A 57,671-nucleotide genomic window follows, 5' to 3' on the forward strand; every position below is an offset into this window, starting at 1 on the left:
GGAACGCTGCCCACCAGCCTTGAACGGCGGGGTGATCGCCGGCTGCTTTGGCAATCGCGCCTTGCAGGAAGCCGCCTGCTTCGAAACCGCCCGTCAATTTACCCCAACCTGCCGTCATCCATTCATACCCGATGTAGACCCGGATGAAGGTCAGTAACCACATTGCCACTTTGTTTGTTCTCAGCCAGTTGTTAAACATATAAACCACTCCTTAAATGAGTTTTAATTTTTTTGGATTAACATGTTACTTTGTTTCTGATGTCAATGATGTGTGTTCATGTTGCCTTGGGAAGTGATCACCTTCTCTATGTCTTTATTATAAGTGAAAATATTCACAATACATGTGATAAATATCACAAAGTTGTGAACATTTCAAAATGAACTCTATTTTAGGGATTCTGTACACTGTGGTAAGGCATCTTGAACGCGTAGATCGTTGTTCAGGCAAGGCTCCCCGTACGCAAGGTGCGTGATTCGGGAAGGGTGCTGCCTGCACGCACGACATATGGTCCGGAGCATACCTGGAGGGCTCTTCGATTGACAAACAGCCGCCTGCTGCTGGATTCATAAAGCGCTGCCAACTCAACGGCGTCAAGGGGAACCATGATCCGAATGTATCCCTTCTTAATACAGACAAAGCACGGATTTTGTGATTAAATGTAAATTAAAGTTGAAACGTCGGTTGGAAATTACGGGTAAACGGTCTGGAAATTTAGGGTAATAAGTAATGGGAGCGTTCATAGGGGGAAACAATATGTTTAGCAAAGGGTCTTTGTCATTCCAAAAAATCGCGTGGAGGACAAGCTTGTTGTCCATGGCGGCAGTATTGCTGCTGTCTGGATGCAGCGGCGGTAAACAGCAGGCGGAGCCAACGCCGGCACCCGTGGTGGAGGCTCCGGTCGAGCAGCCAGTCGAAGTGCCCCAGGAGGAAACCTCTTCTCCATATAAGGCACCTCTGACGGGATTGCCGTTAGAAGCGTCACTGACGCAGCGTCCGCTGGCCGTTATGATCAATAACGCACCGGCTGCTAGGCCGCAGTCGGGTCTCAGTCAAGCCGACATGGTGTATGAAGTGCTGGCGGAGGGAGGAATCACGCGGCTGATCGGTATCTTCCAAAGCCAGAGCGACATTGAGAAGATCGGGCCGATTCGCAGCATTCGACCGTATCTGATAAATCTTGGCGAGAGCTACGGCGGCGTTCTGGTGCATGCGGGAGGAAGTCCGGAAGCCTACAGCATCATTCAAAAGCAAGGCAAGCAGGACATGGATGAGATCGGGAATGCAGGCGCCTACTTCTGGAGGGCCAAGGACCGCAAAGCGCCGCATAATCTGTATTCCAGCGACGAGAAGCTCCGCGAAGGAGCGGCTAAGCTGAATTACGGCAACGAGGTGAAGGTTCCGCAATATACGTTCTATCCGGAAGCGATCGCTGCAAGCGCCGATGGTAAAGCGGGCACTGAACCGGTTGAGGTTGTTTCCGGGGAGGCTGCAGAGAAGGTAGAAATCAAATTTTTATTGGACAGCTATGTCGTGGATTATCAGTATGACGGTTCCTCCAATACGTACAAACGGTCGATCAACGGATCGCCGCATGTGGATCTCAACGATAACGTTCAGCTGGAGGCCGCGAATGTGATCGTGCTGGGGGCGGACCATAAGGTGCTGGATGACGTGGGCCGGCTTGCCGTGAACGTGGAAGCGGGCGGGGAAGCGATGCTGTTCCAGCGCGGGGAAGTCATCAAGGGGCAGTGGGTACGCGCTGCGGGCGATGCGATCCGTTTCGTGAAGGACGGCAAGGAAGTGCCGCTGGTTCCGGGAACGACATATTTCAACATTGTGCCCAATACGCCTTCTTTTGAAAGCCACGTAACGATCTCGAATCCTTAGAATTCGAGGCGGCGACCAAGGCCTGTCGTTTCGGGATAATTTGCACGCAGACGGAGATGTTAATAGGCAAGGGAATCAAAGGGATATCCATGCATCTTCTGTTTTGTTAGTTCCTTACATTTTTGAGTGTTACTTTTCTATACACACCCTGCCATGGATGTGATAAGATAGTCAAGGTTGTCTATCTTTTCAAGGCGTTCGCGGCAATTTATCGAAAAAAGGGGTTAAGAGTATGAAAATGAAGAAAAAGGATATATTCTTCCAAACGCTGGAGAATATGGCCGATACGGTGGTACAAGCCGCAGACTATTTTTCGCAGCACGTTTCCAATCTTGAAGATGTGCTTGAATTTGCCAACGAAATGAAGAAGTACGAGTCGCAGTGTGATACCTACACGCATACCATCATTACTGAACTCAACAAAACATTTATTACGCCAATCGAACGCGACGACATCATGGACCTGACAACCAGCATGGACGATGTAATGGACGGATTGGAAGCGACCGCATCCCGTTTCTATATGTATCAGCTGGGCAAGCCTGACGAGTACATGGTGCAGTTTGCAGAGATTCTGCGTCAATCGGCTTATGAAATTCAGAAAGCCATTCATTTGCTCTCCCAGAAAAAGCTATTGGCGATTCGCGAGTACACGATCCGCTTGAACGATCTGGAGAACCAAGGCGACGAGCTGCTTCGTATCTGTATCAAGGATCTGTTCGCCACCGTCTCTGACCCGATTCTGCTGATCAAGAAGAAAGAGATTTACGAACGTCTTGAGACGACCACGGACACCTGCGAAGACGTGGCAAATATGCTGGAATCCATCATTATGCGCAACTCGTAAGGGAGTCCTGAACAATGGATACAACGATGTTAGTATTAGTAATAGTTGTTTTTTTGGCGCTTGCATTTGACTTCATCAACGGGTTCCACGATACGGCGAATGCCATTGCAACGTCGGTATCGACCCGGGCCCTGAAGCCGCGGGTAGCCATACTGCTCGCAGCGAGCATGAACTTCGTCGGCGCGATGATGTTCACGGGCGTTGCCAAAACCATCGGCGGCAGCGTCGCGGATCCGACCAAGCTGGATAACGGGATCGAGGTTGTTATTGCAACATTGCTTGCAGCCATCATCTGGAACCTGGTTACCTGGTGGTTCGGATTGCCTTCGTCCTCTTCCCATGCCCTGATCGGGGCATTGGCCGGCGCAGTATTCGTCGGCGCGGGAAGCGACATGCTGAATTACGGCGGATTTAAGGACATCGTGCTCGCGTTGATCCTGTCGCCGATTATCGCGTTCGTGATCGGTTATCTGGTCATGCAGCTGCTCAAGGTCATTTTTGCCAAGCGCAGTCCGCATACGGTGAACAAGGGCTTCCGTACGATGCAGATCTTCACGGCAGCGCTACAATCCTTCACGCACGGTACCAACGACGCTCAGAAGGCAATGGGTATTATTACTTTTGCTCTCGTGACGTCCGGTCAATTGCAGGAGATGGAAGTACCCTTCTGGGTTAAAGTCTCTGCAGCAACAGCGATGGCGCTCGGTACGTCGGTAGGCGGCTGGAAGATCATCAAGACCATGGGTACGAAAATATTCAAAATCGAGCCGATCAACGGGTTCGCCGCGGACTTCTCGGCCGCTTCCGTTATCTTCTCGGCAACATTGCTTCACTTGCCGATCAGTACGACGCATGCCATTACGTCGGCAATTCTCGGCGTAGGCTCGGCAAAACGCTTCTCCGCCGTAAAATGGTCCTTGGCAGGACGCATCGTGGTAACCTGGTTTATTACGATTCCGATTACGGCCATACTGGCAGGAGTCATCTTTAAAATTCTTTTCTAGACATGAATCATTACACATAGAGAAACGGATAGTTGTGGGGCCAATCAGGAATCGATTGGCTTTTTTTGTTTAAAGAATCGATGGTACAGGGGAAGGGGACATCCAATCATGATACGCGTTCTGGCGATTACGCCAAGCTATGAACCGGTGACCGGGCTTACGCTGGAAGAAATCCGAATGGAGGACTATGCCTGGATCTGGGCCGATTTCAGCAATCCCACGCCGGAGGAAGCGCGGAAGCTGGAGACCTATTTTCACTTCCACCCACTGGCGGTGGAGGATTGCTTGCATATCCTGCAGCGGCCGAAGCTGGATTATTACGACAACATGCAGTTCTTTGTCCTGCATGCCCTTCAGCCGGATACGCTGCAGGCGGTCGAGGTGGATGTGTTCCTGGCCCCTTCGTTCGTGGTCTCCTTCCACCAGCAGGCGCTGCCAGAAATGGACGAGGCTTGGGAACGCGTGCTCTCGGCTGCCGGCAAGGGGCCGCTGGGCCAGGACGGCCCGAGCTTCACGGCATATACGATTATGGATAAGCTGGTGGACCAGTATTTTCCCAGCCTGTTCGCCATCGAGGACGAGCTGGCCGAGCTGGAAAGCCAAGGGGAGAAGGATTCGGTCGAGGACCTGATGAATCAGGTCTTTGCGCTGCGTTCCAGGCTGCTCCGCCTGCGGCGCACCGTGGTGCCGATGCGGGATCTGCTGTACCGGATCGTGAACTCGCAGCATATGGAGCATCACGCGCACCATGCTTATTTTTCCGACATTTATGACCATCTGCTGAAGCTGGCGGACATGATCGAGGCGGACCGCGAGATGACGGCGGATCTACGGGACAGCTACATATCGGTGAATTCGAACCGGATGAATACAATCATGAAGACGTTGACCGTCATTACGACGATTTTCATGCCGCTCACCCTGATCGCCGGGATCTATGGGATGAATTTCGAGAACATGCCGGAGCTGGGGTGGCATTACGGATACTTCTTCGTCCTCCTTCTCATGTTCGTGCTAGGCGGCGGCATGGTGTTGTGGTTTATGCGCAGAGGCTGGTTTAAATAAGAGACTCTATGGCGGTAAATACTGTTAGGCCAGCCGAAGCAGGGATTCCAGCCGGGACCATCTGCGTCGGCCGAAGTCCTGGGTCAGCGGTAACTTTGAAGAGAGATGAGCGGGGAAGGTTGTCCCATTTCACAGGGCGAATGCTAAATAGCTGTCGTTTCTTGTTCTTCCGTAAGGGGTAAAGGCTTGCTGAGGAGGGACTGCATATGAAACTCGGGCTCAAACGACAACCCAAGAAGCGTTCATCGCGTCAACCAGACGAGCCTTTGCGTTCCCGGCTGCTGCGCCGGATGCTTCGCTTGGCTAGGAAACGAAAACGGAAGCTCGCCGTCACGAACCGTTACGAGGTGGGCATGGTCATCAGCGAGATCGCCACGGGTCTGCTCTTCATTGCAGGCAGCATCATGATGTTCTATCCCCAGATGAAACGAATCCCGACGGTGCTGTACCTGCTCGGCAGTATTACGATGCTGCTGCGTTCCGGTTTGCGCGGTTCCTATTGGTTCCGGTTAAAATCGCTCGAAAGCGTCGAGAATAAAGAAGCCGGCCCCGAAGGGGACTGGACTCGCTGATAAGGATATACAGGCCGTAAAAAAGATAGGGCTCCAGTCTGGGGTACAGACTGGAGCCTGCGTGATGTATGAGGGCTCCGTGCATCCCGCCATGGTCGGCCCTAACGTATCTCATGGACCATCCTGACAGATCTGATCTCATTCGCTGATCAGAGCCTGCAGTGTTTGATTAGAATTGCACGGCATATAAAGTGTCGTGGGTCACCGATTACATAGGTTAACGGCGCCGTCTTTTGCCGGAAGACGATTTGCGCGAGCCGGAGCGTCGTCTGCTTCCCGAGGACCGCCGTCTTCTCGGTCTGTATTCGTAGCCGTCTTCATTCTGATCCGTATAGGTAGTCGAAGACGATCCGCTACCCTTCTTCTTAAGTGCGCCTGCCAGTACGGAGAACATAGGCGCAAGCTGCTGGAAGCCCTGCATGACCTTTTGTACCTTGCCGATGTTGTTGACGATGCCGTCGATGCCGCCCATCCGGTCGATGAGACCCTTGATGTCGCTCATATTGTTGACCCCGAGCCCGCCGAGGAGCTTGCTTAATCCACCGCCGCTGCCGCCTCCTCCGCCGAGGAGACCTGCCAGCCCGCCGCCGCCGGAATTCGTGGAGGGAGCGAGAGCCGAGGCCGAAGCCTCCAAATCCGTTACGCCGTCGGTATATGGATATAACGCCGTTTCACCGACTTCCGGATAATCGCCGTATGGCGTGATGCCAGGGTACGGTGTTGGATCCTGGGGCAGTGATTCATATGAATTGAGGGATCGATGGTTATTCGTGGGTCGGCGATGATAATAGTGAGAATGACGCGTCATGATATCACTTTCCTTTTTGAGTTAAGATACTATACTGTATGATACGGGCGGGCGATGGGTTTAGGCGGATGTCCCGATTTTCGGGATAGGAGCGGAATCGGGCGATGGCCCAGGAAGATTTTGGCGCGCCTCTTTCGGACGTGAATGAGAGCGTTCATGCGGGATGAGTCCCCCTAGGGGGTGGTCGTCCTGTAGTGCGTGAAATCGTTAATGCTTGAAAATACTATATCCGCTCGGGTACAATGGGAGTGCGAGTGTTATACACACAGTAACAATAGGGGATGATCATCCAGTGCAATTAAAGAAGCTAAATGATAAGAGCATCGATCAATTATTCGAAGCGATATTAACCCTGGACAGCGTGGAGGAATGTTATGTATTCTTCGACGATCTCTGTACCGTGAACGAAATCCAATCCTTGTCGCAGCGGCTGGAAGTGGCGCGCATGCTGGGCAAGGGATGCACATACAACCAGATTGAAGCAGAAACGGGAGCCAGCACGGCCACGATCTCGCGCGTGAAGCGCTGCCTGAACTACGGCAATGACGGTTACAAAATGACGCTGGAGCGTCTGGGACGTTAATTCATGACGAAGCCGGGTGTGCTGGTCATCAGTCATGGCTCACGTGAACGGAAATGGGTGTCGCTTGTGGACGAGGCTGTCCACGAACTGGCATCCCGCATGGATATACCGGTCGTATCTTCGTACCTGGAATTGGTAGAGGGCCGTCTGATTCAGGACGGCATCACGGCCTTGGAAGACCAGGGTGTCACCGACATTGTGGTCATTCCTCTATTTGTCTCGTCCGGCAGCACACATGTCGACGAAATAGCTTATGCTATAGGAGCGAAGGCCGTTCCGGACATGGAGACGGACCTGGCGCCGTTTCGGGTTCGGTCCCGGGTTCATTTCGGTACGCCGATGGACGACGATCCCGAGATTGCGGCCATGGTATGGGATAAGGTGAAAGAGCTGTCCGCGAACCCGGCGAAGGAGGTCATTCTCCTCGTCGGACACGGCAGCAGGCATGATCTGTTTCGCAGCCGCTGGGAAAAGGGTATTAACTCTTTGGCACAGCGAGTTAGCGAGGTAAGCGGAACCGGCGCGGATTATGCCTTACTCAGTCCCGGCGATGTGCGGGACAAGGTGACAGCATGGATGGAGCGCGGCTGCGATGTGATCGTAGCTCCGCTTTTTTTGAGTGAGGGGTATTTTACGGAGAAGGTAATACCCGATCGGCTTCAGGGGCTGGAATGCCGGTATTCCGGCAGAACCTTGCTTCCGCATCCGCTGCTGCCGCAGTGGATGGAGTCGCAGGCCAAACGTCTTCTTCAATCCTTGAAATCATAAGTAGGTGGCGTATCGTTAATGAGAAATGCAAGGTTAATCTATAACCCAACCTCCGGCCGGGAGGAAATGAAGCGTCGGCTTGCTGATATATTGCACCGTCTGGACAGTGCTGGCATCGAAACCTCCTGTCATGCAACGACCGGAGAGGGGGATGCGACTCGCGAAGCGGCGGATGCCGTCGAGCGCGGGTACGATCTTGTGATCGCGGCCGGCGGAGACGGCACGCTCAATGAGGTCATCAACGGGATGGCCGGCAGGGATAACCTCCCGCCGCTGGGCATATTCCCGCTGGGGACCACGAACGATTTTGCGCGGGCGCTCGGCATCTCGAAGAACTGGGAGGAGTATTGCGATCTGGTGATTCGGGGCGAGACGCGTCCGATTGACGTGGGCAAAGCGAATGATCGCTACTTCATCAATATCGCAGGTGGCGGTACGCTGACCGAGCTCACCTACGAGGTGCCTAGCAAGCTGAAGACGATGATCGGGCAGCTGGCGTATTATTTGAAGGGGATCGAGAAAATGGTCAGCCTCACACCGCAGGAGCTCATCATCAACGCTAGCGGTCATCCGGCGATCCATGACGAATTCATGGTCTTCCTCATTGCGAACAGCAACTCGGTTGGCGGCTTCGACAAAATCGCGCCGGGCGCGAGCATCGACGACGGCTTGTTCGACGTCATTGCGCTTCGCAAGTGCAATCTGGCGGAGTTCGTGCGCGTGGCTACGCTAGCCCTGCGCGGCGAGCATATCAACGACAAGCGAGTCGTGCATTTCCGCACCGACTATATGGAGGTCGTCTCTCCGGGACCGGTTCAGCTGAACCTGGACGGCGAGTTCGGCGGCGTCCTGCCGGGCACGTTCCGTGTCCTGCCGCAGCATTTGCGGATTTTTGGCTGAGAATGGTGGCTGGTAGAGAGGTGGAAGGCATGGGGCGCGCGTAAGCCGTGATGGTTGCTGCCGAGGGCTCAGCGGGGACTGACCGCATTAGCGATGGATAGGCGATTGGGGCGATGGGCCATGGAACGAGATGGAACAGGCCGAGGATCGCCGCTTAGGCTCCAGGCTCTTGTAAGTAAATGATTGGATTTGCAGGCTAAATGGATTGAATAACATACGAGGCTCCCGTATAATGATGGACGTGAGCTTGTGCGCTAAGCTCCCTTGGGGGAGCTTTTTGTTGTTTAAGCGAATGAAGGTTAACGGAAGATCATCCGCTATGATTATGGATGAGACACCGATTGGGAATATAGAGTGGTAAGGGACAAGTTGAACGGAAAGAAGTGAACAGCACATCATGAAGAAGAACCGCAAAGGAAGCGACACGCGCCGCAGCGGCAAGCCGGCGGCATCGGCGGCCCTCATAGACCTGCCGGTGGCCAAGAACGACGAGGTCGTGATCGATATTATAGGAATGAACCATGACGGGGAAGGGGTCGGTCGTGCGGACGGCTACACCCTGTTCGTTCAGGGCGCGCTGCCGGGCGAGAAGGCCCGGGTGAAGGTGCTCAAGACCAAGAAACAGTATGGCTACGCCAAGCTGCTGGAGCTGGTCGAGCAGAGCCCGAACCGCATCGCGGCCCCATGCCCGATATACGACCAATGCGGCGGCTGCCAGCTGCAGCATATGAGCTATGCCGGTCAGCTGGAGTGGAAGCGCCAGCTGGTGGTGGACAACCTGGAGCGGATCGGGAAGCTGCGAGTGGTTCGAGAGGCGGCAGGTACTGGAGAGACGCGTGTGGGCGATGAGCGGAGTGGCACAGATGGTGGAGGGGACATTCAGAATTCTGAAACCAACGGGGCGAATCCTGCCGTGTCCAGCGTTGATTCAGATCAAGAGGGGATCCTCGTGCGGCCGACACTCGGTATGAGCGAGCCTTGGCGCTACCGCAACAAGTCCCAGGTGCCGATCGGCGTAACGGAAGGCGGCCTGGTCGGCGGCTTCTACGCCCGGGGCAGCCACCGGATCGTGGACATGGAGACGTGCCTCATCCAGCATGAGCAGAACGACGAGGTCGTCAGCCGCGTCAAAGCCATCGGGCGGAAGCTAGGCATCACCGCCTACAATGAAGAGACAGGTCAGGGCTTGCTTCGCCATGTCGTGGTGAAGATCGGATTTGCTACCCGAGAGATGATGATTGTGCTCGTAACCAATGGCGAGCGGATTCCACGTGTCAACGAGTGGATCTCTGCCATCCGTGAGGAGCTCCCGGCTGTGGTGAGCATCTGCAAGAACGTGAACACACGCAAAACGAACGTTATTTTCGGGGATGTGACCCGCGTCCTGTGGGGGCGTGAGGTCATTCATGACTATATCGGCGATGTGAAGTTCGCGATTTCCGCGCGTTCCTTCTATCAGGTGAACCCGGCTCAGACAGAAGTATTGTATGGTAAAACGGTGGAGTATGCCGGATTAACCGGGGAGGAGACCGTGATCGATGCGTATTGCGGCATCGGGACGATATCCCTGTTCTTGGCCCAACATGCCAAGAAGGTGTATGGGGTCGAAATCGTGAAGGAAGCGATCGAGGATGCGCGTGCCAATGCCGAGCTCAATGGTATGAAGCATGTGGAGTTCGAGGTTGGTGCATCAGAGGATGTGATTCCGCGCTGGAAAGAGCAGGGTATCGAGGCGGATGTGATCGTGGTTGATCCACCGCGCAAAGGTTGCGACCCTCGTTTGCTGGAGACGATTCTTGAGATGAAGCCGGAGCGCGTGGTGTACGTGAGTTGTAATCCGTCCACGCTGGCAAGGGATTTGCGGGTGTTGGAGGATGGCGGGTATCGGACGGTGGAGGTTACACCGGTGGATATGTTCCCGCATACGGTGCATGTGGAGAGTTGCGCACTGTTAGTGCGTCAGGTGTAGAACGCAATTAAAGTCATCTCAAAGCCTATAAAGTCGTGTTAAAGCCTAAAGTTGTGTTACAAGCCGGGCGAAATTCAGGTATCCACTCCTGTTTTTCCTCGGTTTTTTTATTGAATCAGGGAGGAGCTTCAACTCGTCAAATCCCTTTGTTTTCTCACGCATTTTCTCGAAATTTTTTTACTTATTTACTCGACCCCCTTCCCCCCCTCTTTTTTCATAGTCTTTCTTCTGTTTAGCACGACATTAATTGCGATTTGGGTCCCGATTTTCACATACTCCTACATTAAAAAATGTGGAATTAATTTAAAAAATGTAAATAAAGTAAGATAATAGTACAGCAAAAACTTGTAGCATGTCTCATGGGAGCGCTAAAGATAAATAAAGAAACAAGGAGGTTTGAAAATGACTAATAAAAGGTTTCCTTTTAAGCGCTTATCACTTTTGGTAGTTTTAGCAGTATTTCTATCCACATTTTGCGTAGCCTTACCGTCAGTGAGCGCAGCCGCTAGAGGAGCATGGGCTCCAAATACCGCATATGCAGTAAATGACACAGTAACCTATAGTGGAAGCACTTATACCTGTCTTCAGGCACATACTTCTCAAGTAGGTTGGGAACCGTCCAATGTTCCTGCTTTATGGCAGAAAGGCGGTAGCGGCGGAACTACACCACCAACCACACCACCGACAACGAACGGAGTAACATTCTATGCAGATATAAACTATGGAGGAAAAGCAGTGACACTCGGGATAGGCAATTATACACTGTCTCAGTTGAACGCAAACGGAATTCCGAATGACTGGATGTCGTCTCTTAAGGTTCCAAGCGGTTGGACGGTTGAAGTATATGAGAATGATAATTTTGGAGGAACCAAGTGGACCTTTACTTCAGATTCTTCCTGGGTTGGCAGCACGATCAATGATAAAATGTCATCGGTCAAGATTTATACGGGTTCACCACCTCCTACAGTAACTAAGCCTGCCGAGGTTCCAAGCCATATATGGACATATGTTATGAATGCGGACAATGCCTATGGGAAAGGCGGAGATTTTGCTTTATTGCTAAGTGCCGTTATCAAAAAGGAAAGCAGCTTTGGAGCAGGTTTACCGGGTAGTCCATCGGCCGGCGACGGTTTAATGCAGGTAGAACCAAACACACGCAATGCGTATTTATCTCAATTCAGCTCAAAATTTGGCCGTGCGTATAATCATAGCAGTGAACAAGATCAGGTATATCTGGGCGCGTTGATTTTAAATGAGAAGATTACGAAGTTTGGAAATATCTACAACGGATTATTGCACTACAACGGTGGAGATAACTGGTATCCGGGAGCTACGGATTCTTATGGCCGTCCGATTCTGGCAGATCAATATGCAGATGCAGTTTACGCTACTTACAAGGGCTATGGTGGTAAGAATTAAGGTGTTACATCGATAGGTAAATTGAAAAATAGCGAGACGTGAAAGGATTTGCTTGTCGAGTGGAAGCGGCTTATTTAATTTGAAAGGGCATGAGTTACCAAGCAGATCATTGCTTGCATAACCCATGCCCTTTTTTATTTATCAGGTTTTTTTCGAAGAAAGATCGAGGAAAGATCGAGGGAAAACCTTCTATCAATAGTAAGTATTCGTCCCATGTGGAGTGCCTAATATTAAAGGTTCGCAAAGGAATAGATGAGATGCGACAGGTAGTATTCTTTTGTCAAAACTGAGCCCATTTAGTGCCGGATCATCACATGAATCCATGAATCAAGAGAACGCCCCTTCAACTTCAGGGGCGTTCTCTTTTTTATAATGTAGATACTTTTCAAAAAAACGATTTTCTGAACTTGATATGTCGGTCGCCGTAAGAATTATACAAGAGCAACCACAATGTATATCAAAAAGATTCATCCCTTATATGTTTTTTATATTTTTAATATAGATAGCCACATGCTAACATATACAAATGCAGATTGAGGGGGGACTGTTATTCAGTTTCTGTTTCATGGTTTTTATTCATTCGATATAGGTGGTCCTAAATGTTAAAGAAGTCAGCGTTTCCATTACTACTGCTCAACATGTTTCTCGCTAATCTAAGTATGGGCCTAGTCATACCGATCATACCGGAACTTCTTGAGCAGTTTAGAGCAAACGGACAGGCGGCGGGCTATTTGGTCTCCTGTTTCGGCTTGACCCAATTTCTGTTCTCACCCCTTGCAGGTAATTTGTCAGATCGATATGGCCGTAAACCCATGATTATCATAGGTTTGATCTTGTTCGCCATCTCCAACTTGCTCGCAGCGTTCGCGGGCGATCTAACTTTATTATTCGTTTCGCGATTGATTGGCGGAATAGGCTCAGCCGCCTTAATCCCGTCCATCATTGCTTATATTGCGGACATTACAGCAGATGAGCAGCGCAGCAAGGCCATGTCATGGTTGGGTGCGTCGATGACATCCGGGTTTATTATTGGTCCGGGTGTCGGCGGATTGCTTGCGGAATGGGGCATTAAGATGCCCTTTTATGTGTCCGCATGCGTAGGGCTGCTGGCCATGGTTTGCAGTCTATGGGGATTGCCTGAATCGCTGTCGGCGGACCTTCGCCGGATGCGTCGCCAAGTGAAGGAGAAGAGGGAAAATGTATTCCGGCAAATCGTGCTTTCGGTTCGATCTCGGTATTTTGTCCTGTTGCTCATTGTGTTCGCCATGACCTTCGGTTTAACGCATTTTGAAGCGATTTTCCCGCTTTTTGTCGTACAAGTCTACGGATTCACGACACGTCAGATCGCTATGTTGCTTACCGTATGTTCACTCATCGGTACGTTGAACCAACTGTTGTTCACCGACCGGATCACACAACGATTCGGAGAAAAACGAATCATCGTTGCCATGCTATTGTTATCGGCAGTATCGCTTGTATTCCTATTATTCTCAGGCCATTTCTACTATGTCATGGTAGTCACGATGTTGTTTTTTACGTTCAATAATATATTGCGTCCCACGATCAATACGCTGCTGTCCAGAGTGGCCGGGGATGAACAGGGGTTTGTTGCAGGGATGAATAACGCTTATACGAGTCTCGGTACGATATTTGGACCGATGCTGGCAGGTATTTTGTTTGAAGTCCACTTTAACTTGCCCTATCTGTTTGGCGGATTCGTACTGCTAGTGAGCAGCATTTTCACGGGAAGTCGATTGAGAAATATACGATCTGTTCAACGCGGCTGATGTGTACTCATCCTCCACAATTACTGAATCTAAGAAAAAAGAATGCCCCGGTGGGGCATTCTTTTTTTAGGCGCCAAGGAACATGTTCATGTCATCTTCCACATTGGTAATCCCGCCGATCCCGAAGTTTTCCACGAGGACTTTGGCAACGTTAGGCGACAGGAATGCAGGGAGCGTAGGGCCCAGATGAATATTTTTAACGCCAAGATATAGCAGGGCAAGCAGCACGATCACCGCTTTTTGCTCATACCAGGCAATGTTGTAGGAAATCGGCAAATCATTAATATCCTCAAGGCCGAATACTTCCTTCAGCTTCAATGCAATGACGACGAGGGAGTAAGAATCATTGCATTGACCAGCGTCCAGGACCCGCGGAATACCGCCGATATCCCCTAGATCCAGTTTATTGTATTTGTATTTGGCACAGCCTGCCGTTAGAATGACCGTGTCTTTTGGAAGTTCAGCCGCAAAATCGGTGTAATAGCTGCGGGATTTCATCCGTCCATCGCAGCCGGCCATGACGAAGAAGCGGCGGATCGCCCCGGTTTTCACGGCATCGACGACTTGATCGGCCACGTTCATCACAGCGGCATGGGCGAAGCCGCCGATGATCTCACCCGTTTCAAGCTCCGTTGGAGCCGGGCATCCTTTCGCTTGCTCGATTAGTAGGGAGAAGTCTTTGGGAGCACCGTCTGTTCCTTCTGGAATATGGCGGACACCCGGAAACCCCGTGTTGCCTGTTGTATAGATACGGTCCTTATAACTGTCTTTCGGCGGAACGATACAGTTGGTTGTCATTAATATCGGTCCGTTAAAGGCTGCGAATTCGCTATTCTGCTTCCACCAGGCATTCCCGTAATTGCCTACAAAATGCTCATATTTCTTGAATGCCGGATAATAGTGGGCAGGCAGCATTTCACTGTGCGTGTACACGTCCACGCCGGTTCCTTCCGTCTGCTTCAGCAGCTCCTCCAAATCCTTCAGATCATGGCCGCTGATGAGAATGCCGGGCCGGTTGCTTACCCCGATATTGACCTTCGTAATTTCCGGATTTCCGTACACCGAGGTGTTCGCTTCATCCAGCATCGCCATGGCGTTTACGCCGTATTTACCGGTTTCCATCGTCAAAGCGACCAGATCCTGCACTTCAAGGCTGTCGTCAAGCGTGGCGGCAAGCGCACGGCGCATAAAACGGTTTAATTCGTGATCATCCTTCTCCAGATGAAGCGCGTGGTACGTATAAGCAGCCATCCCCTTCAAGCCGTAAGTAATCAATTCGCGCAGCGAGCGGATGTCTTCATTGCGGGTCGAGAGGACACCCACCGTACGTGCTTTTTCATCAAAAGCAGCTTCGTTATCCGCTTGCCAGACGGCAGCATCAGGGAGATTGGCGGTTCCTTCCGGATATTGTTCGTTATAATAGGTGCGCACCTCGCCGCGGAGCTCGATCGCTTCCCGGATTCTTCCCACAAAAACCTCGCGGTCAAAGTTGGCGTTCGTAATCGTGGCAAACAAGGAGTCCATCATAAACAGCGATACGCGCTGTTCAAGCACTTCCGGCAGGCGGAGATCCAGACTGAGAAAAGAGATGCCTTTCAGCAGATAAATCAGCAAATCCTGCAGGTTTGCCACATCATGCGGTTTGCCGCATACGCCGACGATGGTGCAGCCTGTTCCTTTGGATGCTTCCTGACATTGAAAGCAGAACATGGACGGCTGATGCTGTAAGGTCTCTTGGGCGTTGTTATTCATTATTTCTCCTCCAATTTCGTGATTATTTGTCGTAAGGTCAGTATAAGATTGCCTCGCAATTGGACTGTTGAAGACAGTATACTTCGCTCCCACAACCGACATAGTGATTGGAATCACAATTTTTTAAGTAGTGAGTTTAATCACAAACCCGTCTCGTTTCTTCTTTTAAACTGGAATTAATGATCTAAGAAGAAATGAGGAGAGAATATGTCGATTTTACCTCAAAAGAATGGACTGGGATTTTTCGAGATCCGTCTCGAATCCATCGGCGGGCTTGGCGCCAATCTGGCCGGCAAAATGCTGGCGGAAGCCGGGGTTACCGGCTCCGGACTTAACGGTTCGAATTTTTCCAGCTATGGTTCGGAGAAAAAAGGGTCGCCGGTGAAGAGCTTCGTAAGGTTCTGCGATTCCGAGGTGGAAATCCGCGATCACAGTCCCATTGAGCAGCCGCATGTCGTCGGCGTATTTCATGAAGCCTTGTATAAGACGATTGATGTCATAAGCGGATTACAGCCTGATGGAACGGTGCTTGTGAATACGGCGCGAGCGCTGTCCGAAGTGGCCATTGATCTGAACATGACCCAGGGAACGCTGGCCGTCGTTGATGCGCTGAACATTTCCGTTGAGGAAAAAACCAAAGTGAATACGGCCATGCTGGGGGCTTTGTTCCGGATTTGCAGCTTTCTAGACCCGGACGATATGCGGCAGGTGATCCGCACAACATTTGAGAAAAAGCTGCCCCACCTCGTGGAAGCGAATGTGCGGACCTTTGACAGAGGATATAACGAAGTCCGGTTCCTTTCCTTGGGAAACGGCTCAGCGCTTATAGACCCAATCGCTTTCGCAAGACCGCAGCCGATTCTTGGATATGAAACGCAGGAGCTGGGCGGGATTCTGAACGTTACGGCGAACAGTGTCCTGAAGGATCTTAGCGGCTCCCGGCAGGGATATTTGCCAGAGTACAAGATCGAGGACTGCATTCACTGTGCCGCCTGCGATACGGTATGTCCGGATTTCTGCATCGTGTGGGAGACGAAGCCGGATAAGCGCGGGAATATGCAGATGTTTATGAAAGGTATCGATTATCAGTATTGCAAAGGCTGCTTGAAGTGTATCGAAGCTTGTCCGACCACCGCTTTGGCTGCCATGTTAGAAGAGCCGCTTTATGCGGAGCAGCACCGTGTGCCGCAATCATTTCCCTATTTAACCGCGGAGGGAGTCCGATCATGAATATGCAAATTCAAGAAACAACGGAGAATAAGCTGGCGGCCGCTCAAACGGAAGTCTTCGAATCGGGCAACGAAATGGCTGCCATGGCGGCTGCCCAGATTAACTATCACATGATGGGTTATTTTCCGATTACGCCATCTACGGAAATCGCCCAATATCTTGACATGATGCGTACACGCGGCGAACATGACATCAAGCTCATTCCAGCTGACGGCGAACATGGATCGGCGGGGATTTGCTACGGTGCGGCCGCAGCCGGAGCACGGGTATTCAATGCTACCAGCGCGAATGGTTTCCTGTATATGATCGAACAGCTTCCTGTGCAAGCGGGCACACGTTTCCCGATGGTCATGAATTTGGTGACGCGTGCAGTCAGCGGACCGCTGGATATTCGCGGTGACCATTCGGATCTTTACTACGGCCTGAACACCGGCTGGGTGATTTTGACCGCCCGTTCACCGCAGGCAGTGTATGACATGAATATCATGGCGCTGCGAATCGCTGAACATGAAGACGTACGCCTGCCGGTCATTGTAGCTTATGACGGATTTTTTACATCGCACCAGAAACGCCGGGTACACATATTTACGAACCGGGAAACCGTTCAGGGATTTGTAGGGGAACAGGCGCCTGAATATCCGCATGTGCTGGACGAGAACAACCCGATCGTTGTTGGGGCTTATATGAACGGCGACGATTTGATGAACAACCACTTCCAACAGTCAAACGCCATGTACCGTGCGGGCGAGGTGTTCAAGGAAGTGGCAGAGGAATACGCGGCTTTATCCGGAAGATCCTATTCCCCGCTTGATCTGTACCGAATGGAAGACGCGGAGGTGGCTTTATTCCTGCTCAATTCGGCGGCCGAATCCTCCAAAGACGTCGTGGATCGGCTGCGGGCGAAAGGAATTAAAGCGGGCATAATTAGCCCGAATATTCTCCGGCCGTTCCCGGCAAGAGAAATCCGCGAGGCGCTTATAGGTGTCAAAGCACTGCTGGTTGGCGAACGTGCCGATTCTTACGGTGCGCACGGGGCCAATCTGACCCATGAGGTCAAAGCTGCCCTGCAGGAGATCCGTGGTCCGCAGCCTATTGTGCTGTCCCGCATATTCGGACTTGGCGGGAAAGATTATTACGCGGATGACGCGGAAGCCTTTTTTGTCTTGACGATCGAGGCCATGGAGCTCGGTTATGCCAAAGCGCCGTTTGATTATTACGGCCAAACACCGGGAGCTGAGGAGCAAAGGCTGCAGCCGGTCATTGCCCCGATGAATGGAGACAGCTTTAAATCTGGCCTGATCACCGTAAAGGTAGATGAAGGGACAAGTAAACTATCCGTTAAAGTGCCGCCGATGCGGGCGCTAGCCGCGAAACCGAAACGGTTTGCTTCCGGTCACGGAGCCTGCCCGGGCTGCGGTATTTTCCCGGCGCTGGAGCTCTTTTTCAAAGGGATTGAAGGCCATGTCGTTACTTTATTCCATACCGGCTGCGCTTATATCACAACAACGGGTTATCCGTATAACTCGCATAAGCAGAGCTTCATTCATAATTTGTTCCAGAACGGACCGGCTACTTTATCCGGCACGGTAGAGGCGTTCCTTGAGAAGAAACGCCGCGGGGAAATCGAAGTTCCCGAGGATTTCACTTTTGTGATGGTGACCGGCGACGGCGGCATGGACATCGGGATGGGTTCGGCCATCGGGACGGCGCTGCGGGGCCATAACCTGATCATTCTGGAATATGATAATGAAGGCTATATGAACACCGGTGCACAGCTTTCGTATTCTACGCCATTAGGGCATATGACCAGTACGTCCGGTGTCGGCAAACAGCAGCAGGGCAAAGCGTTCCATCACAAGGATACGGTGCAAATGATGGCAGCGGCGCATATTCCGTACGTATTCACGGGGACGGAAGCATTTCCGCAGGATCTTGTGAAAAAGGCGGCAAAAGCGCAGTGGTACGCTCAGAATGTAGGTACCGTCTACGGCAAGCTGCTGATCACATGCCCGCTGAACTGGAAATCGAGCGACAAGGATGGGGAGAACATCGTCCGCGCGGCCGTGAATTCAAACTTCTTCCCGCTGTATGAAGTAGAGCAGGGAGAAACGAATATTACGTACGATCCTGAAGCGAAGAAAAAACAGGTGCCGCTCAGCGACTGGCTGAAATATATGGGCAAATCAAGACATCTGCTCAAGGAAGAAAACAAAGAAATGCTTGGCGAATTTGAAAAAGAAGTGGAGCGGCGCTGGTCGATTCTGAAAGCGAAACACGAGAACCCGCTGCTATAAAATATTCAATTCAGCATACTAGGTTTACAACAAGGAGCGGGCATTGTCCCGCTTCTTTTTTTGTTTAGGTATGGGCGTATCGTCATGACTATGGAGAACTATAACCCAAAAGGCGCTTTTTAAGTTATAATAATTAAAAATTTGTGAAAAAACGGTGGGAGGGTTGATCATGCAGAGATCCTGGTACAAGCGTCTATTGCTCTCCTATATGCCTATTTTTGTCATTGTGATTACCTTTATATTTTTTGTTTTCTTCCAGCTGTTCAGCGAACAGAGCCGGCGGGAGGCGCTTAATGCCAATAAATCGCTTTCCTTGCAAGCGATGCGCATGGTGGACACGTCCCTGAAGGTGATCGACAATATGATCGTCCTCGAAAGCATCAACAGCAAGGCTTTGAATGATTTTTTCAAATCATCTGCCGTTGGGGATCCCTATATTAATATTCAAGCTGTTCAGAAGCTCAAGGAGATTATTAATTATTATCCCTTGATCGATTCGATTTATCTGGTGAGGAATTCGGATGGCTATGTGCTCAGCAATGCCACGAATGGATACGTAAGTACATATCCGGACCATGAATTTATTGAACAATATCAAGTATCGAAAACGCCGAAATGGACAGGCGCGAGAAATTTCGAACAATTTAAAATGAAAGGCGGCAAGCAGGTGGTCAGCCTGGTCAGAGGATCGCCTTACATGAAAAACGACTTAGGCATGATCGTTGTCAATGTGAGCACGGAATCCTTGAACAAGCTTACCGAAGAGATGCTGGATTCCAACATGAGCTTCATTCAGGTTCAGGATACCTTCGGAAATCATTTGTTCGGCACCAAAGCGGATCGTCCGCCATCCCAAGTCAATTCCCAGTATGTATCAAGCTATACGAATTGGAACTATGGAAGCGGTTTGTTGAACAACGGTTTTGTAAGCGCTATCTCTTATCTCTATAATCTTTGGTTTATCATAGGTCTTGGCATGATTGCCATCGGCTTCCTATGGATGATTTATGTTTCCAGGCGAAATTCCAAGCCGATTGAGGAGATCGCTGCCCGTTTCAGCAGCTATTCGCTTCCTGTGGTGAGCAGTGGCCGACGTAAGGGGAAGCTGGATGAATTCGCATTTATCGAATCCGCCTTTGACAACATACTGGAACAATCCAAGGAATATCAGGAGAAATACCGGGAGGATCTCCATGTCAGGACCCGGTTTATGTTCCGCCAGCTGATCGAAGGGGACTCGCCACTATCTATATCCGAATGGAAGTCTGAAGCGGCTCGACTGAATTTGCCGCTGCCACTAGATCGATATCGCATTCTCATCCTGGAGATTGATAAGTATGGGGATTTCTGCCGGGATTATTCCAAGACCGATCAAGATCTGCTTAAATTCACTCTGCGGACGGTCGTGGATGAGATCGCTTCGAAATGGGACTGCCGGCTGTGGTCGGAATGGACATCACCTTCCAACCTGTCCATTATTCTGTTTGAAGAACGGGATCAGGACAAGTTCGAGGAGGCCGTACTGGTTCCGATTGCGGAACAACTCCTGGCATGGACGCACCAAAACTTGAAATTTACAATTACGATGGGAATGGGTCGGTCGACAGATCAGATTGGCGATATTCCGCAATCCTATAAAGATGCGATGCAAGCCTTAAAGTATAAAATCGTGCTCGGTGAGAATCGTTTGATCCGCAGCGAGGATATTTCGAGCCATGGCATTGTCGAGGTTTATACGCATTTAGGTGAGATTCGTGCAATCATCCAGTCTTTCAGAATGCAGAAGGAGCAGTGGAGCGAGGATTACGATCAATGGTTTGAACAACTGAAGAACAGCTTCTTGACCAATGATGAAATATTCAGCCTGATGAATTATCTGGTTTATTACATCGGCCGCGAAATGTCGGGACTCGGCAAGGAAATTTACAACAAGTGGATACAGGAGGGATTGCCGAAGCTGACGGTTAAGGTAGATAATTCCCATTCCCTGGAACAGCTGAGACAGGAAATTAAACAAGTGCTGACGGAGCATTATGAACAGATGAAGCAGATTCATAATGACAACCAATACTCCAGCATCATTAGAAACATATGCGATTTAATTGAGCGTGACTATGCGAATCCGGATCTGTCCCTTGAAATGCTGGGCGATCGGTATCAGCTGAACGCCAAATATGTGAGCAAATTGTTTAAGGAAAATACCGGACAAAGGTTCGTTGATTTCCTGATTGATATCCGTATGAAGGAAGCGAAGCGGCTGCTGACGGAAACCGATTATTCCGTGCAGGAGATCGCAGAGCGGGTCGGATATGCCCATGCTATTTCGTTTACCCGTGTTTTCAAGAGGACGGCTGGAGTTACCCCGGGCGAATACAGGAATGGCCGGAAGGCCAAGGAACGGGGAGAAAATGATTCAGCAGTAGAAAACGGTTAAGGCGGCGATCATGGATCGCTGCCTTTTTTGATTGAGAACGAACCCGCTGTTTAGGCGTTCCGTCCGCCTGGAATGAACCCTGATTCGCTTTCTATGAGGAGGCCCAGGCGAAAATGGTTAGTCGTTTTTATTTTTGTTTCTTGTTGCCGGATGACATTGTTGTATACACTCGGTTTACATCGCAAGGACCTGAAAGTAGGTATGGACGAAAGGAGCTAACCCGCATGCCGAGACTGAACGCTAGGCTTCAAACCGAACCAAGCCTGGAACCGAAACCTCCCACAATATTGAAAGCGCTGCCAGAAGCGAAGAAAGGAAGGTCCAGAGGAAAACAAATTAAGCGTCATTGGCAGCTGTATCTCGTTCTCTTGTTACCCGTTCTTTATTTGATTATTTTCAAATACATACCGATGGCCGGTATTGTAATCGCATTCAAGAATTATAACGTCATCCAAGGAATCTGGGGCAGCGACTGGGTCGGGCTGAAATATTTTCGCCAGTTCTTCGATTCGCCGAACTTCTGGCTCTACATTAAGAATACGCTTGGCATTAGCTTCTACGGATTGATTGTAGGCTTTCCCGCACCGATCCTGCTGGCACTCGCGCTGAATGAAATCCGCAACGGCCTATTCAAGAAGACGGTACAGATGGTTTCATATGCCCCTTATTTCATATCTACGGTGATTATGGTTTCGATCATTATCGTCAACTTGACGCCAAACGTGGGGATGATCAGTAAATTTTTCGAGATGTTAGGTATGAGCAATACGAATTTTATGGGTATACCGGGCCTGTTTAAGTCCATTTACGTCTGGTCCGATGTTTGGCAATTTACAGGTTACGGAGCTATTATTTACATCGCAGCACTGTCCGGCGTTAACCCGGAGCTGTACGAATCAGCCAAGGTAGATGGCGCGTCCCGCATCCAGAAGATTCTGAACATCGATATACCAAGCCTTATTCCCGTATCGGTCATTCTGCTCATTCTCAATCTGGGCAACATCATGAAACTAGGATTCGAGAAAATATACCTGATGCAAAATCCGCTTAATTTAAGCACGTCGGAAGTCATATCCACTTATGTGTACAAGGTTGGTTTGCTGGGCTCCAGCTTCAGCTTCTCGACCGCGATCGGTCTCTTCAACTCGGTCATCAATCTTATTCTGCTGGTGTCCGTCAATTACATCGCCAGAAAGCTGTCGAACAGCAGCTTGTGGTAGGCCTGTTCTACGCAGCCCGTAAACAATAGCAACTTTGGAAAGAGAGGAGACCCTATGTTCAAAAAAGCCGCTATACGCGAATCGAAAGGCGACCGCCTATTCATGTTCTTGATCTATCTGTTCTTGACCCTGGTTCTCATTGCCGTAGCTGTACCATTAATCTACATCGTAAGCTCGTCCTTCAGCTCGCCTCAGGCGGTTACATCGGGCAAGGTGTGGCTGTTTCCCGTAGATTTTACGCTGGACGGCTACAAGGCGGTATTCAATAATCCGCAGATCGGCGTCGGCTATCTGAATTCCCTCTTTTATACCGTTGTCGGCACCCTCATCAATGTAACGCTCACGATTATGCTGGCTTATCCGCTGGCGAAGAAGTCGCTTTACGGCCGCAATTTCTTCATGGTTCTGCTGGTGATCACGATGATGTTCGAAGGAGGACTGATTCCTTATTACCTCGTCGTTAAGAATCTCCATCTGCTGGATACGCGGTGGGCCATGATTTTACCGGGGGCACTGGGGGTATTCCAGGTTATCGTCGCCAGGACGTTTTTCCAAACCACGATACCCGATGAATTGGCGGAAGCCGCGGAGCTGGACGGATGCAGTGACATCCGGTTCATATTCAGCATTGTCCTGCCATTGTCCAAACCCATTATTGCGGTCATGACCTTGATGTATGCAGTCGGGCATTGGAATGCTTATTTTGATGCACTGATCTTCTTAAGGAGTCCTGACTTGTTCCCGCTTCAAATCATTCTCAGAAACATTTTAATTCTGAATTCTGTCGATGCTTCCATGATGGCGGATGTGAGCCAGATGCAGGCGCAGCAGGGGCTCAAGGATTTGCTGAAATATTCCTTGATCGTTGTTGCCAGCTTGCCTGTGCTTATCATATATCCTTTCGTCCAGAAACATTTTGTCAAAGGCGTCATGATCGGCTCGCTAAAGGGCTGATTATGACAGAGCGATTATGGTTTCAAGGAGGTGAGGCCGTACATTATTCAGATACGGCAAAAGCTGGTGGAGGCAAAGCATAGGAAAGGGCCAAACGCCCGAAATACGGATGATAAACGGGGGGTATATTCGATGGAAAAGAGCATGAAGAAGAAAAACTGGCTAGGTGTCATTAGCTGCCTAATGGCTTGCATGCTGCTGCTTAGTGCCTGCGGCGGAACCAATTCCGGCAATCAGTCAACTGGCAAGACGGACGACAACGGCGCTGCCAATGAAGATTTATTTAATGCCGTTGGTTCCTATCCGATCGTGAAGGAGCCGATGACCATTAAAATGTTCGCGCCTCAGTATGCGTCAATCGAAAACATGGATACCAACCTATTTACCAAACATCTTGAAGAGAAGACGAACATCAATATCGCTTGGGACCTAGTACCGGAGAATGCTTTGAACGACCGCAAGCAGCTCATGCTGGCCGGTGGCGATTATCCTGAAGTCATTCTCCAAGCGAATTTGACCAAGGAAGAGCAGATGAAGTATGGGTCGCAGGGCGTGTTTATCCCTCTGAATGATTTGATTGACCAATATGCACCCAATATCAAGAAAGCGATGGAGGATATCCCATACATGAAAGCCTCCATCACGACTCCGGACGGCAACATCTATGCTTTGCCGCAGGTCAATGAATGCTACCATTGTGACAATGCGCTCAAAATGTGGATCAATAAAAAATGGCTCGATCAAGTGGGACTGCCTGTTCCAACGACCACTGACGAATTTTATACTGTGCTGAAAGCGTTCAAAGAGAAGGATCCGAACGGCAACGGCAAACAAGATGAAATCCCGCTGACAGGCTCGGATGAAATGTGGGCAGGCAACGTCTCCGCCTTCCTGATGAACTCGTTTATCCTTGATGACTACGTCGACAAGGGTTCGGGTACGTTCCTCCGCGTCATGGATGGCAAGGTTGATTTTACGGCAAACAAAGAAGAGTGGAAGCAAGGCCTCCTTTATCTGAATCAATTGTACAAAGAGGGATTAATTGATCCCGCAGCCTTTACCCAGAATGCCGATGCGGTTCAGCAAATGGCCAACCGGGAACCGGACAATATTATGGGTACGTTATCAACTGCTTTAATCAGTTATGCTTACAGCATGGATGATAAGGCGCCGCGTCATAAAGATTATGTTGCCCTGCCGCCGCTGAAAGGCCCGAACGGTGTGCAGCAGACGCTGAATTTTGCGGGAATCGGAGTTTCGCAATTTGCGATTACGAATAAAGCGACGAAAGAGCAGCAGATTGCCGCCATCCGGTTAGCGGATTATCTGTATACGGAAGAAGCGATCGTGTTGCAGGAATATGGCCCTGAAGGCAAAGGGTGGCGGAAAGCTGAATCCGGAGAAAAGGGTATGGATGGAAAGCAGGCTAAATATACGGCTATTCCTATCCCCGATAAAAAGCCGACGCATAATGACGGTTGGGAGCAGATCGGTCCATCACTGAGAACCTACGCTTATCGTGCGTCCTGGACAGCTCCTCAGGATCCGCTCGCTCCCGATGGATACGGTACTCGTCTGAATCAAGTCTCCGAGGAATATGAACCGTATCAATCCAAGGAGCAATATCCATCGGGATTGTTCATCGCGCTTGAAGATGCCGAACTCGTAGCTCAGATCAAGACAACGCTTGTCGACTACGTGAAATCCAATATGGCCCAGTTTATTACAGGCTCCAAAGATATTAACAAAGAATGGGATGCATATGTGAAAGGACTGGATGGCATGCAGCTGAACCAGTACCTGGAAATCTATCAAAAGGCATTGGATGCCGGAAAATAATGCGAAATCGGTTCCCTGCGCACGGGTCTCCCTTGCGCAGGGGATCATCATTTTCATAGAAAGCAGGTGTATGATTCAATGAATGAACTTGCAAAGCCATCTCCGCAGCAGCTGGCATGGCAGGATATGGAGCTGGGTATGTTCTGCCATTTCGGTATGAATACGTTTTGCGATCAGGAATGGGGAGACGGAACGGATTCGGCGGAGCTCTTCAATCCGGAGCAGTTTGATGCACGGCAGTGGGCCAGAACTGCAAAACGCGCCGGCTTCAAATATCTGGTATTGACCGCAAAGCATCATGACGGGTTCTGTCTGTGGCCGACGAAAACGACCGATTACTCCGTGAAGTCCAGTCCATGGAAAGGCGGCAAAGGGGATGTCGTCCGGGAAGTTGCCGATGCCTGCAGAGAGGAAGGACTCCAGTTCGGGTTGTATTTGTCCCCCTGGGACCGACATGAACCTTGCTATCCCGATAAAGAGGCTTATGACGATTTTTACGCGGAGCAATTAACGGAGCTTCTGACCGGGTATGGACCTTTGGTCGAAGTATGGTTCGACGGAGCCGGTTCCCAAGGCAGGGAATACGATTGGAACAGAATCATCGGTCTGGTGGATCAATATCAGCCGGATGCCATGGTCTTTAATATGGGGCGCCCAACGATTCGCTGGGTAGGAAATGAAGACGGCGTTGCGCCTTATCCCTGCTGGAATACGGCCACCACAGCGAGGGAGAGCATGTTCACCAGTGACATGATGACCTGGATGGAAGGAACCCCGGCCTGGGTACCGGCCGAATGCGATGTTCCGATACGCAAGCTTCACTGGTTCTGGCATCCTGACGATGAAGCAAGCTTAAGAAGCCTGGAGGAAGTATTGGATATTTATTACCGCTCGGTCGGCCATGGCGCTACGCTGCTCTTGAATATATCCCCGGACAACCGCGGGCTGCTGCCTGAAGTGGATGTGGAGCGCGTCATCGAATTCGGAGATGAAATCCGCCGCAGATTTGGGCAGCCGGTTGGCCAAACGAGTGGAGAAGGAACCGAGCTGCTTCTGAAGCTGGAGTTTATTCAGCCAGTCAATCACGTCATCATCATGGAAGACATTGCCCATGGGGAGCGTGTGCGTGAATATGTGCTTGAAGCATTCAGCCATGGCGAATGGAAAGAGCTTGTACGTGGAAGTGCGATCGGGCATAAAAAAATTGACCGTTTCAATACCATCGAAACCGATCAATTGCGGGTTCGTATTCTTTCCAGCGTGGAGCAGCCTTTGATCCGCAATTTAGCTGCATATCACGTAGAATGAAATTAGTAAAACCAAGAACAGACTGCCACGGCAGTCTGTTCTTGTTATTTAATGTTATGGGTTGTTTTTTGGCAGGGGTTTATTCATACTGAAAAAGATGTGCAGATTGATCCCGCGCCCCTCAGGGTTTGAAAACATAGGAGGAACCATGTCCTGGAGCAAATTGAAGCAACAGCTGGAGAGTTTTCTCAGTCCTGCATTAGCCGGAAGAGTTGAATATCGCGCAACCGGTTATCGTTATTTACCTGATAAAGCAGGGCTTTGTTATATATCGGTAGATAAAAAGAACGTACTCCATATGAGTGATAAAACCAACTCCATAAGGTGGTATCAGACGGAGCTGGAAATCAAGAATGATCCCCATATCCAAATTCCGATCAGCGACGATGAATTGGAAGCCGTCAGAAAGGAAACCAAAGGGACCGTTCCAGAAGATCGTCTCAACGTCATTGCAAGAAATAGAAAAGTATCGGTCCTCGCAAAAGAGCTTTTGTCAGCACAGGCTGCATTAAGTAAATCCAATTTTGTCGCTACGGCGAATAAGTTCTTATCTACTTCTATAGAAGAGAGCATGGAGAGCGATGATATCTTATTGAATATTCTAGCTTTGGTGGACAGACGCGTCGGCAAAAAGCGGATTGTAAACATGGCAGACAGGATGAAGCTAAAACATCCGATTGTGCAATATTTTTATGAACTGCGGCGCCGTGCGTGATGAGCATGAACTTGCATTAACGGGTCACATCGTTTTAGGAGTGCCTTCACTGCTGCGATTAACATATACTGCCGTTTGATTTAAGCTGCTTAAACATGCTATAAGTGAAGAAAAAGCAAGGACCTGAACAGGTTGTATTTACTATTTCGGGATAAAGATTTGTCCTGGTATGTATAGAGGAGTTTTTAATATGAAAGACAATTTTTGGCGTGATTTACCGCGGCCTTTCTTTATACTGGCGCCAATGGAAGATGTGACGGATGTTGTGTTTCGCCATGTCGTAAGTGAAGCAGCCAGACCGGATGTGTTTTTTACGGAGTTTGCGAATACCGAGAGCTATTGCCACCCGGATGGGAACCACAGTGTGCGCGGACGTTTGACTTTTACGGAGGATGAACAGCCGATGGTAGCCCATATCTGGGGAGATAAGCCGGAATACTTTCGTCAGATGAGTATCGGCATGGCGAAAGAAGGGTTTCAAGGCATCGATATTAATATGGGTTGTCCTGTAGCGAATGTAGCGGAGAATGGGAAGGGAAGCGGGCTGATCTGCCGTCCCGACGTTGCAGCGGACATTATCCAGGCGGCCAAAGCCGGGGGATTGCCCGTCAGTGTAAAAACAAGGCTCGGTTTCACCGCGGTAGACGAATGGCGCGACTGGTTGACCCATATTTTGAAGCAAGACATTGTGAATCTGTCGATTCATCTGCGGACAAGAGAGGAAATGAGCAAGGTCGACGCGCATTGGGAACTGATTCCGGAGATTAAGAAGCTTCGTGATGAGGTGGCACCCGATACACTGCTGACCATTAACGGGGATATTCCTGACCGTCAGACCGGCCTGAAGCTCGCTGAACAATACGGTGTGGATGGCATTATGATCGGGCGCGGGATTTTTCATAATCCATTCGCTTTTGAGAAGGAGGCGAAGGATCATAGCAGCGAGGAATTGCTTGGTCTGCTGCGGCTGCATCTGGATCTCCATGATCAATATTCGGCACAGATGAGGCGCTCCTTCAGCGCACTTGTCCGCTTCTTCAAAATCTATGTCCGCGGATTCCGAGGGGCAAGCGAACTCCGAAATCACTTAATGAACGCAAAGTCAACAAGCGAAGTTCGTGCGCTGCTCGATGAGTTTGGAAGCAAGCATTCTGATGAGGCAGATGAACGAGGAAATTAAATGGACAGGCTGGAGAACACCAGCGCTTCAGGAGAACAAATAACACTTTTGGAAAACATGGCCGACTCGGCTGTGTTTTTTCTTTTGGACAATCTCAGCCCGTCATGCTTGCTATAGCTTTTAGCTATAACTAGTTATGAGATTTTGGTATGCCTTATAACTCTGCTCGTCGTGATATGATATCGCTATACAACGAGGGGGTTATGTACATGACTGATAAGTTCCAGATCGTAGGAAGTTTGTTGCGGCCCGAAGAGCTGCTGAAATATAAAACGCAAATTGAACATCGTGATGATATCCAGTATCCGTTCTATGATAACTTCGAAGGGTATGCCGAGTGCGAGACCGAGGCGATCAAACAGGTCGTGAAAAAGGAAATCGAGCATAACCTGTCGGTTGTTACGGACGGCGAATTCTCCAAATCGATGTGGCATCTGGATTTTGTATGGGGCTTTGACGGAGCCCAGCGTTATATCGCGGACCATGGCTACTTTTTCCGGGATGTGGACGGAACCTCGAAATATGAAACACGCAAAGATATTGGCCTGCGCATTACAGGCAAACTGAGCGGAAAGAATCATCACTTCATTAAGTTGTTCAAACAGCTGCAAGAAACGGCTGGCGATCAGCCAACGAAGCTTTGCGTACCGTCACCTTCCCATATCTATGGTGAACTTTCCTGGTCGGATAACATTGGCGGCACGGATGCGGTTTATCAGAACAAACAAGAGCTCAAGGCGGGCCTTGTGAGCGCGTATAAGGAATTCGTGGAGGAATTCGCTGCGGCAGGCGGCAAAATTCTTCAGTTCGATGATTGCTTGTGGGAGCTGTTTGCAGACGACAACCCGAACTCTCCGTTTACAGGGGAGCATATTAATCAAGCAGAGGTTCAGGGTCTCGCCACCGAATTTATTGAGATTAACAATACGGTGATTGACTTCGGTCATAGCCTCGGCTTGAAAATGTGGACACACAACTGCCGCGGGAACTATGATTCCCGCAACATGGGCGGTGGATCTTATGCGAAAATCGCCAACCTGTTCCTGAAGCAGTTGAAATATGATCGCTTCTTCCTGGAATGGGATGATGATCGTGCGGGTTCGATTGAAGCACTGGAGGTATTCAAGGACAGACCGGAAACGGAGATTGTTCTGGGCCTGCTGTCTTCCAAAACCAATACGCTGGATGATGAAGCACGCGTCATCCGTCTGCTTGACGAAGCATCCAAAATCATTGATAAGGATCGTCTGCTGCTCTCGCATCAATGCGGCTTTGCATCCTGCGATGGCGGGAACGAGCTAAGCGAAGCAGAGCAATGGGCAAAAATCGATCAAGGTCAACGGATTGCCAAGCAATACTGGGGTAGCTAGACAATACAACGAGATATTAATATAAACGGCGACCTTCTCCCGGAATTCAATCAGGGAGAGGTCGCCGTGTTTTTTTGGATGGTCCCTAGTTGTTCAATGTGATCAAACGATCATTTCTGGTCTTTGCATGAGTCATACCTCCAATTATATTCTGAGCAGGATGATTTTGTTGCGTCTCACAAATGGGGTGCACTTCATTTGAGGACTGTTTTTTGTTAAGAATGGATAAGATCCGAAAGATCAACTTAGTGAGCAGAGTCCTTTATCAAATATTCCATGTTTAGCATACCGTTAATCCGCTGTCTGCACCGCCGAATGCCGCGATGCCATGCTGGACAATACAAACACGGCAATGATGGCGATGAGAACGCCGAATACCCCGAACCAGGTAATGGATGCCAAAGAAACACGGTTAACGATCAGCCCGCCGATTCCTGCGCCAACAGCCATGGCAAGTTGCATCATGGAACTGTTCAAGCTTAGCATGACGCCCGAGGATTCAGGAACAAGCGAGACCAGGTTAAATTGCTGCGCCGGAGCGGATGACCAGGCGGCAAAAGACCAGAGGATCAAAATGGCGAATACGGCAATGATCGACTGTCCGACTAAGGATAGCAAAATCAACGAAATGACATGAAGCACCATCCCTGAAACGAGCGTGAATATAATGCCCCGTTTATCCGCGCTGTAGCCGCCGACTTTCGAGCCAATCAAACTGGCAATGCCGAACACGAACAGAGCTGCGCTAATCAATGATTCATTTAAATGAGTCACCTCTAGCAGAAAAGGGGAGATGTAAGTATAGGCGAGGGAATATCCGCCCAACCAGAAAAAAGTAATCGCTAAAGCAACCAAAACCTGAGGTTTTTTTAACAAAGCAAATTGTTTAATCAAAGGGACAGGCTTGTCGCCCTGCAAACGTGGAAAAACCGCAGAAATGACAAGCATGGCGATGACCCCGACAATTGCGATGGCCAGAAATACCGCTTTCCAGCCAAAAGCCGAGGCTACCATTCTGCCGAGTGGGACGCCGATGATGAGCGATGCGGTAATGCCCATGGTAACGTTGGCGATGGCGCTGGCTTGCTTGCCTGGCGGAGCGATTTTGGCGGCGATACTGAGCGCGTTAACGGTGACCACCCCGGCGCCTAACGCCGTAATGATTCTGGCGGCAATGAAGAGACCGAAGCCGGACAATATAAATGTCAGCAGATTTGCGATAATAAAGAGGCCCAGCGAATAAAGTAAAAGCTTACGCCGGTCCATTTTGGCCGTCAGCGCCATTAAAATAGGCGTGCCGACCGCATAGGCCAGGGAATAAACCGTAATGAGCTGGCCTGCTGCCGCAACACTTGTTCCCATCGTCTCTGCGATCCGGTCCAATACCCCCGAAATGATGTAATTGGATGTTCCAACTAAAAAGCTGACCAAGGCTAGAACGTAAACTTTCCATGTGCTATTCATAATTCACTCTCCTGATGTGTTTAAATAACGATGTTTTGAAAATATTGAAATAAAAATATAAACCGAAATTTATGCATATATCAGCATATACTCATATTTAGGCAGGATCTCCATCAAACATAATCTGCGCCTTCGCCAAATCGAATCTAGCACCATCCAGCTAATATAGCTGTACGACGCCTTGTTAGAATCTGATGCGTAGAACCTGTAAAATACCTTAGCTCGCCGTTGATTATGCGGGTGCCACAATTTTGTTATTCCTTAGGCATTTCGTTAAAGAAAGCAACATCATCGACTGCCAGCCTCACCGTCGGATGACCGGGCTTCGCCTCCTTGCCGATGGCGATCAGCATAATCGGAACGTAGCGTTCCACGAACGATTTTGCCGTCTCTGCAGACATGTAACCCGCATCGACCGCCTTTCCGTAAATTTTCTCGGCCAATTTATATCACTCCAAATCTCCGAGTACCGCAATGACAGCCGAAGCCTCGACCAATTGCTGTTGATTGAATACGATCGGAAGCAGCTTCTGCTTCAGCGCCGGCGAATCGATAACGAGAAACCGCCACGGCTGCAGGTTAGCGGCTGAAGCGGCCAGCGTGGCTTGCCTCAATATCTCGGTCAATTCCTCCCGCGAAATCTTGATCTCGGGATCATAGCTACGAACCGACCGACGTTTCCGAATAACATCAAAAAAAGTTGGTGCTCCATCGTTAGTGACGGTCGTGAAACCGACATGGTTCTCTCCTCCTTTTGGAAAAGCGGTATTCTGCATTTTGTTTCAATACAACATTAGTTGTTTGAACAACACCTGTTGTATTTATATGTTATGATAACAACAGAATGGTACGCAATCATCAATAACCATAAACCGTTGTATAGGCAACACCATCTCTATAATGTCGTTTTATTGGGGAGATCAAAATCATGGCAATTAAAAAGAATGAAGCTGATCCTCGTGTGATACGTACACGGCGACTCCTTCAGGACGCTTTTGCTTCGTTAATTCAAGAAAAAGACTTTGAATCGATAACCGTTAGGGATATTGCAGAGCGGGCTACTGTTAACAGAGCGACTTTTTATGCGCACTTTGTAGATAAATTCGAAATTCTAGAGGCCAGACTAATGGAATCCTTTATGGCAATCATAAATCGTAGAATAAGCGGTCACGAAGTATTAAATGAAGAAACCATTCAGAGTATTTTTCTGGGGGTGTGCGATTTTCACAAGAGTCTAAGCACTATGTGCAAAAGAAGGTATACATCGCTTGGAGCTGTATTCGAAATTCAAATAAAGGAAAAAATTCAAACGATACTTCTTTCCTTTATAGACAAAGACAAGATGCTGTCGAGTCCAAACGCGCAATTCTTAATAAATACAGCTACTAACATGTTAAGTTGGGGGATGTATGGGGCGGCCTACGCTTGGAACAAAGAGGGGCGTCTAATAAGTGCGGAATCATTCGTTAAACAGACTATGCCCTTAGTGATGAACGGAGCTAAAGAATTGCTGGGATAGGTCCTGTCGCTATTGCTCTATCCTGCGGAAGAAACAAGATGCAATGCGGACAATTTGCGAATCCTTATTCAGGAGCGAGGCTTGTACCGACCGTTTAAGAGCGTACCGGAATCATGAGTTTGAGGCGATTCATCTGGCGGCACTGGATATCTGGACCGTGTTTGAATAGAAGGGCTGTTTGGGTCGGATGGTTGCATCCATAGAATGGCCAGGTATGAATATCAAACCGTACTAATTAATTTTCCGAGAGGGGAGCGAGGCGATGATATATTTAAATAACTTCAAACTCTCTTCTATCATTTCGAGCAACCCGAATATCTATCCCGATCATGTGTTCAGGCACATGGCAGGGGAGGTTCTGCTGTTTGATCGAATCACGGTATTATACGGCAGTAATGGCTCCGGCAAATCCACCTTGCTGAATCTGATCGCCAACAAATTGGGTATTGCGGGCGCTGAGCGAATGACAAGCTATGGTCATAACGTGTACGCGCAGCGGTTTATCGAGGAAAGCAGCTATCAGCTCGGGCATGATGAACAGGAGCGTCCCCTATATAAGCTTCCCGACGGGAGCCGGTACATCAAGTCAGAGGATCTGTTGTATGAAATCAAGAAAATACAGCAGGAAAGCGTGCTTCGCGAAGGGCTGCTGCATGAGCAACTCGTTCAGGGAAAGAGCAAGGCCGAGGTAGAAGAGCTGGAGCAGTCGTATGAATTCAAGAAGAAGATGGACATCATTCAATTCGCTCAGGAGAAGTATTCGAACGGGGAAAGCTCGATGCAGTTTTTTGAGGAGCATCTGCTCCCCGGGCAGCTGTATTTATTGGATGAACCGGAAACGTCGCTTTCTCCGGCGAATCAAATCAAGCTGGCCGAGCAAATGAACGATCTGGCGCGTTATTTTGACAGTCAGTTTATTATTGCTACGCATTCTCCCTTTGTTCTGGGTACGCTTCATGCGAAGATCTACAATCTCGATGCCAAGATGTTGCAAACGGCCGAATGGTTTGAGCTGGACCATGTACAATTCTTTTATCGGTTTTTTCTTAAGCATCAACGTTTGTTTGAATGAATAGGTTTGAGTTTCCGGAAGAGGTATCCTTCAGAGTGAGGATATCTCTTTTTGGTATGGAGCTCCCACTAGGAATATCCTCGACTCAGTTATTTAAATATGCCACAATAGAAGATCAGGGCCACAGGAAATGAACCCTAGGCACAGCAATGTATGCCGCAAGATCACTTACCAATTTGCGTTCCAATAATTTATACTAATTAAGCCAGATTATATTGAAGGAGCTGCCGAATCGGATATGAACAAAAAAGAAGTCGCCAATATACGCAAGCAATTTAAGCTGGATCACGATTTAATGAATATTTACGATATTCTCAATGTCTATATTACGAAGGAAACGAATGAAATCTATCACTGGGAGCGCCTGCCGTTCGAGCTGGTGGATCGGGAGAAGCAAGAGTTATACATGGGGAATTTCAAAAAACTGCTGACCGGCGAACTGGATCAAAAATTGTTCGAATTGAGGTTTCAGGAAGCAGCGGAGGAACCGGCGCAGGTCATGCTTCACCAAGCGCTCGTGTCGGGTGATCCGGAAGAATGGCAGGACTTGATGCTGATGCTGGTGGATCGAATGCTGAAGGATGCCCAATATGAGCGGGATATGGTGGTCACGTTCGTTCGGGGACAGTATTATTTGCCGACCAAGGCGAGAAACGATGAAGCGGAAGAGAGCGAGAAGAACGAGGTGTTCGCCCATCCGTTCATTCTATGCAGCGTGAATTCTACGGAGAAACAACGGAAAACGCTCTTGTTCGATTATGTGGAGCGGGAGTTCAAGTACAATGTCATCGTGGATCCGATTATCAAGTTAAGTGCGCCAGAGCAAGGATTCCTGTACCCTAGCGTGACGGACAATTATTCCGATGTGAATCGTATTTTGTATTGTACGGGAAAATCGAATTTTCCGGATCCGCATTTTGTCGAACAGGTCTTGAACGGAGAACGATCCGTGACGGCACTCGAAGAGCGAGCGATCTTCGAGGATATCGTCAAGGAAGTGGCCGGCGAACAGCTCGATTCAGCCACCATCGCCCAGGTGTACGAGGAAATCAACCGGGTGATCGAAATGAACGAAGAGACGAAGGAGGAAGAACCTCCGAAGCTGGATTATAAAGATCTGGAGCGCGTGCTGAACGCAAGCGGCGTAGAGGACGTGACGACGGAGAAGGTGGAGCGGGCATTCGAAACCATCGTGGACAACAAGAACTATGAGATGAAAGCAACCAGCGTCATGCCGAAGTATACTACCAAATCCATTAAGATTGAAACCAAGGTAGCTACGATTTCGGTGAGCCCGCAGGATTTAAGATATGTCAAACAGGTGAATTTTCAAGGTAAACGCAACATCATGATTGAAGTCGACGAAGATGTCGCGATTGAAGGATTTATGCTGGCTTCAGAGACGCTTTTAAGTTAAATCAGTTCCATTTTAGACAAGATCAGGTATCGTACGCAGGAACAGACCGCTATCCCACAGTTGGATGGCGGTCTTTTTGTTTTTCTTCCTTTTGGAAAATTGCGTCCGGAGTCAGTCATCGCATTCCCTTTGCAGTCGCTAAAGCGAAATCCTTCCTGAGGCTGATGATGGAATACATCGCGTGTCGGGTGTCTCTTGTACTGTAAGGTGTAATGATGAGATTAAACGCATCAAGGCCAACTGAAAATCCAATACGGGGAGATGTACGAAGTGACAACGTTAATCGAATTCAAAAAGGTAACCAAGGCCTATCCAATCGGCGAAGTGACGATTCAAGCCCTTGCGGGCGTTGACTTCTCCATATTAGAGGGGGAATTCGTCGTGATCCTAGGGGCTAGCGGGGCAGGGAAAAGCACGATTTTGAACATTCTCGGCGGGATGGATACGGCAACCTCGGGACAAGTGTTTGTTGGAGATCAAGAGATTACGGGATGGAGCGAGAAGAGATTAACCGAATACCGCGGCGAGCAGGTTGGCTTCGTATTTCAATTCTATAACCTGATTCCGAATTTGAATGCGCTGGAGAACGTGGAATTTGCGACAGAGGTATGTAAGGACCATCTGGATGCACGAGATATTTTACATAAGGTTGGACTAACGGATCGTTTGAAGAACTTCCCTTCCCAGCTCTCTGGCGGCGAACAGCAAAGAGTTGCGATCGCAAGAGCGGTTGCCAAGAATCCCGCGCTTCTCCTCTGCGACGAACCCACCGGTGCTCTGGATTATGTGACAGGAAAGTCGGTCTTAAAGCTTCTGCAAGATTTGAACCAGGAAACGAAGACATGCGTCGTGCTGTCACCCATAACTCGGCCATCGCGCCGATGGCGGATAAAGTGATCCGCGTCAAGAGCGGGAAGATCGAGAGCATCACGATCAATGAGCACAAACAAAGCGTTGAAGGGATCGAGTGGTGATGAAGATTTTAGCGTTAAAATTATTAAGGGACATGAAACAGTCGGTGGGACAATTCATAGCCATAGTTTTGGTCATCGCGGTGGGAGCTTTTTTCTACACGGGGCTGGTCACCTTGAGCGACAATCTTAGCGGCTATACGAAGGGGTATTTTCAAGAGCATAATCTAAGCGACTTGAACGTCTATTACAGTCAAATTTCCGCAGAGGATGTGGCGGATTTACGAAGCATTGATGGCATTCAAAATATTGAAGGGCGTTATACCGTCCAGGCCGAACAGGCTTTTGAGGATGATAAGGCTTCATTAACGGTGCATTCGATCCCCGTACCTAATACAATCAACACGTCCAGGATGATGGAGGGCAGGATGCCAGCAGGGCCGAATGAGATCCTGTTGGACTCCCACTATGCCGAAGCGCATCATTACCGTGTTGGTAATTCCATCCTCCTCCGTGTGAATGACAAGGACATGACGTTCACGATCAGCGGCTTGAATGAGAATGTCGAGCATGCCAAGAAGAACGAAACCCAGGACCACCAAGCTTATGGAATCGCTTATATCCCCGAAGAGACCATTCCTGAAATCGCTGGCGGCATGTTCTACAATGAGATCCTGATTGATGCCAAGGACGGTTACGACATGGACCAGTTAGGCCAGTTAGGCCAGGCCATTGAAGCACATTCCCAGTCACTCCCTTATGTAAGCCAGGTTAGCAAAGAACGGACCTTCAACTATTCCCAGACCCAGCAAACGATTCATAATAACAAGCTGATGAGCAGGGTGATCCCGATCGTTCTCTTTTTGATTGAAGCGGTGATCCTGTTTCTGATCATGTCGAGGATTATCGATTCCCAGCGAAACCAAGTGGGCATTATGAAAGCTTTAGGGGTGAAAAAAAGAAGCATCATGCTGCATTACATGGGTTACCCCGTGCTGGCAGGCGTCATCGGCTCTATCCTGGGCTATGCCATCGCTGCCGCCCTGTTCATTCCACTCATAACAACGTCGATTGGAAGAAGCTACTCCCTGCCTGACCTGACGTTCTCCCTTTCGTTCTTTACGCTCCTACCTCCAATGATCTGCTCCAGTGCGTTTGGCATGCTGTCCTGCTATTTCAGCGGCAGAGCGATTTTACAAGAACGTGCTGCGCAGGCGATGCGTCCGAAACCGCCCAAGAAGGTGAAGAAGCTGCTCATCGAGAACATTCCAGGGATGTGGAGTCGTCTGTCCTACAGCAACAAGATTATTCTAAGAAATATCTTCTTAAATAAACAAAAAGCACTCGCGAGCTCCGTTGGCGTTGTGGTCAGTACGGTTTTGTTGATCACGGCTTTTGGCACGCAGACGGCCCTGCTCAAGGTAGCCGGTCAGATTGAAGAGGTAAATACGTATGATTTACGAGTCGATTATGCGATAGGATCGTTCCCGGATAGGGCAGCACTGCCGTCCGGCATTGCAGACCATTATGGGTTGTCCACCTACCCTGTGGAACTCATCCAAGGGGAAAACAAAGAAAACGCTACGCTCGTGGTAACGGAGCAGGATAATGAGCTGATTCGCTTTTATGATGAACAAGGCAATCGGCTATCGTTAGAAGATCATGGCGTGTTGGTACCGAAATCTTACGCGGATCAGTATCATATTGCTGAAGGGGATACGATCCAGCTTCAATTCACCGCACCGGAGCTTAACCAAACCATCGTCGATATGAAGGTTCTGGATATCTCCACACAATACTCGAATCCGTCGTTCTACAGTACACCGAACTATATGAAGAGTTTGGGTATCGACTATGATCCATCCTCGCTGTTAGTGAGCGTCTATAGCGCTGCCGATCTGGCGGGCGTTCGCAGCTTCTTCGAACAGGACCCGCAGGTGAAGGCCATTGCGGACAAGGATGATCTCAAGAAATCAGCGCAGTATATGCTGAAGCAAAACAGCTTTATCTTCATCATGTTTATCATCTGCGCCGTCATTCTGTCCTTCGGTGCCATCTACACGATCTCTTCCATCAACATCTATGAAAGGAACCGTGAGCTTGCCACCCTGAAGGTCTTAGGCTATCCCAAACGTAAAATCAACCGGCTAATCTTCTCTGAGAACATGCTGCTAACCGCTTTTGCGGTCATTGTCGCCCTGCCGATCAGCGGTTATGTCTATTCCATCATCATCCAGGCGCTTTCGAGTACGCATCAGCAAATTCCGGATCAATTAAACCTTGTGATTATGCTGGCATCGGTTGTGCTGGTGTTCATCCTGACCCTCCTCTCCAACCTCATGCTGCGGAAGAAAGTGACGCGGATTCATATGATTGAATCGTTGAAGGGTGTGGAGTGAAATGGATGCCCGCAGCACCGAGTACTCTAGGCCGCTAAAATATCGGTTGTTAGATATAAAATGAGGGGATTGTGAGTGACACCATGACATAAGAAAGCGCCACGCCTTTTTCATGAGACGTGGCGCTTTTATAAATCTAGCGGCGATGCGTTGACATCCCTAATAATCATCGCTTTAGTAGATATAACTACTTGGGGTGTAGTCGCATGTCTAACAGCAAAGAGAACTTATGAGGAATTAACCATCAACTACACTCATTTGCACACCAGCTGCGGTTAGCCTTTGGACATTAAAATGAGCTTTGTTTCTCGTCATCTTCTTTATACCAAAGATTCATTTTCTTTTCCATTAAACACAAACCAAACTCCTCTGTCCTCGATGGGTAGCATAGCCTCCTATCTGATTTGATTCAATGCAGGGGTGTTTCATTCATAGCCGGCTATTTCAATAAAATAAAATAATAAAGAGAGACACCAAACGTACCTCTTGTAATTGGTGTTATCAATAATGAATGGATAATATTGAAAAATATAGGAGAAGTTTAATGGATTATTCGTCAATAGCAAAGGAACCGCGTATCTTATCCAGAGAATTAACATATAACATGTCTGGTAATTACGTCTAAACGAGAGGTGATTCATATTTATGGTGTTTAGCAGTAATAACTCTAAAAAAATCCAAAAGGGTATGTTTATCGGTATAATCGTTGTTGGTTTATCAACAATCATTGCTTGTAGTCCTAAAGAAATAAAAGAAACAGAGTTAATAACTGATTATAATCGGCATTTGATTGGAAAAGAAACAAGTGGCGATTATATGATATATCGAAACGGGGTTTATATTGATTCTAATGGAGTCGAGTACTCACCAGAGGAATTAAAGAATAGAACGCGAAATGGTCTTCCTGAGAACCGGATTATCACAAAGATAATGGAAGAAAATTTTATGCCTCCCTCAATTTTTGAGTTAGAAACAAAAGAAAAAAACGGAGTATTTATTTCCCCTGAGATAATTACTGTAAATGGTTCATTAAACGTCTTAACAGATACTAATGGATCGGGGTGGGAACTAAAAGCGGGTGACTCTGTAGAATATGAATTTGAAAAGTATAAATCGGAGGTGGTCGAAAATCAAAATATATTAATTGGTTACGTTAGAGACGGCGTTCTATATCCATCGCAAAAATTCGATCAATTAAAGGGGAATTACAATTTAACTATTGAGGAATCAGGGCAATATTACTTTTACATAATAAATGCAAGTTCTGATACGATTGCCTTGAAAGAGGGAACTTTAAGGCTGACAAAAAATAACTGATTTTTTTTATTATTTATTCTACTCTTTTAATTTTAAGGAGACAATAATCAATGAAGAAAAAAATGATAAAGTTACATCGGTAAGCGCTGCAGGATCTACTAGTGGTACAAAAAAAGAAGCTTCTAGCATAGATACTACTCAAAGCTTGATACTAATGACAATGTGAGCGGAAACCCTAATACAGAAATAAGAAGATGTGCAAATAGTTTTGTGAACGATAGTTCATCAAGTATAGCTAATATATCAGTACATTACACCGGGAAATAGGAGTTGTTCATTTTGAAAATTGTCGTAATGCTATTTGTTGTCTTCCTTATTATAGGTGCTTCTGAATTTCTTCCGAAAATTATTGGGGCAGACGGCGATTGGATTGCCTTGTACGTATCAGCAGGGTTAATAGCCTATTTGTCTGGAGAGTTGTATGAGGTGAAAAGAAAAATGAATAAGTAATATGAGAGGAAGGTTTATTTTGGCCAGCTGTAGGCCGCGACCTGTGTGCTTGTTGGAGGAATTAAAACACTAAACAAATCACCGAGGGAGAAGAACACAATTGAAAATAAGATTGCAGATAACCGAGTTTGTATTTTCATTATCATTCACTATGGCTATTATCGGGAGTTTTTTTGCTTTTCGAGCTAATATTCTCGGTACATTAATTTCTCTTATTTTAATAATAGCTGCTATTATTTATGCTATTGTCGAAGTAACCATTTCCAACAAAAAATACCGACAAGGTATAGGGTACAATCGGTTGTTTAATACGTTTGAATTTCATATTGGATCCCTCACGGATTGGAGTATGATTGCTAAAAGAGCGGCAAAAATTCGACGACTAGCTTTGAAAAAGGGGGTTAGTGTATTATTTTTTACTGATCATTACAAGGAAGAACGGCTTCATGAACTGGCAAAAAATACGAATATTTCAATAGAGATTCGACGGGCTAATCCGTTGCAATGGTTGGCTTATAAATGTACAAGTATTGGGGCTACTTTCTACAAGATAGAGGCATGGAAACGTAAAAAGTATCCTTTAGTCCGCTGTATCATGGAGCCTGGCAATAACAAGAGTGGCCGTGTAATGTGAGACTTTAAAATGAAAGAGCGATATAAATCATCATCTTCCCAGCGAGTGGCCGCGTCAAAGACTCCGACAAGTACAATCCATTGTCGGGTGAAAAAACAATGTTATCAAGTTCTTGTCATTGTATATTATTCATAATGAACGGATTTAAGATTGAAAAAAACATACGACAAAGACAAAACAAAAGCGGAAGGAAGGGATTCCCATCGCTTTTGTTTTTAATATAACCGTCTTTATGAACTTGGTTTATTAAGTTTAACCTTCTAGTGGTTTATCTTCAATAATTGGAGCGGGGCGTTCTTTGATGTCAATTTGATCTTCAATACTTTGGAGCTCCATGGGAATGGAATCTAAGTACCGGTATTCCTCAATTTTTATAGTGTCAGTATTCCAGTTACCATCATCATCTTTTGTTAGTATTTCTCTTTTAATCGGAAGCCCAGTATTTTCATCAATGGATACTATCTCCTTACGATCATCTGTTTCTGATGTAACTGTTTTAACATGTGAGTTATCAGTCAAGGCTTTGCTTGATTGAGTCCATCTTTGATCCGTGAGTTCTTCCTTTTGTTTTTCGAATAACGAGATTTCAAGTAACCTTTTGTTCTCTAATGCTAAGTTGTCAGGCAGAGTCCACGTAGTCCCAATTAGTTTTCCTGTATAATCTCTCCCGATTGATGTTACTCGTTTTCCATTCTCGGAGATAATAAGTTTACTTTGTAGCTCATCGTTTAGGTATTCCTCTGTGATCTCTGTGAGCTTTTCCTTATCACGAATCCGGATAATATAATTCCCTTCGGATTGTGTTTCCTTAATATACTCAATATTGGTTTTTGTCGCTTTGTCTGCAGCTGCTATAACATCACTTTGTGCGCTTACTACGCTGTCTTTATTAATAAACAGATATCCTGCGATAGCCACACCGATTAATGGAGCTGTAAGCACATAAATAAAAGTTCTTTTTTTCATGTAAAATCCCTACTTTTTTTTTATTGAGCACTTAACGTAGCCTTCGAAATCAAAACGCAACCTGGTATTTGAATGATTATGATAGTCTAGAAGCTCGTGAACGGTTCAAAAATTTAATCTTATCTTGTGGATTCCGAGGTAGGTTTAATTCTTATAGCGTTAGTGATTAAATATGTACTGCTTTATTAACTATTTGATCGCAAAAGCCGAAAGCCAGGAATAAAGTTTGAGGAAAAACCATGACTCTGCTTGGGGTTAGCTGGCAGGGTCTTTTTCGCTTTTACTCTTCCATAATAAATTCCCATCAGATATTGCATAGGAAATCATTAGGTGACGAGGAGCACAAATGGATTACTTCACTTACTATGAATGAAAATACAAATCAATTCCAAGATGTGAAAATTTACATCATAATAAATATATGGATTTTTTTATGTGATTTCAATAACCTCTCTAGTCTTAGAACCGTTTATATAGATAGGGACACACCGTCCACTCCCAAAGGAGGAGATGTGATGTGAAAAAGCAGATGATAGCAGCAGGGATCGGGGTAGCACTTGTTGGAACAGCAACTTTTTTCATGATTGTTTCCAACACAGAGACGAAAGCCGGCTTAGCTTCCCCTCCGTATGCGGCCAATGAAAAAGGCCAAACGTATGGAGAAGGTCCGTTTCCCGCTGGCAAAAACCAAGAACCGGATTTAATTAAAGCTATAGGAGAAAATGGCGTTGAGGGATACATCAAAAATTCAGACGTAACCCCCACCTTTTCTTCTCCAGAGGAAGCCCTTATTCACCAAAAAGAAGTGGAGAAACAAGGCTATCAATCGGTGCCGCTTTATGAATCAGATGGCACGACAGTAATTGGAGAGTATAGACTTTATCCATCAAGAACTTCACCATGATGACGTAATATCCATGGTCTAGCTTCCTTCTTTTTCTTTATGAATTGGAGGAATGTAACTTGAATAGGAAAATAATTAAAGCCCTCATGCTCTGTACTCTGTAATAAGCGCGGCAACTGTCTTTGCAAGTACGAAGACCAATATCTATGACACACCTACGATTAACGGAAAAAGATACTCGTTCACATCTAATGTATGGGATAGATGGGTAGGTTCGCCTAATGCTACTGCGGAGGCAGTCGCAATCAAATAGCGGCAATGTTCCGGCTGGATACATGGGGGGCCATGCTCCGTTGTTTACCTCGAGTGGTACGCTTTGGTCTTCAGCAGCGGTTACGTACAATACCTACTAATAGTAACAAAGCCCCCGACGTGAATTATACACTCGTTAACAGAAATTATCGTGGAAAGCCCGTCCTCATCTCTGGGAGATTTACACACACAAATACCACAGCAGAGATATGGAACGTACCTCCTGGAACATACCAAGTAATGGTGACAAATTTGAACGATTTTGCAATTTCAGGGAATGGATATATTGATGGTATCTTCTAAGTATTTCCTCAGCAACAAATAACATCTTAGAAGGGGGGAGTGATCATGAATAAGAAGTATTTAAGAAGATCTATAATCATTGCATCATGTTGTCTTGTATTAATGAGCGGATTTTTTTTAATCAGAGAACTTATAGATAATAAGCAAGTTGTAGACTCGTCTAATAATGACACTACTCCACCAAAAGAAACATTAGAAGATTGGCAAATTGAATACGACAGAAAAGTTCGATCAGAACCAGCGGAAAAAGTAGTAACAGAACATGGGGTATTTTATTATGCTCCTTTTCCAAAAGAATTTCCAAGAGATGAAATCGCTAACCGAGATATTGATGAAGAAGTGACAGAAGATACAAACCAGGTAATAATAAAGGGTTATTATTACGAAAAAAAATAAAAAAATCATCGTATACGGTTTTTCCCGGTCATTCAAATGTTCTAAAAAGTGAAAAAAGTTTCCAAGTAGCAAGCGGGACTGATCCTATAGCGTAAACAAAAACACCTTCAAGGATGTAACATGTCGTAAGAAATGTGGACAACCTGGAAGGTGTTTTTGCATTGGCAACAAGAGTCAGTTAACCAGTAAAATTGAGAAGGAAAACCATTGAAATGAGATTGTATGGTATTTAAGTAAAGCAATAATATAGGAGGGACCTTAATTTACTTCGTCATCTTCTACACATGAATCAATCTTAATTACGCATAATTCCAGTTAGACGAAATCATAGTAAAAGGAACTTATCATTGGTATAATATAGGAGCATTATAACACTATTTAATGCCATTAATGATTACATAGTCATCGGTTTATACGCAATTTTCTACAATTTTGTTACCCAATGAGAGAAATCGGATGGCCGAAATCTGATCTTGTAAAACTTGCCCATATGAATGAGTTTAGTAGTTTGGAGTAGGGTGTTAGGTTTAGTGTAGGAAAGGCCGTAGATGGTAATGTCTACGGTTTTTTATTTTGCTCAACGATGTTCAATAAAAAAACGGCAGGGTATACCCTGCCGCTTGCTCTACTCAAGATCCTCTAGAATGTATGTGAAAACATCGTCTACAAGCTTCACGATGCTGCGTATTTCCTTATCGAATGTTGAGCTGGTAATTGTTCCTTTATTATAAGAGTCGACGTTCAGTTTGACTCCGGAAGTTTTGGCTAAAGAAATTTCTTTAACTTGTCCATTGAGTTCTTTTTTCGTTTCAGCTGTTTCCTTATTGCAGACTTTCTTTGCTTCACTAAGACTTTTCTTAGCCTTATCAAGTGTTGCCTTCATCTGACTCAGTTCCGTTTTGCTGGCTTTGGACTTCTTAAGGTTGTTGTACTTGGATGTCAGCTGCTTGGATTGATTCGTGAGGGTGGTTACATCGGAGCACACAGGAGCTTTATATGTCCGTATAGCAGACTTAACTTCCTTTAACCTCTTGTTGTATTCCTCAAAGTAGATCTTATTAACCTCGGAGATCGACATTTTGATGGAGGGTGGGGCGGCATACGCCTGTGACGGGAGAATTAAGATAGCGAGCATCAACAAAAGGGCTAAAGTCTTCTTCATTTATGTATGAACACCTCTCTATAAGTATTAACATTATCATAACTTAATTTGGGTCCTAATCAATAGATAGAGAAAAGGATTTTCACAGGTTCCCACAGAATAACATGAAGCTGCACACATTTATTGAGATTTGAAGGGGATTTGAAATGAAGACGAAATTAATCATGGTTGAGGGCCTGCCGGGGTTCGGCAAATCGACGACGTCCCGTATGCTGCATGATATTCTTTCCGAGCACAACATTGAGGCCCGGCTGGTGATGGAGGGGGATACCGACCACCCGGCGGATTATGAGGGAACCGCGTGTCTGACGGAAGAGGAATTCGAGCAGTTGCTGGAAGTTGCAGGCCCTTTTAAAGAAATATGGATCGAACGGGCTGTCAAAAAAAACAGCTGGAACCTCTTACCCTACCAGAAGCTGAAGAACGAATATGGCGCTTCTTTTCCGGATGATCTATATCATTCGTTGGCTAAAAAGGATATTTACGAGCTCCCGCTGGACCTCAACCGGTGGCTCATCACCGATCGGTGGGAGGCATTTGCCGAGCAGGCGCTGCATGAGCCTACCGTCGCGATTTTTGAGTGCTGTTTCATTCAGAATCCGGTGACCGTCGGCATGGTGAAGCATGATGCGCCGGAAGATCAAGTGACGGACTACGTGCTGGGGCTGGAAAAAGCGGTCCTTCCGCTAAATCCCCTCCTGTTCTACATTGAGCAGAACGACCTGGAATACGCATTCCGCAAGGCCGCCCGGGAACGCCCGGAGGCATGGTCCACAGGGTTCGCCCGTTACTACACTGGACAGGGGTACGGCAAACATCACGGTCTGGAAGGCGTCGAAGGGACTCTGCAAGTATTGGAAGCCCGGCGCGAGTTGGAGCACAGGATCTTGGACAAGCTCGGACTGAACAAGGAGTTAATCGATAACTCCCTTTATGACCAAGAGACGTACAGAACCATGCTAATGGACAAGCTGAAGCGGCATGGGATCATCCCATAATATTTTTCATAGATAAGGAAGGACGGTTTAATGAAGCGATTACTCATGATCATGATGCTTTACATGACGGCTTTATTGGTAGGCTGCGAGAAGGAACCCGGTTGGGAGACGATGCAGCTACTTGATGAAAAGGTTGCCGAGATTCGGATTTCAACGTTCGAGACATGGGACGAGATGAATGGGGATACACTGTTGTCCTTTAAGGAAGCGAAAGATGTAAGAGCGTTTGAGGAAGCGATCCGTACCGCCCGCAAGCAGCCGGATGATGCCAAACGAACGGACCCGGATTACGACGTGATGGTCGTCTATGCCCAGCCATCTCCGATCCATGCCATCAAGCTGTGGTTGGGGGAAGAGGGTCAGGAAAGTGTGTTCAGCTATGGGTTCAAAGATTGGGGAGAAGATGTATATGTGGTTTCCGCCAAACATACGGATCGGATGAGAGAACTTATTTTGCCAGAGGGGCGTTAAAGCCGTTATCGAGCCCCTCTCTTTGACCGACACTGAATGCCTCATATCCCATAAAATAACGATTTGGATGTATAAAATCAGGGGATTGGGAGATGAATGATATCATCATTCAGGAGGCGATGAAGTGAAAAAGTTGACCAACAAGTTAAAATATATGGCTGGAGCGTTTCTTGCCGGAGCCCTGCTGATTATAGGGATTATGTTCGCTGCTGCGAATCCCGAAGGAACCTTAGGTACGATTCAACACACGATGTCTAAAATAAGCCACTTCGTTAACGGCAAGGACAACGCCACCGCTGACGGCCCATCTGAGAAACAAGGGACGGCGACCTCGGATCCTAAGATTCCTACCGACAGCAGCGATGCGCCAGCTCGCATGGTTTCAGATCCGGTTAACCAACCCGTGTACTGGGGCGAGGCTTCCAGAAAAGAATCCTTGGGGCAGCCTGTAGTCAAGCTGTACAATGCGGCGGGCAAGCCGGTTGGTTCCGCTACCTTGGAGCAGATCCATGACGGGGTTAAGGTGAAGATTTCCGCATCCGGCCTCACTCCAGGCAAGCATGGGTTCCATGTGCATGAGAATGCGATTCAGGGAACGGATTTTAAATCTGCCGGAGGGCATTTTAATCCGACTCACAAGCATCATGGCCTGGAGAATCCGCAAGGAAGCCATGTCGGCGACATGCCGAACCTGATCGTGGGCGCAGACGGCACCGTGGAAGCGGAGACGATCATTCAGCATGGCACGCTGGAAAAGAACCAGCCGAACTCGGTGCTGGGGCGCTCGCTGATCATTCATGCCGGCGAGGATGACAATGTTACCGACCCGGCGGGCAATTCCGGCGACCGTGTGGTGGGCGGGAATATACCGGAGTAATCTGGCAAGTTGATAGTGCATCCGTTTGCAGCATATGAAATTCAGTGAAAAACGCATCTCCACGGGGAGGTGCGTTTTTTTGTTAAGTTATGCTGGTTCAAGTGCATCTGGAGAATTAACCCCGCAAGATAAAATTGAATTACTTGCTTCGACGCGGTGGGGTTCGTGGTCGTATTCGTTTCTGACGACACATTCTGAAAATATTGAATGATTTTGAGCAATTGTCTCATGTAGTTCCCGGCGGCTCTCCTTCTATACTTAAGGTACGGAAAAGGAGAGTGAATTCATGGAACGAGCAACATCTTTAGCATCCGAAATACCTGTTCGCAAAAAGCCATTTCGCAAGCGCTGGGACTCTCCCCTTGCAGGTTATCTGTTTATTTCCCCTTGGCTGATCGGATTTCTGGCGTTGACAGCCTATCCGATGCTGTTGTCCCTGTACTATTCCTTCACAAATTACACCCTCATGAAGCCGATCAAGTGGGTCGGCTTGGACAATTACGAGCGCATTATTATGGCAGACGACAAATTTGCCCAATCGCTCAAGCTCACGTTTTATTATGTACTCGCCTCGGTGCCGCTGAAGCTAATTGCCGCGCTGATGGTTGCTCTCCTGCTAAAAAAGGCCGTGCGCGGGATATCCGTCTATCGAACGGCCATTTATTTCCCTTCCTTGATCGGGGCGAGCATCGCGGTTTCCCTGCTATGGAAAAATATTTTCGGCGTGGACGGCTTCTTCAACCAAGTGCTTGGATTCTTCGGAATTCCCGGAACGGGCTGGGTCACGAACCCGGATACCGCATTATGGTCTCTCATTGGCTTGTCGGTATGGCAATTCGGTTCATCGATGGTGATTTTCCTCGCGGGCCTGAAGCAGATTCCGAATGATCTATATGAAGCCTCCGCGGTGGATGGCGCGGGCAAGCTAAAGCAATTTTTCAAAATCACGCTTCCGATGCTGTCACCCACGTTATTTTTCAATCTCATCATGGGGGTCATTAACTCCTTCCAGATGTTTACGCCTGCTTACGTTATCACCGGCGGCGGGCCGATGAACTCTACCTATGTCTATGCGTTATACCTGTATGAACGGGCATTCAGCCGCTATCAGCTGGGTTATTCCTCTTCCTTGGCCTGGATCATGCTGATATTGATTGTGGCTGCCGCCGTGATCATTAACCTGACTTCGAAATACTGGGTATTCTACGAATCCGATAGTCAAGGAGGGAAAGGAAAATGACCAGACACAAATGGAACCCCGTGATCCGCCATTCGGTCCTCATTATGTTCAGCTTGATTATGGTTTATCCGGTCATTTGGTGGATTGGCGCTTCGCTGAAAACGAACCAGGAGCTCAGTTCTCCGTCCATCTTCCCGTCCGTGCCGCAGTGGTCCAATTACATCAACGGATGGCATTCCGTTCCGGGGTTCACCTTTACCGACTTCTATTTGAATACGTTCTATTTAATTACTGCGGTGATCATTGTAACGGTGATTTCCTGTACGCTGGTTGCCTTCGGATTTGCAAGGCTGGACTTTCCGCTTCGAGGCTTCTGGTTTTCGCTGCTCATGCTTACGCTGATGCTGCCGGGCCAAGTGCTCATCATTCCGCAATATGCGATGTTCCACCAATTTGGTTGGGTCAACACCTACCTGCCGTTTATCGTGCCGCATGCATTAGCGGGAGGGGCGGGAGGAACCTTCTTCGTCTTCCTGCTCGTTCAATTCATACGCGGGATCCCGCGGGAGCTGGATGAATCGGCCAAGATCGACGGATGCAGCTGGTTCGGGATTTATTGGAGAATTGTGATGCCCTTGATGAAGCCTTCCATCGTGACGGTCATTATCTTCTGCTTCCTATGGAACTGGGATGATTTCCTTGGCCATCTCCTGTACATTAATTCCGTCGACAAATATACGGTTGGCTTGGCTTTACGGATGATTAACGATTCGCAAGGCGGCGCGGAATGGGGACAATTGCTGGCGATGTCTCTCGTATCCATTCTACCGGCTACATTGCTGTTTATCTTTGCCCAGAAATACTTTGTGGAGGGTGTAGCTACCACAGGACTAAAAGGGTAGTAGCTAGCTCTACCGTTATATTATAAAATGAGGAAACATTGAGGCAGCGGTACGCCGCACAGCTTCAATGTTTTTTTCTGATAGGAATGTAAAGCATGGAGGATGAGAATTATGATCAATCCCTTCAAAAGATACCGGATCGATTCCCTGTTTATTATTTGCTTTGCAGGGCTGATCACGATTGTGCTGGCGATCACCGTATGGACCAGTTATGTCATGACTTCGCGGGAATTGGCTGAAAACACGTCGTATTATCAAAAAAGACTGCTCGAGGAGCTGAACAACGAAATTACGGGCCGCCTGACGTCGATCGAGCAGATCTCGCTGACCACGTCCAGGGACAATGATTTACTTACGTTTCTGTCGGGAAAAGAAGATGAGTTCAACCACTACAGGAGGTCCAAGGGTATACAGGAAGCGCTGGCTCATCTAACCTATTCGATTCCGCAAATTCAGGCCATCGATTTATATATGGAACAGCCGGAGTGGGGGGATCGGCAGAGCTATATTCAGTTCCATGGATTAACGGAGGCTGCGACAAAGCCATGGTATCCTTTGCTGCAGAACAATGACTTTTCCTGGTCAGAGGAGCATGATTTAACGACCTATAATGGGAACGTGCCTGTGCTCAGCTTTTCCCGCAAGGTGTACAACAACTCCCGGTACTTGGGTATTCTTGTCGTGCATGTGAAAGCCGATTGGATCCGCGGGATTCTCGAAGGATACTCTAAAGATTCGAACCGGATGCTGCTGGATCTGAACGGCAGGGAGCTGCTGAGCGTCGGGAAATCAATGAGGGATGCCGGATTGCAGGAGCAGGATTTGCGGTTCACGGACCAATCCGGTGTGTCACGGCTGCATACGCAGCATGGCGTCGAGTCTCTGGTCGTCTATTCCAAAGTCGCCGACTCCAACTGGATGCTGGTGGAGATTACCCCTTGGGAGCGAATTACGTCAGGCAGCGTCAAGCTGGCTGGAGCCATTATTACCATCGGCATCGGAGCCCTATTGCTGGCTTTCTTGTTAACGCTCTCGTTAAGCAGACAATTGTTGAAGCCGATCGCCCAGTTAGTGAGAGCCATGAAGAATTACGATGTCGGTGGGAGGCAAGCTGAGCTGGCCGGTGATTATACGAATGAATTCGGCATTCTGTTTGCAGGGTTTCGCAGACTGAATGAGAGAATCCAGGCATTGTACGCATCTCTTGCGCAGCGTTACGAGCAGCAGCGGAAGGCGGAAATCGAAGCGCTCCAAGCCAATATTAATCCGCATTTTCTATATAACACCTTGGACCAGCTGAACTGGATGGCGATTGCGGAGGGACAGGAGAAGATGAGCCGCATTCTGGAGCTGATGGGCCGCATGTTCCGCATCGGATTATCGCATGGAGAAAGCTTTATTACGATTGAAGAAGAGCTGACTCACGTCGCATGCTATTTGGAAATCCAGCAGATCCGGTGGGAAGACGGTCTGGAATACGAGGTGCATGCCTCCCAGGAAATCCGCAACTTATTCATTCCCAAAATGACGCTCCAGCCTTTCGTCGAAAATTCAATCATTCATGGATTTAATTCAAGGCAAACTGGCCGAATTCAAATTAAGGCTGAGGAAGAGGGCAGCCGGATCCGAATGACGATTATCGACGACGGAAGCGGGCTTGCTCCTCAGAGCAAAGGGAGCCATCGCCGCAAAGGAGGTTACGGGATCCGGAATGTGAGAGAGCGGTTCTCGGCGTTCTTCAACGATGATTATGAGATCCTCGTTAAAGATGGAGAGAATGGAGGAGTGGTTGTATCGATCGCCTTTCCAAGGCTTGAGGAAGCACAGCGGTAAAGCATAATCAGACGATTTTATAATAAATTGTGCATCTCTCTTATACTCCAGTCATCTCGGAATTGATAGGATACATATTGACCACAATCTTTTGTTATTAGGGGGAAGTCGGCATGAACAAATGGAAGCGATTGCAGATTGTCGCGTTATGGATGGTGTTCTCCTTGCTGGTGGCGGCATGCGGCGGTAACGGAAGCACCAACTCAAGCACGGAAAGCACAACCTCAACCAAGAACAATACACAGGCCGAAAGCGGTTCGGCGGCGGAAAATGTCAAGCTGCGGATTATGTGGTGGGGTTCGCAGCCGCGTCACGAAGCTACACTGAAGGCATTGGAGGTATATACGGAGAAAAATCCGCATGTTACCTTCGAGCCCGAATATTCCGGGATGGACGGTTACCTGGATAAACTCTCCACTCAGGCAGCGGCGCATAACGAGCCGGATATTTTCCAAATGGACCCGGGCTGGGTTTCGGACTGGACATCCCGCAACCAGCTCGAAGAGCTCGACACCAAGGTTAATCTGGATGAATTGACGCCGAGCCTGCTGCCGATCGGGCAGAGAGACGGCAAGCAATACGGCGTGCCGCTGGGATCGGTTGCTTTTGGGATGATCTACGACAAGGCGGCTCTTGAGAAGCTGGGCGCAACGATGCCGACAGACGGCTGGACATGGGATGATTTCTTCGCATTGGCGGAAGAGGTAAAGCCTAAACTGGCGGAAGGCCAATATTTCACGCTGGATTATGCCGGCAACTACTTTATGTTCAGCGCTTATCACTATGCCAAGGGTAAGGGCACCTTGATTACGGAAGACGGCAAATTCAATATTGATGAAGCGACTTTCCTGGAATGGACCAAGAAGTTTGAACAGCTGCGCAAGGACGGACTTATACCTCCAGCCGATTTGAACGCATCCGACAAGGAAATGGATCCGACGGCAGACCTGCTGGTCAACGGCAAAATCTTATTCCGCTACTCCTTCTCCAATAACTACACCACATGGGACAGCATGAAGGAAGGGGCGTACGATCTGGTTACGATGCCGCGGGCCGAGGAAGCGGGAGGCTGGCTGAAGCCGTCCATGTACTTCAGTCTTTCGCCTAATTCCAAGCACAAGGAAGAAGCGGCAAAGTTCATCGACTGGTTCATCAATGATCCGGAGGCAGGGGCTATCCTTGGAACCGCTCGTGGCGTGCCTGCCAATGCCAAGATCGCCGAGTCGCTCATTCCGAATCTTCCGGAGGGCGAAAAGGTCGGGATGAAGCTGATCGACGCAACGACGCCGGACGGACAGATATTTACGACAGGGCCGGAAGGCTGGGTGAACTTCATCGATAAAGACTTCCCGCTCGTCCGGGATGAGCTGAGCTTCGGCAGAACAACACCGGAGAAGGCCTATGAATCGTTGAAGAAGGCCGCGCAGGAATATGAATAGATCATATAAAATGAGATGAGAACTAGATGGATGCAAGCAAGGGAGTAAAATGATTCCGAAGAAACGGAAGTGGTCGCCTTTGTGACCGGATTTTTACCGCTGAATATAAAATCCAAAAATCCGGGAGCAACAGCGATCGTAGGAACATTTTACGTACTTGCCCTGCATCCAAATCATTCTTTCAGCTTATAGTTTCCGGTCTATTCCCGGTTTACGTCATGCCTAAGCGGTTTTATCGCCGATCGGGCATGGCGTATTACCGTTAATGTGAGGCATTGCCTTTTTGCAAATAAGAAGGAGGATCTTCAGATGTGGAAGATAGGAATCGTTGATGACGACCGCGCCGTGCTGCAGGGAATCCGAAAAGCCATCCCTTGGGATGAACTGAATGCAGAGTGGGCGGGAGAAGCTTTGAACGGGGAAGAAGGGCTTGAAATGATTGAATCGGCCAGCCCCGACATCGTGATTACCGATTTATATATGCCTGTCATGAATGGTCTGGATATGATCGAGCAGCTGCGGAAGAACACCGGCTATTCAGGAAAAGTGATCATTCTGAGCGGTTACTCGGACTTTGAGTATGCCCGTCAAGCCTTGCGCCTGAACGTGAGCGATTACTTATCCAAGCCGATCAGCCTTCCGACGCTGAAGTCTGTTTTAAATGAAGCCATATCCGATTTGGAGGAGCAGGAAGAGCTGCGCATGAAGCAGGATGAACTGCTCCAGAAGCTGCAGCTTTACGAGCCCTTCGTGGAGAAGGAGTGGGTCAAATCGGCCGCAGCAGGTGCACTGCAACATTCAGGTCTCCAAACGGAAATCCCGGAGCCTTATCGGTATTGGTCCGATTTCGATCATACGGTCATTGGCATCGAGCTGATCTCCGATCAACGGGCAGCTAATCTAAGCTTGCCGGACTGGAGCCTCCTTCGATTTGCAATCAGCAATATGGTGTGCGAAATTACCCAGGCGGCATTCCCCCGCTTCGACCATACGGATCTCCACACCAACCGCTCCGTGGTCATTATTCATCATGATCGAACGGAGTCTGCCGAGCGAGTGCGGCAGCAGCTGGAGCAGCTGGGTGTCCGATTAATCGACTGTGTGCAGAACTACTTGAAGCTGAAGCTCCGAATCGGCATCGGTGATCGCAAAAGCAGTATAAGGGAAATCGGTATCTCGACAGAAGAAGCCTTTCGTGCGATCGATGTGAATACGCAGCCGGCGGTTCCGGAGTATGAGCTGTATTTCTACTGTGCACAGGAGCCGGGCAATGCAGAGGCCAAGCCTCCCGTGCGTCCTGTTAAGCTTTACCTGGAGCTGGCCGGTTCGATTCGAACTTCGCAAGAACATCAAGCACAAACGATCATCAGGGACTATATGAAGCGATTGGAACAGCAAGGGGGCATCACCAAACCATACGTCAGTATGCTGGCAGGGGAGCTATGGGGAATTATCGCCTTTGCTTTCTATGAGACGGGGACTATCGTTGACGATTTCTTCCCGAATGACAGCATTACGCGCGAAATGGCGAAGCTACAGCGTCCATCCGAGCTTGCGGAATGGCTGATTACCAAGATCGGGCTCGTGTTCGGCAGTCGCGAATGGGGCGGGAACGGAAAGCATCGCCAGGCTGTCGACTTTATGATCGAGTACATTCACGAGCACTATGCCGAGGATCTCACGCTTGGGGGACTGGCGGATAAGGTGTATATTTCGAGAAACTACTTGTCGATGATTTTTAAGAATTTGACGGGAGAAACGTTCAACAATTATTTGACCAGAGTGCGGGTCGAGAAGGCCCGTGAGCTGCTGATGGAGAAAAATGCATTGGTGTACCAAGTGGCAGAACAGGTCGGATATAAAAACATTCCGTATTTCAGCACGGTATTTAAGAAATTCACGGGCATGAATCCGACGGAGCTCGTGAAATGATCATGAGGAGGCATTATGAACAGCAGTTATGATCAAGCGTGGTTGCATGTTGATGGGAGCTCGCTGAAGCATGCTGCGGCAATCAAGCCGCTGAAATGTTATTTGGGTAAGATCGTGACCGCGCAGGCGGTTTCTTCGCAAGTATTTCGTACAGCGATTGAAGAATTGACCACGGGCATTGCTCTGCTGACAGGTGAGCAGCCCTTACTTCGTGAAGAGATGGATGCCGGCCGCTGCTTGGTCGCAGGGACGCTGGGGAGCATTGAAAGGACTATGCTTGACGGCTCGCCGGAAGCCGAGGAAGCCGGACGTGTGGGAGATGAAGGCTACATCATACGCCGCGTCGTAAGAGGAGACCAGGATTACATATTCATTGCAGGAGGATCAGACAGGGGACTTCTGTACGGGGTCTTTCATTTTATGCGTCTCCTGCAGACGGGCCAAGCGAACGAAGCACTCGATCTGGTCGAACATCCGAAGTACCGGCTTCGCATGGTGAATCAGTGGGACAATATGGACGGAACCATTGAGCGCGGATATGCGGGCCGATCGATATTTTATAAGGACAATGCAATTGTCTCCGATCTGACTCGTGTCCGGGCGTACGCCAGAATGCTGGCCTCTGTTGGGATTAACGGAATCACGATCAATAATGTGAATGTGCATCAGACCGAGACGAAGCTGATCACGCCTCAATTGCTACCGGATGTGGCACGCGTAGCGGATGTGTTCCGCGATTACAGCATCGTCCTCTACCTCAGCGTGAACTTTGCTGCGCCGATCGAGCTTGGGGATATGTCCACGGCTGACCCGTTAGAACCGGCCGTTCAGAATTGGTGGAAGCAGAAAGCGGCCGATATTTACCGAACCATTCCTGACTTTGGCGGATTTCTGGTCAAGGCAGACTCGGAGAACCGTCCCGGCCCGTTTACTTATGGACGCCATCATGCGGATGGAGCCAATATGCTGGCAGAAGCGCTGGAGCCTTACGGCGGACTCGTCTTATGGAGATGCTTCGTGTACGATTGCCATCAGGATTGGCGGGATCGCCAGACGGACCGCGCCCGAGCCGCCTATGATCATTTCAAGCCGCTGGACGGCAAATTCAAGGACAATGTGATCCTGCAGATCAAGAACGGTCCGATGGATTTTCAAGTCAGAGAGCCGGTATCGCCATTGTTTGGAGCGATGGAGCGAACGAATCAACTGCTGGAATTTCAGATTACGCAGGAGTATACGGGACAGCAAAGGCATGTATGCTATTTGATTCCGCAATGGAAAGAGGTGCTGGAATTCGATACGCTGTGCCAAGGGGAGGGCAGCAAGGTAAAAGATATTGTGGCCGGACAAGTGTATCCTTATCAGTACAGCGGCATAACAGCCGTTTCCAATATTGGGGATGACCTCAACTGGACCGGTCACTACCTTGCCCAGTCCAATCTTTACGGCTATGGCCGCTTGCTGTGGAATCCGGAGCTGACGGCGGAGGAAATCGGCGAGGAATGGACCCAGATGACCTTTGGACCCGATCCGGATGTGACGAGGACCGTGATGGACATGCTGATGGAATCGTGGCCGGTCTACGAGAATTATACCTCCCCGCTTGGCGTGGGCTGGATGGTCGTGCCGCATGTTCACTACGGCCCTGACGTGGACGGCTATGAATACTCCAAATGGGGAACATATCATTTCTCGGACCGCGACGGGATCGGCGTTGACAGGACGCAGGCGACGGGAACGGGGTACGCCGGCCAATATATTGGCGCCAATGCGTCGATGTATGAACGATTGGAGACTTGCCCGGATGAATTGCTGCTGTTTTTCCACCATGTTCCTTATACTCATGTGTTAAAGTCCGGCAAGACCGTCATTCAGCATATTTATGACACGCATTTTGCCGGGGTCGAGCAGGTAGATCAGTGGCTCGCACGCTGGGATGCCTTGGAGCCTAAGCTTGATCAGCAGCGCTTCCTGCATGTTAAACAGCGCTTGCTGGAGCAGCTGGAGAGCGCAAAGGAATGGCGCGATGTCATCAATACGTATTTTTATCGAAAATCGGGGATAAAAGATGAGCATCATCGCGTGATCTATTCGTAGAGGTAAGGGCCTTGAATTTCAACCTTGGTTGGAATTCGGGGTCTTTTTTGTTGGGGGTGTAAGATAAGAAAGAATTGATCATAAAGCTCAAAGAAGAGTCGTAGGGATACTTTGTCGCTCAAAGTTCAAAGGAGTCGTTGGATGAACTTGCAGATATGCTTGCGGTTATCCGGCCGTTAAACAAGTCATTGAGAAGCTAGGTTTAACGAGTGATAAAGTTTTAGAGTTTTATGATGAAATTAAGGAGAAGTACGGGGAAGGGAGGCAAAAAACTGATGAATGCTGCGATCTCGATATACATAAGAGGATTAAACCACATAAAGATTTGGTTCTCTGTAATTCGTATTTATAACAGGTCATTGGTAATGATGGTGAAGTATACAATGATTCTATAGAAGGGATTCATAGATTTCTGGCGAATGGATGTATATGTTGACGAGGATCGTCGTTTAAAATGTACAACCCGTTTATGCAGAATTACGGTCATATTCAAGCAATTAAAAGCTTACTCCCCGACTACCGAGAGAGTCGATATATATCACTCGTTTCTTTCACGATGCGTTGCCGATTTAGTGTTGACCCTGAGCTAAGAAAAATTCAATCGGACGAGCTGATCGTGTACGACGTTGAACTGTCCGAATATATCCAGCGTAAAATGAACCGGATTCAAGCCGAGAAGACGGAACCGGTTCTAACAGAGTCGGATATTCAGAAGTTCTATCAATCATTGAATGAAGCGAATATCACTGATCCGAAGATTCGGGATGAGCATGTAAAGAAGGGCAGTAGTGTTGAGAGGGCGAAAAAATAGTCGAAAAATAATTGCCGCTCTGCTGTATAGTCCCATCATCAAAATTAGACTTCAAGCGA

48 protein-coding genes and 2 pseudogenes are annotated in these 57,671 nt (G+C 48.2%); 41 read left to right on the forward strand and 9 right to left on the reverse strand.

The genetic code is table 11. The features are described from left to right. Both RB298_RS03905 and RB298_RS03910 read right to left on the reverse strand, forming a co-directional pair. Window positions 1–199: pseudogene (locus RB298_RS03905) on the reverse strand (Crp/Fnr family transcriptional regulator); the annotation flags it as partial. 241 nt (window positions 200–440) lie between these two features. After that, complete coding sequence (locus RB298_RS03910; protein WP_213580284.1) at window positions 441–605, reverse strand: hypothetical protein; 165 nt, start codon at window positions 603–605, stop codon at window positions 441–443. A 149-nt stretch (window positions 606–754) separates the two neighbouring features. Between RB298_RS03910 and RB298_RS03915 the strand changes: the two genes are divergently transcribed. The 5 genes from RB298_RS03915 to RB298_RS03935 all read left to right on the forward strand — a co-directional run bounded on the left by RB298_RS03915 (window position 755) and on the right by RB298_RS03935 (window position 5,376). Then, complete coding sequence (locus tag RB298_RS03915; protein WP_486045863.1) at window positions 755–1,888, forward strand: DUF3048 domain-containing protein; 1,134 nt, start codon at window positions 755–757, stop codon at window positions 1,886–1,888. 232 nt (window positions 1,889–2,120) lie between these two features. Beyond that, a complete protein-coding gene (locus RB298_RS03920; RefSeq protein ID WP_012819132.1) occupies window positions 2,121–2,735 on the forward strand; it encodes a DUF47 domain-containing protein in 615 nt (204 codons plus the stop codon). A gap of 14 nt (window positions 2,736–2,749) precedes the next feature. After that, complete coding sequence (locus RB298_RS03925) at window positions 2,750–3,739, forward strand: inorganic phosphate transporter (RefSeq protein WP_090912270.1); 990 nt, start codon at window positions 2,750–2,752, stop codon at window positions 3,737–3,739. A gap of 108 nt (window positions 3,740–3,847) precedes the next feature. After that, window positions 3,848–4,804, forward strand: coding sequence for a magnesium/cobalt transporter CorA (gene corA, locus RB298_RS03930; protein ID WP_486045866.1), 957 nt, complete (start codon window positions 3,848–3,850; stop codon window positions 4,802–4,804). A gap of 206 nt (window positions 4,805–5,010) precedes the next feature. Continuing rightward, the gene (locus tag RB298_RS03935; protein ID WP_486045868.1) at window positions 5,011–5,376 is read left to right on the forward strand and encodes a YrhK family protein; all 366 of its coding nucleotides are present in this window, start codon (window positions 5,011–5,013) and stop codon (window positions 5,374–5,376) included. Between the two features lie 217 nt (window positions 5,377–5,593). Here RB298_RS03935 and RB298_RS03940 read toward each other — a convergent pair whose 3' ends face one another. Then, on the reverse strand, window positions 5,594–6,184 hold the full coding sequence (locus RB298_RS03940) for a hypothetical protein (RefSeq protein ID WP_486045870.1): 591 nt from the start codon (window positions 6,182–6,184) through the stop codon (window positions 5,594–5,596). Window positions 6,185–6,476: 292 nt separating this feature from the next. Between RB298_RS03940 and RB298_RS03945 the strand changes: the two genes are divergently transcribed. The 6 genes from RB298_RS03945 to RB298_RS03970 all read left to right on the forward strand — a co-directional run bounded on the left by RB298_RS03945 (window position 6,477) and on the right by RB298_RS03970 (window position 13,610). Continuing rightward, entirely contained in the window at window positions 6,477–6,767 is a 291-nt protein-coding gene (locus tag RB298_RS03945) for a YerC/YecD family TrpR-related protein (protein WP_009592310.1), read from the forward strand. Between the two features lie 3 nt (window positions 6,768–6,770). Further along, window positions 6,771–7,535: a sirohydrochlorin chelatase gene (locus RB298_RS03950; protein ID WP_192569670.1), complete on the forward strand. Its 765-nt coding sequence runs from the start codon at window positions 6,771–6,773 to the stop codon at window positions 7,533–7,535. An 18-nt stretch (window positions 7,536–7,553) separates the two neighbouring features. Further along, a complete protein-coding gene (locus RB298_RS03955; RefSeq protein ID WP_096774998.1) occupies window positions 7,554–8,435 on the forward strand; it encodes a diacylglycerol kinase in 882 nt (293 codons plus the stop codon). A gap of 397 nt (window positions 8,436–8,832) precedes the next feature. Continuing rightward, complete coding sequence (rlmD, locus tag RB298_RS03960; RefSeq protein ID WP_486045873.1) at window positions 8,833–10,404, forward strand: 23S rRNA (uracil(1939)-C(5))-methyltransferase RlmD; 1,572 nt, start codon at window positions 8,833–8,835, stop codon at window positions 10,402–10,404. Between the two features lie 402 nt (window positions 10,405–10,806). Continuing rightward, entirely contained in the window at window positions 10,807–11,823 is a 1,017-nt protein-coding gene (locus RB298_RS03965) for a carbohydrate-binding protein (RefSeq protein ID WP_486045875.1), read from the forward strand. Window positions 11,824–12,422: 599 nt separating this feature from the next. Beyond that, complete coding sequence (locus RB298_RS03970; RefSeq protein WP_486045877.1) at window positions 12,423–13,610, forward strand: MFS transporter; 1,188 nt, start codon at window positions 12,423–12,425, stop codon at window positions 13,608–13,610. 66 nt (window positions 13,611–13,676) lie between these two features. Here the strand turns inward: RB298_RS03970 and hcp are convergent, their stop codons facing one another. Next, window positions 13,677–15,362 (reverse strand): hydroxylamine reductase, encoded by a 1,686-nt coding sequence (gene hcp / locus RB298_RS03975; RefSeq protein ID WP_486045879.1) that lies wholly within the window; start codon window positions 15,360–15,362, stop codon window positions 13,677–13,679. A gap of 207 nt (window positions 15,363–15,569) precedes the next feature. On the opposite strand from hcp, the gene RB298_RS03980 reads away from it, so the two are divergent. The 10 genes from RB298_RS03980 to RB298_RS04025 all read left to right on the forward strand — a co-directional run bounded on the left by RB298_RS03980 (window position 15,570) and on the right by RB298_RS04025 (window position 29,906). Beyond that, window positions 15,570–16,592, forward strand: a complete 1,023-nt coding sequence (locus RB298_RS03980; protein WP_486045881.1) for a 2-oxoacid:acceptor oxidoreductase family protein — start codon at window positions 15,570–15,572, stop codon at window positions 16,590–16,592. Further along, complete coding sequence (locus RB298_RS03985; RefSeq protein WP_486045883.1) at window positions 16,589–18,886, forward strand: thiamine pyrophosphate-dependent enzyme; 2,298 nt, start codon at window positions 16,589–16,591, stop codon at window positions 18,884–18,886. Before RB298_RS03980 ends, RB298_RS03985 begins: the two co-directional genes overlap by 4 nt. Window positions 18,887–19,055: 169 nt before the next feature. Further along, a complete protein-coding gene (locus tag RB298_RS03990; RefSeq protein WP_486045885.1) occupies window positions 19,056–21,320 on the forward strand; it encodes a helix-turn-helix domain-containing protein in 2,265 nt (754 codons plus the stop codon). Window positions 21,321–21,544: 224 nt separating this feature from the next. Then, entirely contained in the window at window positions 21,545–22,540 is a 996-nt protein-coding gene (locus RB298_RS03995; RefSeq protein WP_486045887.1) for an ABC transporter permease, read from the forward strand. A gap of 54 nt (window positions 22,541–22,594) precedes the next feature. Then, window positions 22,595–23,494 (forward strand): carbohydrate ABC transporter permease, encoded by a 900-nt coding sequence (locus RB298_RS04000; protein WP_012819147.1) that lies wholly within the window; start codon window positions 22,595–22,597, stop codon window positions 23,492–23,494. 132 nt (window positions 23,495–23,626) lie between these two features. Then, window positions 23,627–25,333 (forward strand): ABC transporter substrate-binding protein, encoded by a 1,707-nt coding sequence (locus RB298_RS04005; protein ID WP_486045889.1) that lies wholly within the window; start codon window positions 23,627–23,629, stop codon window positions 25,331–25,333. 78 nt (window positions 25,334–25,411) lie between these two features. Beyond that, window positions 25,412–26,641, forward strand: a complete 1,230-nt coding sequence (locus RB298_RS04010) for an alpha-L-fucosidase (protein ID WP_486045891.1) — start codon at window positions 25,412–25,414, stop codon at window positions 26,639–26,641. Window positions 26,642–26,789: 148 nt separating this feature from the next. Further along, complete coding sequence (locus RB298_RS04015; protein ID WP_277748028.1) at window positions 26,790–27,356, forward strand: SF0329 family protein; 567 nt, start codon at window positions 26,790–26,792, stop codon at window positions 27,354–27,356. Between the two features lie 190 nt (window positions 27,357–27,546). Next, window positions 27,547–28,536, forward strand: a complete 990-nt coding sequence (locus RB298_RS04020) for a tRNA dihydrouridine synthase (protein ID WP_486045893.1) — start codon at window positions 27,547–27,549, stop codon at window positions 28,534–28,536. Between the two features lie 209 nt (window positions 28,537–28,745). Next, a complete protein-coding gene (locus tag RB298_RS04025; RefSeq protein ID WP_486045895.1) occupies window positions 28,746–29,906 on the forward strand; it encodes a cobalamin-independent methionine synthase II family protein in 1,161 nt (386 codons plus the stop codon). 291 nt (window positions 29,907–30,197) lie between these two features. Here the strand turns inward: RB298_RS04025 and RB298_RS04030 are convergent, their stop codons facing one another. The 3 genes from RB298_RS04030 to RB298_RS04040 form a co-directional block, all read right to left on the reverse strand. Further along, window positions 30,198–31,370 (reverse strand): MFS transporter, encoded by a 1,173-nt coding sequence (locus RB298_RS04030; protein ID WP_411553008.1) that lies wholly within the window; start codon window positions 31,368–31,370, stop codon window positions 30,198–30,200. A 254-nt stretch (window positions 31,371–31,624) separates the two neighbouring features. Next, window positions 31,625–31,813: a hypothetical protein gene (locus RB298_RS04035; RefSeq protein ID WP_486045898.1), complete on the reverse strand. Its 189-nt coding sequence runs from the start codon at window positions 31,811–31,813 to the stop codon at window positions 31,625–31,627. 6 nt (window positions 31,814–31,819) lie between these two features. Continuing rightward, entirely contained in the window at window positions 31,820–31,996 is a 177-nt protein-coding gene (locus RB298_RS04040) for a nitroreductase family protein (RefSeq protein WP_486045900.1), read from the reverse strand. Window positions 31,997–32,298: 302 nt separating this feature from the next. On the opposite strand from RB298_RS04040, the gene RB298_RS04045 reads away from it, so the two are divergent. The 8 genes and pseudogenes from RB298_RS04045 (at window position 32,299) to RB298_RS04080 (ending at window position 41,089) form a co-directional block, all read left to right on the forward strand. Further along, entirely contained in the window at window positions 32,299–32,889 is a 591-nt protein-coding gene (locus RB298_RS04045; protein WP_486045902.1) for a TetR/AcrR family transcriptional regulator, read from the forward strand. Window positions 32,890–33,151: 262 nt separating this feature from the next. Then, entirely contained in the window at window positions 33,152–33,961 is an 810-nt protein-coding gene (locus RB298_RS04050; RefSeq protein WP_486045904.1) for an AAA family ATPase, read from the forward strand. A 238-nt stretch (window positions 33,962–34,199) separates the two neighbouring features. After that, a complete protein-coding gene (locus tag RB298_RS04055; RefSeq protein WP_486045906.1) occupies window positions 34,200–35,378 on the forward strand; it encodes a DUF4317 domain-containing protein in 1,179 nt (392 codons plus the stop codon). A gap of 270 nt (window positions 35,379–35,648) precedes the next feature. Then, window positions 35,649–36,352, forward strand: a pseudogene (locus RB298_RS04060) (ABC transporter ATP-binding protein). Next, the gene (locus RB298_RS04065; RefSeq protein WP_486045949.1) at window positions 36,352–38,688 is read left to right on the forward strand and encodes an ABC transporter permease; all 2,337 of its coding nucleotides are present in this window, start codon (window positions 36,352–36,354) and stop codon (window positions 38,686–38,688) included. Before RB298_RS04060 ends, RB298_RS04065 begins: the two are co-directional and overlap by 1 nt. A gap of 645 nt (window positions 38,689–39,333) precedes the next feature. Continuing rightward, complete coding sequence (locus RB298_RS04070; protein ID WP_486045908.1) at window positions 39,334–40,005, forward strand: hypothetical protein; 672 nt, start codon at window positions 39,334–39,336, stop codon at window positions 40,003–40,005. A gap of 279 nt (window positions 40,006–40,284) precedes the next feature. Beyond that, complete coding sequence (locus RB298_RS04075; protein WP_176502475.1) at window positions 40,285–40,455, forward strand: hypothetical protein; 171 nt, start codon at window positions 40,285–40,287, stop codon at window positions 40,453–40,455. Window positions 40,456–40,555: 100 nt separating this feature from the next. Continuing rightward, window positions 40,556–41,089 carry a hypothetical protein gene (locus tag RB298_RS04080; protein ID WP_486045910.1) on the forward strand — a complete coding sequence of 178 codons (534 nt, stop codon included), beginning with the start codon at window positions 40,556–40,558 and terminating at the stop codon, window positions 41,087–41,089. Between the two features lie 252 nt (window positions 41,090–41,341). Here the strand turns inward: RB298_RS04080 and RB298_RS04085 are convergent, their stop codons facing one another. Beyond that, window positions 41,342–42,055: a hypothetical protein gene (locus RB298_RS04085; RefSeq protein ID WP_486045912.1), complete on the reverse strand. Its 714-nt coding sequence runs from the start codon at window positions 42,053–42,055 to the stop codon at window positions 41,342–41,344. 517 nt (window positions 42,056–42,572) lie between these two features. Here RB298_RS04085 and RB298_RS04090 point away from each other — a divergent pair. Further along, window positions 42,573–42,959 (forward strand): hypothetical protein, encoded by a 387-nt coding sequence (locus RB298_RS04090; RefSeq protein WP_255250568.1) that lies wholly within the window; start codon window positions 42,573–42,575, stop codon window positions 42,957–42,959. A 600-nt stretch (window positions 42,960–43,559) separates the two neighbouring features. Beyond that, the gene (locus RB298_RS04095; RefSeq protein WP_096775032.1) at window positions 43,560–43,910 is read left to right on the forward strand and encodes a hypothetical protein; all 351 of its coding nucleotides are present in this window, start codon (window positions 43,560–43,562) and stop codon (window positions 43,908–43,910) included. 625 nt (window positions 43,911–44,535) lie between these two features. Here RB298_RS04095 and RB298_RS04100 read toward each other — a convergent pair. Beyond that, window positions 44,536–45,072: a hypothetical protein gene (locus RB298_RS04100; protein WP_375120840.1), complete on the reverse strand. Its 537-nt coding sequence runs from the start codon at window positions 45,070–45,072 to the stop codon at window positions 44,536–44,538. A 146-nt stretch (window positions 45,073–45,218) separates the two neighbouring features. Between RB298_RS04100 and RB298_RS04105 the strand changes: the two genes are divergently transcribed. The 10 genes from RB298_RS04105 to RB298_RS04150 all read left to right on the forward strand — a co-directional run bounded on the left by RB298_RS04105 (window position 45,219) and on the right by RB298_RS04150 (window position 57,612). Beyond that, window positions 45,219–46,070 (forward strand): P-loop NTPase family protein, encoded by an 852-nt coding sequence (locus RB298_RS04105; RefSeq protein WP_375120839.1) that lies wholly within the window; start codon window positions 45,219–45,221, stop codon window positions 46,068–46,070. Window positions 46,071–46,100: 30 nt separating this feature from the next. Continuing rightward, window positions 46,101–46,541, forward strand: a complete 441-nt coding sequence (locus RB298_RS04110; protein ID WP_375120838.1) for a YhfM domain-containing protein — start codon at window positions 46,101–46,103, stop codon at window positions 46,539–46,541. Between the two features lie 124 nt (window positions 46,542–46,665). Next, window positions 46,666–47,418: a superoxide dismutase family protein gene (locus RB298_RS04115; protein ID WP_375120837.1), complete on the forward strand. Its 753-nt coding sequence runs from the start codon at window positions 46,666–46,668 to the stop codon at window positions 47,416–47,418. A 286-nt stretch (window positions 47,419–47,704) separates the two neighbouring features. Then, complete coding sequence (locus tag RB298_RS04120; protein WP_486045916.1) at window positions 47,705–48,658, forward strand: carbohydrate ABC transporter permease; 954 nt, start codon at window positions 47,705–47,707, stop codon at window positions 48,656–48,658. Then, window positions 48,655–49,500 (forward strand): carbohydrate ABC transporter permease, encoded by an 846-nt coding sequence (locus RB298_RS04125; protein ID WP_486045918.1) that lies wholly within the window; start codon window positions 48,655–48,657, stop codon window positions 49,498–49,500. The genes RB298_RS04120 and RB298_RS04125 overlap by 4 nt, the downstream gene beginning before the upstream one ends. 111 nt (window positions 49,501–49,611) lie before the next feature. After that, window positions 49,612–51,333 (forward strand): cache domain-containing sensor histidine kinase, encoded by a 1,722-nt coding sequence (locus tag RB298_RS04130; RefSeq protein WP_486045920.1) that lies wholly within the window; start codon window positions 49,612–49,614, stop codon window positions 51,331–51,333. Between the two features lie 113 nt (window positions 51,334–51,446). Next, window positions 51,447–52,772, forward strand: coding sequence for an ABC transporter substrate-binding protein (locus RB298_RS04135; RefSeq protein WP_486045922.1), 1,326 nt, complete (start codon window positions 51,447–51,449; stop codon window positions 52,770–52,772). 309 nt (window positions 52,773–53,081) lie between these two features. After that, a complete protein-coding gene (locus tag RB298_RS04140; protein ID WP_096775041.1) occupies window positions 53,082–54,704 on the forward strand; it encodes a response regulator transcription factor in 1,623 nt (540 codons plus the stop codon). 15 nt (window positions 54,705–54,719) lie between these two features. Further along, window positions 54,720–56,801, forward strand: coding sequence for an alpha-glucuronidase family glycosyl hydrolase (locus tag RB298_RS04145; RefSeq protein ID WP_486045924.1), 2,082 nt, complete (start codon window positions 54,720–54,722; stop codon window positions 56,799–56,801). Window positions 56,802–57,417: 616 nt separating this feature from the next. Beyond that, the gene (locus tag RB298_RS04150) at window positions 57,418–57,612 is read left to right on the forward strand and encodes a hypothetical protein (protein ID WP_255250569.1); all 195 of its coding nucleotides are present in this window, start codon (window positions 57,418–57,420) and stop codon (window positions 57,610–57,612) included. The last annotated feature ends 59 nt before the right edge of the window (window positions 57,613–57,671 follow it).

The sequence above is a fragment of the Priestia sp. BR_2 genome (assembly GCF_041954005.1).
Taxonomy (GTDB): domain Bacteria; phylum Bacillota; class Bacilli; order Paenibacillales; family Paenibacillaceae; genus Paenibacillus_AQ; species Paenibacillus_AQ lautus_A.

Coding starts and splice junctions, on each gene's coding strand:
- RB298_RS04140 (WP_096775041.1), top strand. CDS start 53,082: ATGTGGAAGATAGGAATCGTTGATGACGACCGCGCCGTGCTGCAGGGA.
- RB298_RS03955 (WP_096774998.1), top strand. CDS start 7,554: ATGAGAAATGCAAGGTTAATCTATAACCCAACCTCCGGCCGGGAGGAA.
- RB298_RS04055 (WP_486045906.1), top strand. CDS start 34,200: ATGAACAAAAAAGAAGTCGCCAATATACGCAAGCAATTTAAGCTGGAT.
- RB298_RS03915 (WP_486045863.1), top strand. CDS start 755: ATGTTTAGCAAAGGGTCTTTGTCATTCCAAAAAATCGCGTGGAGGACA.
- RB298_RS03980 (WP_486045881.1), top strand. CDS start 15,570: ATGTCGATTTTACCTCAAAAGAATGGACTGGGATTTTTCGAGATCCGT.
- RB298_RS04120 (WP_486045916.1), top strand. CDS start 47,705: ATGGAACGAGCAACATCTTTAGCATCCGAAATACCTGTTCGCAAAAAG.
- corA (WP_486045866.1), top strand. CDS start 3,848: ATGATACGCGTTCTGGCGATTACGCCAAGCTATGAACCGGTGACCGGG.
- RB298_RS04025 (WP_486045895.1), top strand. CDS start 28,746: ATGACTGATAAGTTCCAGATCGTAGGAAGTTTGTTGCGGCCCGAAGAG.
- RB298_RS03935 (WP_486045868.1), top strand. CDS start 5,011: ATGAAACTCGGGCTCAAACGACAACCCAAGAAGCGTTCATCGCGTCAA.
- RB298_RS04110 (WP_375120838.1), top strand. CDS start 46,101: ATGAAGCGATTACTCATGATCATGATGCTTTACATGACGGCTTTATTG.
- RB298_RS04135 (WP_486045922.1), top strand. CDS start 51,447: ATGAACAAATGGAAGCGATTGCAGATTGTCGCGTTATGGATGGTGTTC.
- RB298_RS04020 (WP_486045893.1), top strand. CDS start 27,547: ATGAAAGACAATTTTTGGCGTGATTTACCGCGGCCTTTCTTTATACTG.
- RB298_RS04065 (WP_486045949.1), top strand. CDS start 36,352: ATGAAGATTTTAGCGTTAAAATTATTAAGGGACATGAAACAGTCGGTG.
- RB298_RS03910 (WP_213580284.1), bottom strand. CDS start 605: ATGGTTCCCCTTGACGCCGTTGAGTTGGCAGCGCTTTATGAATCCAGC.
- RB298_RS04070 (WP_486045908.1), top strand. CDS start 39,334: ATGGTGTTTAGCAGTAATAACTCTAAAAAAATCCAAAAGGGTATGTTT.
- RB298_RS04015 (WP_277748028.1), top strand. CDS start 26,790: ATGTCCTGGAGCAAATTGAAGCAACAGCTGGAGAGTTTTCTCAGTCCT.
- RB298_RS04030 (WP_411553008.1), bottom strand. CDS start 31,370: ATGAATAGCACATGGAAAGTTTACGTTCTAGCCTTGGTCAGCTTTTTA.
- RB298_RS04050 (WP_486045904.1), top strand. CDS start 33,152: ATGATATATTTAAATAACTTCAAACTCTCTTCTATCATTTCGAGCAAC.
- RB298_RS03950 (WP_192569670.1), top strand. CDS start 6,771: ATGACGAAGCCGGGTGTGCTGGTCATCAGTCATGGCTCACGTGAACGG.
- RB298_RS04010 (WP_486045891.1), top strand. CDS start 25,412: ATGAATGAACTTGCAAAGCCATCTCCGCAGCAGCTGGCATGGCAGGAT.
- RB298_RS03970 (WP_486045877.1), top strand. CDS start 12,423: ATGTTAAAGAAGTCAGCGTTTCCATTACTACTGCTCAACATGTTTCTC.
- RB298_RS03925 (WP_090912270.1), top strand. CDS start 2,750: ATGGATACAACGATGTTAGTATTAGTAATAGTTGTTTTTTTGGCGCTT.
- RB298_RS03965 (WP_486045875.1), top strand. CDS start 10,807: ATGACTAATAAAAGGTTTCCTTTTAAGCGCTTATCACTTTTGGTAGTT.
- RB298_RS04125 (WP_486045918.1), top strand. CDS start 48,655: ATGACCAGACACAAATGGAACCCCGTGATCCGCCATTCGGTCCTCATT.
- RB298_RS04105 (WP_375120839.1), top strand. CDS start 45,219: ATGAAGACGAAATTAATCATGGTTGAGGGCCTGCCGGGGTTCGGCAAA.
- RB298_RS04145 (WP_486045924.1), top strand. CDS start 54,720: ATGAACAGCAGTTATGATCAAGCGTGGTTGCATGTTGATGGGAGCTCG.
- hcp (WP_486045879.1), bottom strand. CDS start 15,362: ATGAATAACAACGCCCAAGAGACCTTACAGCATCAGCCGTCCATGTTC.
- RB298_RS03985 (WP_486045883.1), top strand. CDS start 16,589: ATGAATATGCAAATTCAAGAAACAACGGAGAATAAGCTGGCGGCCGCT.
- RB298_RS04100 (WP_375120840.1), bottom strand. CDS start 45,072: ATGAAGAAGACTTTAGCCCTTTTGTTGATGCTCGCTATCTTAATTCTC.
- RB298_RS04000 (WP_012819147.1), top strand. CDS start 22,595: ATGTTCAAAAAAGCCGCTATACGCGAATCGAAAGGCGACCGCCTATTC.
- RB298_RS04130 (WP_486045920.1), top strand. CDS start 49,612: ATGATCAATCCCTTCAAAAGATACCGGATCGATTCCCTGTTTATTATT.
- RB298_RS04045 (WP_486045902.1), top strand. CDS start 32,299: ATGGCAATTAAAAAGAATGAAGCTGATCCTCGTGTGATACGTACACGG.
- rlmD (WP_486045873.1), top strand. CDS start 8,833: ATGAAGAAGAACCGCAAAGGAAGCGACACGCGCCGCAGCGGCAAGCCG.
- RB298_RS03920 (WP_012819132.1), top strand. CDS start 2,121: ATGAAAATGAAGAAAAAGGATATATTCTTCCAAACGCTGGAGAATATG.
- RB298_RS03940 (WP_486045870.1), bottom strand. CDS start 6,184: ATGACGCGTCATTCTCACTATTATCATCGCCGACCCACGAATAACCAT.
- RB298_RS03990 (WP_486045885.1), top strand. CDS start 19,056: ATGCAGAGATCCTGGTACAAGCGTCTATTGCTCTCCTATATGCCTATT.
- RB298_RS04005 (WP_486045889.1), top strand. CDS start 23,627: ATGGAAAAGAGCATGAAGAAGAAAAACTGGCTAGGTGTCATTAGCTGC.
- RB298_RS04085 (WP_486045912.1), bottom strand. CDS start 42,055: ATGAAAAAAAGAACTTTTATTTATGTGCTTACAGCTCCATTAATCGGT.
- RB298_RS03995 (WP_486045887.1), top strand. CDS start 21,545: ATGCCGAGACTGAACGCTAGGCTTCAAACCGAACCAAGCCTGGAACCG.
- RB298_RS04095 (WP_096775032.1), top strand. CDS start 43,560: ATGAATAAGAAGTATTTAAGAAGATCTATAATCATTGCATCATGTTGT.